44 protein-coding genes are annotated in these 53,291 nt (G+C 44.5%); 23 read left to right on the plus strand and 21 right to left on the minus strand.

Annotated features, from left to right (window positions below):
- Positions 1 to 169: 169 nt before the first annotated feature.
- The 6 genes from X919_RS0111005 to X919_RS16920 all read right to left on the minus strand — a co-directional run bounded on the left by X919_RS0111005 (position 170) and on the right by X919_RS16920 (position 6,773).
- The gene (locus X919_RS0111005; RefSeq protein WP_028900152.1) at positions 170 to 1,198 is read right to left on the minus strand and encodes a glycosyltransferase family 2 protein; all 1,029 of its coding nucleotides are present in this window, start codon (positions 1,196 to 1,198) and stop codon (positions 170 to 172) included.
- Positions 1,195 to 2,541: a tRNA (N(6)-L-threonylcarbamoyladenosine(37)-C(2))-methylthiotransferase MtaB gene (gene mtaB, locus X919_RS0111010; protein ID WP_028900153.1), complete on the minus strand. Its 1,347-nt coding sequence runs from the start codon at positions 2,539 to 2,541 to the stop codon at positions 1,195 to 1,197. Before mtaB ends, X919_RS0111005 begins: the two co-directional genes overlap by 4 nt.
- 30 nt (positions 2,542 to 2,571) lie before the next feature.
- Positions 2,572 to 5,337 (minus strand): methionine synthase, encoded by a 2,766-nt coding sequence (gene metH, locus X919_RS15330; protein WP_051502516.1) that lies wholly within the window; start codon positions 5,335 to 5,337, stop codon positions 2,572 to 2,574.
- Between the two features lie 38 nt (positions 5,338 to 5,375).
- Positions 5,376 to 5,855 (minus strand): SsrA-binding protein SmpB, encoded by a 480-nt coding sequence (smpB, locus tag X919_RS0111020; protein ID WP_028900154.1) that lies wholly within the window; start codon positions 5,853 to 5,855, stop codon positions 5,376 to 5,378.
- Positions 5,848 to 6,357: a DMP19 family protein gene (locus tag X919_RS0111025; RefSeq protein ID WP_028900155.1), complete on the minus strand. Its 510-nt coding sequence runs from the start codon at positions 6,355 to 6,357 to the stop codon at positions 5,848 to 5,850. Before X919_RS0111025 ends, smpB begins: the two co-directional genes overlap by 8 nt.
- A gap of 74 nt (positions 6,358 to 6,431) precedes the next feature.
- Positions 6,432 to 6,773 (minus strand): hypothetical protein, encoded by a 342-nt coding sequence (locus X919_RS16920; RefSeq protein WP_028900156.1) that lies wholly within the window; start codon positions 6,771 to 6,773, stop codon positions 6,432 to 6,434.
- A gap of 24 nt (positions 6,774 to 6,797) precedes the next feature.
- Between X919_RS16920 and X919_RS0111035 the strand changes: the two genes are divergently transcribed.
- From X919_RS0111035 to X919_RS0111050, 4 genes are read left to right on the plus strand one after another with little or no spacing between them, the layout of a single operon-like run.
- Positions 6,798 to 7,685, plus strand: coding sequence for a glycosyltransferase (locus X919_RS0111035; protein ID WP_028900157.1), 888 nt, complete (start codon positions 6,798 to 6,800; stop codon positions 7,683 to 7,685).
- Complete coding sequence (locus tag X919_RS0111040; protein WP_028900158.1) at positions 7,637 to 8,614, plus strand: glycosyltransferase family 2 protein; 978 nt, start codon at positions 7,637 to 7,639, stop codon at positions 8,612 to 8,614. The genes X919_RS0111035 and X919_RS0111040 overlap by 49 nt, the downstream gene beginning before the upstream one ends.
- On the plus strand, positions 8,611 to 9,708 hold the full coding sequence (locus X919_RS0111045) for a glycosyltransferase (RefSeq protein ID WP_028900159.1): 1,098 nt from the start codon (positions 8,611 to 8,613) through the stop codon (positions 9,706 to 9,708). Before X919_RS0111040 ends, X919_RS0111045 begins: the two co-directional genes overlap by 4 nt.
- Entirely contained in the window at positions 9,686 to 11,356 is a 1,671-nt protein-coding gene (locus X919_RS0111050; RefSeq protein WP_028900160.1) for a bifunctional metallophosphatase/5'-nucleotidase, read from the plus strand. The genes X919_RS0111045 and X919_RS0111050 overlap by 23 nt, the downstream gene beginning before the upstream one ends.
- Positions 11,357 to 11,525: 169 nt before the next feature.
- Here the strand turns inward: X919_RS0111050 and X919_RS0111055 are convergent, their stop codons facing one another.
- Together X919_RS0111055 and X919_RS0111060 are read right to left on the minus strand one after the other, a co-directional pair.
- On the minus strand, positions 11,526 to 11,990 hold the full coding sequence (locus X919_RS0111055) for a MaoC family dehydratase (protein WP_028900161.1): 465 nt from the start codon (positions 11,988 to 11,990) through the stop codon (positions 11,526 to 11,528).
- Between the two features lie 13 nt (positions 11,991 to 12,003).
- Complete coding sequence (locus X919_RS0111060; protein ID WP_028900162.1) at positions 12,004 to 13,752, minus strand: phospho-sugar mutase; 1,749 nt, start codon at positions 13,750 to 13,752, stop codon at positions 12,004 to 12,006.
- A gap of 112 nt (positions 13,753 to 13,864) precedes the next feature.
- On the opposite strand from X919_RS0111060, the gene X919_RS0111065 reads away from it, so the two are divergent.
- Together X919_RS0111065 and rlmH are read left to right on the plus strand one after the other, a co-directional pair.
- Positions 13,865 to 14,176 carry a DUF4491 family protein gene (locus tag X919_RS0111065; protein ID WP_028900163.1) on the plus strand — a complete coding sequence of 104 codons (312 nt, stop codon included), beginning with the start codon at positions 13,865 to 13,867 and terminating at the stop codon, positions 14,174 to 14,176.
- Positions 14,176 to 14,646 (plus strand): 23S rRNA (pseudouridine(1915)-N(3))-methyltransferase RlmH, encoded by a 471-nt coding sequence (gene rlmH, locus X919_RS0111070; RefSeq protein WP_028900164.1) that lies wholly within the window; start codon positions 14,176 to 14,178, stop codon positions 14,644 to 14,646. Before X919_RS0111065 ends, rlmH begins: the two co-directional genes overlap by 1 nt.
- Here rlmH and X919_RS0111075 read toward each other — a convergent pair.
- The 9 genes from X919_RS0111075 to thrA all read right to left on the minus strand — a co-directional run bounded on the left by X919_RS0111075 (position 14,615) and on the right by thrA (position 25,813).
- Positions 14,615 to 15,715 (minus strand): hypothetical protein, encoded by a 1,101-nt coding sequence (locus X919_RS0111075; protein ID WP_028900165.1) that lies wholly within the window; start codon positions 15,713 to 15,715, stop codon positions 14,615 to 14,617. The genes rlmH and X919_RS0111075 overlap by 32 nt on opposite strands.
- Positions 15,716 to 16,639, minus strand: a complete 924-nt coding sequence (locus X919_RS0111080; protein ID WP_028900166.1) for a tRNA threonylcarbamoyladenosine dehydratase — start codon at positions 16,637 to 16,639, stop codon at positions 15,716 to 15,718.
- A 306-nt stretch (positions 16,640 to 16,945) separates the two neighbouring features.
- Complete coding sequence (gene hisS / locus X919_RS0111085; RefSeq protein ID WP_028900167.1) at positions 16,946 to 18,322, minus strand: histidine--tRNA ligase; 1,377 nt, start codon at positions 18,320 to 18,322, stop codon at positions 16,946 to 16,948.
- Positions 18,323 to 18,336: 14 nt separating this feature from the next.
- Positions 18,337 to 19,614, minus strand: coding sequence for an adenylosuccinate synthase (locus X919_RS0111090; protein WP_028900168.1), 1,278 nt, complete (start codon positions 19,612 to 19,614; stop codon positions 18,337 to 18,339).
- Positions 19,615 to 19,826: 212 nt separating this feature from the next.
- Positions 19,827 to 20,435, minus strand: coding sequence for a DNA alkylation repair protein (locus X919_RS0111095; RefSeq protein WP_028900169.1), 609 nt, complete (start codon positions 20,433 to 20,435; stop codon positions 19,827 to 19,829).
- A gap of 11 nt (positions 20,436 to 20,446) precedes the next feature.
- Entirely contained in the window at positions 20,447 to 22,381 is a 1,935-nt protein-coding gene (locus X919_RS0111100) for a dipeptidyl-peptidase 3 family protein (RefSeq protein ID WP_028900170.1), read from the minus strand.
- An 81-nt stretch (positions 22,382 to 22,462) separates the two neighbouring features.
- Positions 22,463 to 22,963 carry a helix-turn-helix domain-containing protein gene (locus X919_RS0111105; RefSeq protein WP_028900171.1) on the minus strand — a complete coding sequence of 167 codons (501 nt, stop codon included), beginning with the start codon at positions 22,961 to 22,963 and terminating at the stop codon, positions 22,463 to 22,465.
- An 84-nt stretch (positions 22,964 to 23,047) separates the two neighbouring features.
- Positions 23,048 to 23,311, minus strand: coding sequence for a helix-turn-helix transcriptional regulator (locus X919_RS0111110; protein ID WP_028900172.1), 264 nt, complete (start codon positions 23,309 to 23,311; stop codon positions 23,048 to 23,050).
- Between the two features lie 66 nt (positions 23,312 to 23,377).
- Positions 23,378 to 25,813: a bifunctional aspartate kinase/homoserine dehydrogenase I gene (thrA, locus tag X919_RS0111115; RefSeq protein WP_028900173.1), complete on the minus strand. Its 2,436-nt coding sequence runs from the start codon at positions 25,811 to 25,813 to the stop codon at positions 23,378 to 23,380.
- Positions 25,814 to 25,947: 134 nt separating this feature from the next.
- Between thrA and X919_RS0111120 the strand changes: the two genes are divergently transcribed.
- Positions 25,948 to 27,534: an NAD(P)/FAD-dependent oxidoreductase gene (locus X919_RS0111120; RefSeq protein ID WP_028900174.1), complete on the plus strand. Its 1,587-nt coding sequence runs from the start codon at positions 25,948 to 25,950 to the stop codon at positions 27,532 to 27,534.
- Positions 27,535 to 28,012: 478 nt separating this feature from the next.
- On the opposite strand, the gene glyA is transcribed toward X919_RS0111120, so the two are convergent.
- From glyA to pyrB, 3 genes are read right to left on the minus strand one after another with little or no spacing between them, the layout of a single operon-like run.
- On the minus strand, positions 28,013 to 29,293 hold the full coding sequence (glyA, locus tag X919_RS0111125) for a serine hydroxymethyltransferase (protein WP_028900175.1): 1,281 nt from the start codon (positions 29,291 to 29,293) through the stop codon (positions 28,013 to 28,015).
- Between the two features lie 37 nt (positions 29,294 to 29,330).
- Positions 29,331 to 29,786: an aspartate carbamoyltransferase regulatory subunit gene (pyrI, locus tag X919_RS0111130; RefSeq protein ID WP_004379445.1), complete on the minus strand. Its 456-nt coding sequence runs from the start codon at positions 29,784 to 29,786 to the stop codon at positions 29,331 to 29,333.
- Between the two features lie 4 nt (positions 29,787 to 29,790).
- Positions 29,791 to 30,741: an aspartate carbamoyltransferase gene (gene pyrB / locus X919_RS0111135; protein WP_028900176.1), complete on the minus strand. Its 951-nt coding sequence runs from the start codon at positions 30,739 to 30,741 to the stop codon at positions 29,791 to 29,793.
- A 106-nt stretch (positions 30,742 to 30,847) separates the two neighbouring features.
- Here pyrB and X919_RS0111140 point away from each other — a divergent pair, with 106 nt between their 5' ends.
- From X919_RS0111140 to X919_RS0111170, 7 genes are all read left to right on the plus strand, one after another.
- Positions 30,848 to 33,160, plus strand: a complete 2,313-nt coding sequence (locus X919_RS0111140; RefSeq protein ID WP_028900177.1) for a transglycosylase domain-containing protein — start codon at positions 30,848 to 30,850, stop codon at positions 33,158 to 33,160.
- A complete protein-coding gene (locus X919_RS0111145) occupies positions 33,144 to 33,830 on the plus strand; it encodes a tetratricopeptide repeat protein (RefSeq protein ID WP_028900178.1) in 687 nt (228 codons plus the stop codon). The genes X919_RS0111140 and X919_RS0111145 overlap by 17 nt, the downstream gene beginning before the upstream one ends.
- Before the next feature lie 40 nt (positions 33,831 to 33,870).
- The gene (locus tag X919_RS0111150; protein ID WP_028900179.1) at positions 33,871 to 34,758 is read left to right on the plus strand and encodes an FAD-dependent thymidylate synthase; all 888 of its coding nucleotides are present in this window, start codon (positions 33,871 to 33,873) and stop codon (positions 34,756 to 34,758) included.
- A gap of 153 nt (positions 34,759 to 34,911) precedes the next feature.
- A complete protein-coding gene (thrS, locus tag X919_RS0111155; RefSeq protein WP_028900180.1) occupies positions 34,912 to 36,861 on the plus strand; it encodes a threonine--tRNA ligase in 1,950 nt (649 codons plus the stop codon).
- Between the two features lie 305 nt (positions 36,862 to 37,166).
- Complete coding sequence (locus X919_RS0111160; RefSeq protein WP_051502530.1) at positions 37,167 to 40,616, plus strand: ATP-binding protein; 3,450 nt, start codon at positions 37,167 to 37,169, stop codon at positions 40,614 to 40,616.
- Complete coding sequence (locus X919_RS0111165; RefSeq protein WP_028900182.1) at positions 40,613 to 41,332, plus strand: DUF5932 domain-containing protein; 720 nt, start codon at positions 40,613 to 40,615, stop codon at positions 41,330 to 41,332. Before X919_RS0111160 ends, X919_RS0111165 begins: the two co-directional genes overlap by 4 nt.
- Positions 41,322 to 41,936 carry a hypothetical protein gene (locus tag X919_RS0111170; protein ID WP_028900183.1) on the plus strand — a complete coding sequence of 205 codons (615 nt, stop codon included), beginning with the start codon at positions 41,322 to 41,324 and terminating at the stop codon, positions 41,934 to 41,936. Before X919_RS0111165 ends, X919_RS0111170 begins: the two co-directional genes overlap by 11 nt.
- 255 nt (positions 41,937 to 42,191) lie before the next feature.
- Here the strand turns inward: X919_RS0111170 and X919_RS0111175 are convergent, their stop codons facing one another.
- Positions 42,192 to 44,477, minus strand: a complete 2,286-nt coding sequence (locus tag X919_RS0111175) for an NADP-dependent malic enzyme (protein WP_028900184.1) — start codon at positions 44,475 to 44,477, stop codon at positions 42,192 to 42,194.
- A 150-nt stretch (positions 44,478 to 44,627) separates the two neighbouring features.
- On the opposite strand from X919_RS0111175, the gene X919_RS0111180 reads away from it, so the two are divergent.
- From X919_RS0111180 to X919_RS17135, 9 genes are all read left to right on the plus strand, one after another.
- Positions 44,628 to 45,260 (plus strand): TetR/AcrR family transcriptional regulator, encoded by a 633-nt coding sequence (locus X919_RS0111180; protein WP_028900185.1) that lies wholly within the window; start codon positions 44,628 to 44,630, stop codon positions 45,258 to 45,260.
- Positions 45,257 to 46,045: a Rossmann-like and DUF2520 domain-containing protein gene (locus tag X919_RS0111185; RefSeq protein ID WP_028900186.1), complete on the plus strand. Its 789-nt coding sequence runs from the start codon at positions 45,257 to 45,259 to the stop codon at positions 46,043 to 46,045. Before X919_RS0111180 ends, X919_RS0111185 begins: the two co-directional genes overlap by 4 nt.
- Positions 46,038 to 46,556, plus strand: coding sequence for a KdsC family phosphatase (locus tag X919_RS0111190; protein ID WP_028900187.1), 519 nt, complete (start codon positions 46,038 to 46,040; stop codon positions 46,554 to 46,556). Before X919_RS0111185 ends, X919_RS0111190 begins: the two co-directional genes overlap by 8 nt.
- An 11-nt stretch (positions 46,557 to 46,567) precedes the next feature.
- Entirely contained in the window at positions 46,568 to 47,134 is a 567-nt protein-coding gene (locus X919_RS0111195; protein WP_028900188.1) for a Maf-like protein, read from the plus strand.
- 30 nt (positions 47,135 to 47,164) lie between these two features.
- Positions 47,165 to 47,407, plus strand: coding sequence for a hypothetical protein (locus X919_RS0111200; RefSeq protein WP_028900189.1), 243 nt, complete (start codon positions 47,165 to 47,167; stop codon positions 47,405 to 47,407).
- A 64-nt stretch (positions 47,408 to 47,471) separates the two neighbouring features.
- The gene (locus X919_RS0111205; RefSeq protein ID WP_028900190.1) at positions 47,472 to 49,586 is read left to right on the plus strand and encodes an outer membrane beta-barrel protein; all 2,115 of its coding nucleotides are present in this window, start codon (positions 47,472 to 47,474) and stop codon (positions 49,584 to 49,586) included.
- Between the two features lie 419 nt (positions 49,587 to 50,005).
- Positions 50,006 to 50,194: a hypothetical protein gene (locus tag X919_RS0111210; RefSeq protein WP_028900191.1), complete on the plus strand. Its 189-nt coding sequence runs from the start codon at positions 50,006 to 50,008 to the stop codon at positions 50,192 to 50,194.
- Positions 50,195 to 50,244: 50 nt separating this feature from the next.
- Entirely contained in the window at positions 50,245 to 52,020 is a 1,776-nt protein-coding gene (locus X919_RS15335) for a hypothetical protein (RefSeq protein WP_253270136.1), read from the plus strand.
- Positions 52,021 to 52,372: 352 nt separating this feature from the next.
- Positions 52,373 to 53,291: DUF6261 family protein (locus X919_RS17135; protein WP_216592161.1), on the plus strand; the 919-nt coding region annotated here is incomplete at its 3' end.

Raw genomic sequence — 53,291 nt, forward strand, 5'->3', positions numbered from 1 at the left:
CATCGGAATTTTCCGCAGCCTTGTTTTTGATTAAAATGGCTCGTCGGAATTCTCCGCAGCCTTGTTTTTGCTAAAAATGGCTCGTCGGGATTCTCCGCAGCCTTGTTTTTGGTATGAATTGCCTCTCAAGAAGTTGGAGGGCATCAATTCTACTGTAGCTTGTTTGAGCTTAATTGTGTTGAGGAAGTAAGGCGAATGTCCTGCGACGGCGTATATAATATTGCCACAAGATGGCGTGCCGATAGCGCTTGTCGCAACTTTTCTCACTGCGCCCCGACTGAATTCTCTGGCGATCGTCCTTAAACTCGTTTCGCCAAGTCCAAAAATCGTACCGTGCCTTATAGATAGCTTTGAAGTCGGCTACGTTCCCTCGGGTAATGAGCGTCTGCCAAGCAGCCACATAGTCCAGCAGCCAGCGCATGGCCATGACGGGCCAAAGTTGGTCTGATGGAAGGTTTTTATAGAGCATGGTGAGGTTGTTGCGAAAATTTAAATAGGTCTTCCGTGCATTGCCTTTGGGCAGCGTTCCGCCTCCAACATGGTAAACCGTGCTGCCGGGCACACACGCTATTTTGCGCCCTTGAATGTTGAGCCGCCAGCAAAGATCAATCTCTTCGCTGTGGGCAAAGAAGCGTTGGTCCAAACCTCCTGCGGCCCAATAGTCTGTAGCGCGAATGAACAAACAGGCGCCCGTAGCCCAAAATGTGTGAGTGGGCTGGTCGTATTGGCCATGATCGTTTTCCACCGTTTCAAACATGCGCCCACGGCAAAAGGGGTATCCCCACCAATCCATGAAACCGCCAGCCGCACCAGCATATTCGAATTGCGTGGGTTGTGCCACCGCGTGCAATTTGGGTTGGCATGCTGCCACGTCGGGATGATGCTCCATGTAGTCGAGTAGGGGCTTGAGCCAATTCTCGGTTACTTCGACATCCGAATTGAGCAGCACGTAATATTCGCTCTCCACCTGCTGCAAAGCGCGATTATATCCCTCTGCAAAGCCTAAGTTTTGATAGAGTTCGATGCAACGGATGTTGGGATAGTGGGCAGCGAGAAAAGCTACGGAGTCGTCTGTCGATGCATTATCGGCCACTATGATTTGAGCTTGTCGTAGGGTGTTACGCACGAGTGCGGGCAGATATTGTTCGAGCATTTTCCGCCCATTCCAATTTAAAATAACAATGGCTACATTCTTCATTCCTCAACAATATTTTGTGCTCTGAGTGCCGTGTGGTCGTGGTTGAATTCTCCCAGCTTGACGGTCATGAGCTGGTTATCATATTCTTCACGCGCCAGCGTAGGGGCAAGTTCCACGCGAATGTAATTGTCCGTAAACCCATGCATAGCCTTCCCGCGTGGCGCTTTTTCGAAAAGCACTTGTTTTTCTTGACCAATGAATTGCGCATAGAAGGCTTGTGTTTTCTCATCGCTCAAGGCGAGCAGGCGTTTGGCACGGCGTTTCTTTTCTTTTTCGTCCACCACATAAGGAATGTTGAGCGCTTGTGTGCCTGGGCGTTCGCTGTAAGGAAACACATGGAGCTGGGTCACGGGCAGGCCGTTGAGAAAGTCGTAGCAGGCTTCAAAGTATTCTGGACGCTCACCACGGCTACCCACCATCACATCAACGCCAATGAAAGCTTCGGGCATTTGTTGTTTGATGCGCATCACTTTTTCCGCAAAAAGCTTTGTATCATAGCGCCGATGCATAAGCTTGAGCACTTCGTCGCTGCCACTTTGCAAAGGAATATGAAAGTGGGGCATGAACTTTTGGCTGCGACTGCAATAATCAATGAGTGCATTATCAATCAAGTCGGGCTCCAAACTGCTGATGCGATAGCGCTGAATGCCATCTACTTCGTCGAGTGCTTTTACCAAATCAAGGAAGCTTTCATGGGTGGTTTCACCAAAATTGCCAATGTTTACCCCCGTGAGCACAATCTCTTTTCCGCCTTCAGCAGCGGCTTCTTCAGCCTGCCGCACGAGAGAGGCGATAGTAGGATTGCGCGAAAAGCCGCGAGCATAGGGAATCGTGCAATAGGTGCAAAAGTAGTTACAGCCGTCTTGCACTTTTAGAAAATAGCGCGTTCGGTTGCCTCGTGAGCACGATGGTTGGAAACTTTTAATATCTTTTGTCTTGACACTGTGGTATTGATGCAGGGCATCGTCATCTTTGTGCAAGAATGCGTTGTTGAGATATTGAATGAGGTTGGCTTTTTCGTTGGAACCCAACACTAAATCGACGCCTTGAATTTGGCTCACTTTTTCACTCTCTAACTGTGCATAGCAGCCTGTGACGATGATGAATGCCCCAGGATTCTCGCGCACCATTTTATGAATGGCTTGTCGACATTTATGGTCGGCCACTTCAGTCACGCTGCAGGTATTGATGAGGCAGATGTCAGCCTGCTCATCTTTCTCAGCCGTGAGCACCCCCATGTCAGACAACATCTTGCCGAATGTAGAGGTCTCTGAGAAATTTAGTTTGCAGCCCAGCGTATAGTATTTTGCTTTCTTTCCTTGAAAAGCTGAAGAATCAATCATTTTGTTTGAATAGTTATGGATGATGTGAATTTATGCATTGGGCGTAGGAAACAGATTCAATTTATTGGCACGAGCTTCCTCGAGTGAAATCGTTTTGGCTTGACGCTGTTCAAAACGCTGGCGTAATTCATCATATTTCGCGTTTAACTCACGTTTCAGCCGTTCTCGCGCCTCATCGTTTAGCAAGTGTGCAGCAACCAATGCGTTTTGTGAGGCATCTTTCATCCAGACTACAGGACCACTATATGCGGGAGCAATCTTTAGTGCCACGTGCAGTTGACTGGTGGTGGCGCCACCAATCATGATAGGAATATGCAGGCCGGCTTTCTCCATTTCTTGCGCCACATGCACCATTTCTTCTAACGAAGGGGTAATCAAACCGCTCAGTCCTATCATGTCGACACGGTGTGCAATGGCTTCGGCCACGATTTGTTCTGCAGGAACCATTACGCCCAAATCAATCACTTCGTAGTTGTTGCAAGCCATTACCACGCCTACAATGTTCTTACCAATGTCGTGCACGTCGCCCTTGACAGTAGCCAACAAGATTTTGCCTGCCACATAGTTTCCTTCGGCTTTCTCGGCCTCAATCAAAGGTTGCAAAATAGCCACAGCCTGTTTCATGGTGCGAGCGGTCTTCACTACTTGGGGTAAGAACATCTTACCCGCGCCAAAGAGTTCTCCCACTTCGTTCATGCCAGCCATCAATGGTCCTTCGATGATGTCTACAGCGTGTGGATATTGTTGGCGCGCTTCGGCCAAATCGGCTTCTAAATAATCACTGATTCCTTTTCGCAAGGCATAGGCCAATCGCTGTGCTATGTTAGTTTCTCGCCATGCTTCATGCTGTTCAGCAACAGCCCGAGCACCATTTTTTCGTTGATCTTGCTCAGCTTTCACACGATTGGCTAAGTCAATCAAGCGTTCGCTGGCCTCTGCATCTTTATTGAGCACCACGTCTTCAATGGTTTTAAGCCAATCTTTGGGCAGGTCAGCGTAAACCATTTTGGTAGCGGGATTAACGATACCGAAATCCATTCCTTGCTGGATGGCGTGGTAGAGAAACACGGCATGCATGGCCTCTCGAATATCATTATTACCACGGAAAGAGAACGAAAGATTGCTTACACCGCCACTGACGTGGGCTCCTGGAAGGTTCTTCTTTATCCAACCGACAGCTTTAATAAAATCTACGGCATAGTTGTTGTGTTCTTCAATACCCGTAGCTATTGATAAAATATTAGGGTCGAAGATGATGTCTTGCGGATTAATACCAACTTTCTCTGTCAGCAAACGATAGGAACGTGCGGCAATTTCAATCTTGCGTTCATAGGATGTAGCTTGTCCCTGCTCGTCGAAACACATCACTACCACAGCGGCACCGTAGCGTTTTACATCTCGTGCCTCGCGAAGGAACATCTCTTCACCATTTTTGAGTGAAATAGAATTCACGATGCTTTTGCCTTGAATGCATTTCAATCCAGCATGGATTACATCCCATTTGCTGGAATCAATCATGATGGGAACGCGCGACACGTCGGGGTCAGAAGCCACTAAGTTTAGGAAGTTCACCATCTCGCTCTTTGCGTCTAACAGGCCATCGTCCATGTTGACATCAATCACCATAGCACCATCGGCCACTTGCTTGCGCGCAATGGCGAGTGCTTCGTCATATTGTTTGTTTTCGATGAGGCGCAGAAACTTGCGACTGCCGGCAACATTGCATCGCTCGCCCACGTTCACAAAGCGAATGTCGGGTGTGAGTTCCAACAGCTCTAAGCCACTCAACCACATCACATCGGGTTTCGCGTTTATCCGGTGAGGCTTCCTGCCTTTGGCTAATTGGGCAAACTTAGCAATGAATTCATCGGTTGTGCCGCAACATCCTCCCAGAATGTTCACCAAGCCTTCGTCTAAGTATTCCTCTATTTGTTGTGCCATGCTGTCGGCCGATTCGTCATATTGTCCCAATGAATTGGGCAGACCAGCATTGGGATAAACAGAGATATAATAGGGAGCTTTGTTGGCTAATGAGGCTAAGAAAGGTTTCATTTGCCGTGCGCCAAACGAGCAGTTCAGTCCTACGGAGAAGATGGGATAGCCGCTGAGGCTGCCCAAGAAGCCTTCTAACGTTTGGCCACTCAGCGTTCGACCAGCTAAATCGCTAATCGTAGCACTAATCATAATGGGGAGCTCTCTTTTGTATTCGGCCATCATTGCAATAGCTGCATCAATAGCGACCTTTGCATTAAGCGTGTCGAAAATCGTTTCAATGAGAAAGGCATCTACACCGCCATCTAATAATCCCCGTATCTCTTCGGCGTAAGCATCATATAATTCATCATACGTGAGGTTGCGTGTGGCTGGACTATTGACATCGGGGCTCATCGAGCAGGTTTTGTTTGTCGGACCAATGGAGCCTGCGACAAAGCGCGGTTTCTCTTCGGTAGCGAATTCCATCGCAGCCGTTTTGGCTAAGCGAGCGCCTTCGAGTGCTATTTTATAGCTATCCGCTTCCAAGCCATAATCGGCTTGCGAGATACGTTGTGCTGAGAAAGTGTTGGTTTCAATGATGTCGGCTCCGGCCTTCAGATAGCGGCGGTGCACATCGAGTACCACATCAGGCCGGGTGAGGTTTAGCAAATCGTGATTGCCTTTTAACTGCTTTTGTGGGCAGTTTTGAAACAGCGTTCCGCGATAATCCTCCTCAGAAAGCGCATAAGTTTGGAACATTGTTCCCAAAGCGCCATCGAGGATTAAGATTCTATCCTGAATAACATCTTGTAATTTCTTCATAAATTTAAATGCATCGTGAACGGATGGGTGCGAAACATTTAATAGTGTTTCATCATACGATCCATTTCTCTTCGGTCTTGCTTCTCGCGCAAGGTCTGCCGTTTGTCAAATTCCTTTTTACCCTTTGCCACGGCAATATTGACTTTGGCGCGCCCGTGCTCGTCGATAAAAAGCAGCGTGGGGACGATGGTAAAGCCTATTTGTGCCGCAGCATCGGCCAAGCGGCGCAATTCTTGTTTGGTGAGCAACAATTTGCGGTCGCGTTTCGCTTCGTGGTTGCTATACGAACCATAAAAATAGGGGCTGATGTTCAAGCCTTTCACCCACAACTCGCCTTTGTAGACCACACAAAACGAATCTATCAACGAAGCCTTGCCCGCCCGAATGCTTTTGATTTCGGTTCCCGTGAGCACGATTCCAGCGGTGTAGGTGTCGGTGAAGAAATATTCAAACGAAGCTTTCTTATTCCTGATCTGAACGGGACTGCCTTTGCTGCCACTTTTATTTTGCTTACTCATGTGCTATCGCTACAAAATGATCTAAATGATGGTCAACATAATGCGCAATTTGCCGCGTGAAAAGCTCTTCATTTTCAACAAACTGTTCGTCGAATTCGTCGAACTCGGAAAATTGCTCATACATTGCCATAAACGTTTCGTCATCGCAATCGCGCTCTATCTCGGCGTGGTATTTTGAATAAAGGCGATGCGTTTTACCTAAGATTTTAAAGAGTTCTTGCAAGCCCCATTCACGAAAGGCCTTGCCTGTGGGGTTGAGGAAGATGAAACCGCCCAAACCATTGTGAATGAGCTGCACAAAGCCGCCCTCCATCACTTCTTCGTGCAAATAATGATAGGCCAGCAGGGTGATTTGGTCGGCGTTGAGTTGCGTCATGTTTTCACCATTCAGTTCGCCACCAATAGCATTTAATATGGCCTGCGTGATGGTTGAAACAAACTCATCATAACCTTTTTCGGCCGCCATCTGCAACTCCTTATCATCCATTTTCACCTCTTTCATATCTCTTTTTCTTTTGCTGCAAAAGTAGCAATTTTCAGGCAATAGACAAAACACTTGCTTTGTTTATTGCTTTCTTAATCTTTTTGCGGCAACAGGGTCGTTCCAACGCGAAAATAAATTTTTTCGTTGGTCTGGAGGGTCGTTCCAACGCGAAAATGGAATTTTTCGTTGGCCTGAGGGTCGTTCCAACGCGAAAATAAAATTTCTCGATGGTTCTGAGGGTCGTTCCAACGCGAAAATGAATTTTTTCGTTGTTCTGGAGGGTCGTTCCAACGCGAAAATAAAATTTCTCGATGGTTTTGAGGGTCGTTCCAACGAGAAAAAAAAATTCCGTAACAATCGAGGGTTGCAAGGCTACATTCCTTGTGCATTTGGGTTGGCTGCACAAAATATACGGGCAAGCCTTTCCCCTTCATGGGTTTTTTATTACTTTTGCAACCATGTTACTTTCCGTCGTCATTCCATTCTATCAGTTGGCCACCACGCTTCGTCAAAGTGTGGCCTCTGTGCTGGCGCAGCAGGTGGATGAGATGGAAATTATCTTGGTTGATGATGGTGCGCCGGCCGATGCGCGGCAGATTGCCTCTGACATCGTTGCGGGGCATGAGAATGTGCGCTGCGTCAGCCAAGACAATCAGGGGTTGAGCAGTGCTCGAAATGCGGGTGTTGCAGTGGCAAAAGGACAATATATTACTTTTGTGGATAGCGATGACACCGTGGCGCCGGGCACTTATGCGGCAGCGCTTGCAATGTTGAAGCGGCATCCAGAGATAGCACTTTTAGAGTTTCCCGTCCTTGTAGGCGAGGGGAGTGCGCAGGCGCATCAATTGGCTTTCGCACCACGGCTTTACACCGATTGGCGGCACTATTGGCTGGGCACGCGAGCCTATGTCCATGGCTATGCTTGGAATAAAATCTATCGCCGCGAGCAGGTGATGCGGCATCCGTTTAAAATGGGTGCGGCATTCGAGGATATCGAATTTTTGATGCGGTTGCTCCCATCTTGTCCGTGCATAGCCACCATGAACGAGGGCTGCTATCACTATCAGCAAAACCCACATGGTTTGGCGGCCAAAGCATCATCCTTTCAGTTAGAAAGTCTGCTGCATTGGCATGTAAACACGATGAAAAAGGTTTGCGACAAAGCCTACTTTGCGTGCATCTTAAATGTGCAATTGGATGTTTATCGGCAAGGTGGTCCCATTCTCTTGCCCCATCGGCCGCCTTTTCGCGGCACGTTTAAACTCTACATTTATTCATTAATCGGAATACAACGTCTATGCTTCATTCACAAAATCTACAAAGCCCTGCTTCAAAACCGTTGGTGAGTTTCATCATTACCACTTGCAACACCGACGCGCGACAGCTGCGCGCATGCGTTGAAAGCATTCTGAAGCTCTCGTTGAGCCACAATGACCGTGAGCTGATAGTGATTGATGATGGAAGCCGCGAGCCTGCCATCAATGTGCTGCTCGACTTTTGCGATGACTTGATTTATGTGCGGCAGCCCAACCAGCGCTTGAGCATGGCGCGCAATCGAGGCATCAGCATGGCGCAGGGCATGTATTTGCAATTTGTTGATGGTGACGACTATTTGTTGCAATCCACCTATGAACATTGCTTGGATTTGGTGCGCTATCATCAGCCCGATTTGGTTTTGTTTCAGCTGTCGACCTCGCCCAAGGTGCCCCTTGCAGATGACTATGAGGGGCCTTGCGCAGGGGTTGAATATATGCAGACGCACAATTTGCGAGGCACAGCTTGTGGCTATCTGTTTAGCAAGCATTTGTTGCATGGCCTTCGTTTCACAACCATGCGGCATTATGCTGAAGATGAAGAGTTCACGGCACAACTTATTTTGCAATCGAAGCATTTGTTCTCCACCTCGGCCAAAGCCTATTTCTATCGGCAACATGCAGCCTCTGCGCTGCATCAAAAGCAGCCTAAAAATAAGTTGCTTCGATTGCAAGACACCGAGGAGGTTATTCTTGCACTATTGGAGAAAAAGAAAACGCTTACGCATTCTGAACAAAAGGCGTTGGAGCGGCGTATCTTGCAACTCACGATGGATTATCTTTATCTCACAGCACGCCTCACCCATAGCTATGAACGGCTCACAGATGCTTGCGAACGGATGCGTAGATATGGACTTTTTCCGCTGCCTAACAAGCATTACACCAAGAAATATTCGCTTTTCAGAAACCTCATCAATTATAGTTGGGGGCGAAAGGTAATCCTTGCAACAATGTTGAAATGAAGATTTTATTATTGGGCGAATATAGCAATGTGCACCACACACTGGCCTTAGGTTTTCGCGCTTTGGGGCATCGGGTGGTGGTGGTCTCGAATGGAGATTTCTGGAAAAACTATCCACGCGATGTGGATGTGAGCCGTCATCCCGGGGCTTTGAGCGGATTGCGACTTTATGCAAAACTTTTAAGGTTGTTGCCTCAGTGGCGCGAATTTGACATTGTGCAACTCATCAATCCCATGTTTTTTGAGTTGAAGGCCGAGCGCCTTTTCTTCTTCTATCGTTATTTGCGCCGTCACAATAGGCGTGTTATCTTGGGCGCATTCGGCATGGATTATTATTGGGTGCACGAGAATATCACGCGCTTTCCGCTGCGCTATAGCGATTTTAATATCGGGAATGCACTTCGCAAGGATGCTGAGGCACAACGTCATATCGCGGAATGGAGCGGAACGGCGAAAGCCGCACTCAACCAATATATTGCCCAGGATTGCGACTTGATCATAGCAGGACTTTATGAATATTGGGCGTGTTATCAGCCGCTTTACCCTCGAAAAATGGTTTTCTGTCCGTTGCCCATTATCCCAAAAGCCGTTTGCCCAGCTCCTGTTTTGGGTGCTTTGAAAGCTTTTATCGGCATTAATCAAGCGCGCAGTGCTTACAAAGGAACCGATCGCATGTTGCGCGTAGCCGAGCAATTGCAGCGTGATTTTCCGCAGCAATTCAGTCTGCGTGTGGCGCGTGATATGCCTTTTGCACAATATGTGGCCGCCATGCAGCAATGCGATTTGCTTTTCGACCAACTTTATAGCTACACACCCGCCATGAATGCCTTGGAGGCCATGAGTTATGGTGTGGTTTGTGTGGGCGGAGGTGAGCCTGAAAGCTATGAGCTATTAGGTGAAAGGCTGTTGCGTCCGGTGATTAATGTGCAGCCCGACGAGGAAAATTGCTATCAGCAGCTCGTGCCATTTATCCAGCATCCTGAACAACTCTATGCGTTGAAGCAGCAAAGTATAGATTATGTAAAAGTTCACCATGATTATATAAAGGTGGCACAGCAATACCTTCATTATTATGAGCAGGCACTCCACGATTAAGATTCTCTACACAACTGACATTCACGGCAGCTTTTTTCCTTATGATTTCATTGAGCGAAAGCCGTGCACAGGCAGTATTGCTCGGGCAGCAAGCTACATCAAAGCTCAACGTGCACGCTACGGAAAACGGTTGTTATTGCTCGATGGGGGAGATGTGTTGCAAGGTCAGCCCACCTGTTATTACAGCAATTTCGTGGCACCAGATCAGCCAAACATGGCGGCTCGCGTGCTCAACGAATTGGGATATGATGCGCAGGCCATAGGCAATCACGACATTGAAACGGGCCATGCGGTTTACGATAAATATATCCGTGAGGCGAACTATGCTGTGTTAGCGGCTAATGTTGTGGACGCGCAGACTGGCAAACCTTATTTTAAGCCTTACACGCTATTTGTTGTCGATGGTGTGCGCATCGCGGTTATAGGTATGGTCACAGCTGCGATTCCCTATTGGTTGCACGAGAGTTTGTGGCAAGGAATGCAATTTCAGAGCATTTCCTCGTGTTTGCAAAGATGGGTTAATCATGTGCGCAGCAATGAGCAAGCAGATTTTGTAGTAGGACTATTTCATTCGGGATATACTGGCGGAATAGCTGATACGCGTTATCCTGAGAATGAAGCGAAAGTCGTTGCACAGCAGACGATGGGAATAGATATAATACTCTTTGGGCATGATCACCAGCAAAAGCAGGAGGTTGTTGGTCATGCTGATGGTTCTTCTACTCTGTTGCTTAATCCATCGAGTAATGCTCACTTGATGGCTGAGTTAACGCTTAACTTACAAATTACTAGTGGGGAAGTGCAGAAGATTGATTGTAAGGGAGAGCTTGTTTCGCTCGAAAAACAACCGATAGATGATGTTTTCATGCAACATTTTGCTGCTGACAAGCAACAGGTGGAGGACTATACGCAGCAAATCGTTGGTCGCACCGCCTATGCTTTGCGCACGCGAGACAGCTTCTTCTGTTCGTCGCGCTTCAGTGATTTTATTCACGATGTACAATTATCTGTTGCTCCGGCCACACTCTCATTCAATGCACCGCTGAAGTTTGACGCAGTTATTGCGCCTGGTAATATTTATGTTTACGACCTGTTTAATCTTTACACTTACGAAAACCAATTGTATGTGTTGTACTTAACAGGACAAGAAATCAAACAATATTTAGAGTACAACTACGCTCTTTGGACGCAGACAATGCATAATCCAGCCGACCATCTTATGCGTATGGAACAGGGGAATGATGGGCATTGGCGATGGCAGAACTTAGCTTTTAACTTTGATACGGTAGCAGGTATTAATTATGAAGTTGATGTGAGACAGCCTATTGGGCAGAAAATAAACATCCTTCGCTTGAGCAATGGGGCTCCTTTCATGCTCAATCAAAGCTATCGTGTGGCGATGAACAGCTATCGTGGTAATGGTGGAGGTGAACTACTTACTCGTGGAGCTGGAATTCCCTTTGAAGAGCTTCCGCAACGTATTGTGTGGGTGAGTCGCAAAGACCAGCGTCAGATAATTATGGATTATATTCAATCGAATGGTACTATAGCGCCTGAACCTCACAATAATTGGCACTTTGTTCCTATAGCATGGGCAGAGCCTGCTTTAGCTATTGACAAGCAACTATTATTCCCAAAACAATCATGAATAAACTATTTGTAATGTGTACTTTAACTAGTTAATGTACATTTATTATGCATACACAGAAAACCATAAATCGCAAGAATCCTATCAAGCGTATTAAATATTAATAGGTAGACTGAAGATAGTCTACCTATTAATATTTAAGTATTATTCCTTATGGAAGTATCTTGTTTTATTCAAAATAGTAGAGGAATGTCGCTTCACCCTCAAGTGCGGGCTTCTTTTCGTTTTCAATCTCTATTTTGAAACCGATGCGTGCACGACAAACACCTCTAAGATTTTCAATAGCGTTGAGTGAGGTGACCAATCTAATACTGCTACCAGTGATAACAGGTCGGCCGAAACGCATTTTGTCCATGCCATAATTGACCATCATTTTTAGATTCCTCACATCAATAATCTGGTTCCACATATAGGGAAGAAGTGAGAGTGTGAGATAGCCATGTGCGATGGTACTTTTATACGGACTTTCTTCTTTGGCACGTTGTACGTCGATATGAATCCATTGGTGGTCGAGAGTAGCATCTGCAAATTGATTAATACGCTCTTGATCTACTTTCAGCCATTCGGATGTGCCTAACTCTTTTCCCAAATATGATGCGAACTCATCGTAGGATTTGATTACTAATTTATCCATCAGATACAATTTTTTAATTTAATCCGAGGCTCTTTTTGATGGCCTCTATCTTCATCATTGCTTTCTCCTCAAGCATGGGGAAGTCTTGTGCGCGCTTCATCTCGCCTTTCACCTCTAAATAGAATTTAATCTTAGGTTCTGTTCCTGAAGGGCGGACACTCACTTTTGTTCCGTCTTCGCAGAACCATTGCAACACGTTGCTGGTGGTGGGCATATCTAATTTGGTCTTTGTTCCATCCCATGTCGTTGCTTCTAAACTTTGATAATCTTTATAAAGTATAACTTTACTGCCACCTAAATCTTTTGGAGGGTGGTTGCGATAGTTGGTCATCATCTGCTTGATTTCTTCTGCACCAGTTTTCCCTGGACGTACAACATTCACGGTAAACTCTTTGGAATAACCATATTCGATATAAATGTCCATCAGTACATCGTAGAGAGTTTTGCCTTGATCTTTTGCCCAAGCGCATATCTCAGCAAGTAAACACATGGCCGAGACAGCATCTTTATCGCGCACAAAGTCTTGCGCCATAAAGCCGTAACTCTCTTCGCCGCCACCAATATACTTTTGTTTGTCGCCCGTAATTCTGATTTCACGTGCAATCCATTTAAAGCCAGTATAGCAGTCGCGCATCTCTATTCCAGCTTTATCTGCAACCTTTTTAATTACCTCTGTAGTAACAATTGTCTTTACAATGTAGTCTGTGGGCTTGAGCAATCCCTTTGCTTTGCGATTGGTGATTATATAATATAAGAAGAGAAGACAAGTTTGATTTCCATTAATAAGCACCCATTCGCCTTTGTCATTCTTGCAAGCCATGCCCACGCGGTCGGCATCGGGGTCAGATGCCATCACAATGTCGGCATCGAGTGCTTTTGCATCTCGGATGGCCAAAGCCAAAGCCTCTCCATTTTCAGGGTTAGGACTTTTTACAGTTGGAAAATCACCGCTGCGCTGCATTTGCTCGGCAACACAATGCACATTGTCAAACCCCCATAGCTTCAGGCTTTGCGGAATAGCCATCATGCCTGTTCCGTGAAGTGGTGTATAAACGATTTTCAAATCGTGCTGTCGCTTTATCACATCCGGATCAATACTTAATGTATGAATCTCTTTAAGATAGGCCTCGTCAATGTCTTTTCCTATAAGTTTGATTAATTTTGCATCTCCAGCAAACTTAACATCATTTATGGTCACTTTATTTACCTCATTGATAATCCCTTCATCGTGAGGCATGAGCACTTGCGCACCATCTTCCCAATATGCCTTATAGCCATTATATTCTTTTGGATTGTGACTGGCCGTGATATTAACGCCTGCTTGACATCCTAAATGCCGAATGGCATATGAGCATTCAGGGGTGGGGCGCATGTCGTTAAACAGATACACATGGATGCCATTTGCAGAGAAAACATTTGCCACCGTCTCTGCAAACTTGCGACTGTTGTTGCGGCAATCGTGACAAACAACAGCCGAAATGGTAGGTCTATCTTTAAAGTTTTTTTTAAGATAGTTTGCAAAGCCTTGTGTAGCCATTCCAACGGTGTAAATATTCATGCGGTTTGTTCCAGCTCCCATGATGCCTCGTAAGCCTCCTGTTCCAAACTCTAAGTCCTTGTAAAAACTTTCTATCAACTCTGTTTTGTCAGTAGATGTGAGCATTTGTTCTACTTCTGTATGCGTTTCTTTATCAAAAGCTGGTGTGAGCCATTGTTTTGCTTTTGCTTCGCATTGCGCAATAAGTTCTGCATTATGTGCCATATTATATTACTTTTGTTATTAGCTTACAAGGCAAAATTAATCATTTTTGCGGAAAAACAGCATTAAATACTTTTTTTTTTGTAATTTCGTCCACGAATTATCAATCTCATTTATGTATTTTACTGGTATTATTATAGCCTTGTCAACCTTTCTCATTATAGGTGTATTTCATCCTATTGTAATTAAAACAGAGTATTATTTTGGCACACGGCCATGGTCCCTTTTTCTCATCTGTGGTATCATGTCCGTCATTGCATCGCTTTGTATCGAGAATATTATAACATCTTCTGTTTTGGGAGTTTTGGGTGCATCTTTCTTGTGGAGTATTGGTGAGTTGTTCGAACAAAAACAACGCGTAGCAAAGGGTTGGTTCCCAAAACGAAAGAAAAAATGTTCATCTGATGATGCTGATATGAAAAAGTAATGAAGAGTATACTTATAGTTGTTGGTAAAACCACTGACAAACACTTTATTGCAAGCATAGCTGATTATAGTTCACGTATCCATCATTATATGCCTTTTGAACTCTTAGTAATTCCAGAATTAAAGAATACCAAGAGTTTGAGTAAAAATCAGCAGAAAGAACGGGAGGGTGATTTAATCTTTAAAAGTCTGCAACCTACAGATACTGTGGTACTTTTAGATGAGCATGGCAGAGAATGGGATTCCATGGCATTTGCATCATGGTTACAAAAAAAGCAACAACTAACACGGCGTTTAGTGTTTGTAGTTGGTGGGCCTTATGGCTTTTCTCCAGCTGTTTATAATCGTGCGCAGGAAAAGCTCTCACTATCGAAGATGACTTTTAGTCATCAAATGGTTCGTTTAATTTTTACAGAGCAGCTTTATCGAGCTTGTACAATCATAAAAGGTGAGCCTTATCATCATGAGTAATGTGTAGTGTGTAATGCCCTGATTGAAAGATAATCTGCATCATCCCTGGCTCTGCTATCTTTTTACTGATGTCCAATGCCACATGTCCCATCGTCCTTCGCAAATTTAATTCTACACACGGATGAACTTTTCCATCAAGCAATGCCATCATATCCACACCAAATGGCCCTACATAGTTACCATGAAGTTGGATACGCATAGTTCTTTGAATTTGCTGACGGATAGTTTTTAAATATTCCAACCTGACATGTTTAGTGAGCAGTTTTACTTTCTCTCGCTCTGAAGCTAAACGATTGCCTGTGTAAATTCCATTTGTCGTATTAAAAAGCGAGAGCCCCATATAGCTAACATCACTATTGCTGTGTGCATAAAATTCCATTCCAAAGTCGCACACCTTTTGATAAAAGGGTTCAAGCATCACACAACCTTGCCGACGGATAACATTTTTGATCCAGCCTTTTAGATGTTCTGTGATTCCTTCGCCATGCACATCTACATAACGCATTCCTCGTCCACTACTGCTCCATGGTGCTTTTAGCACAAACTGATAGGGAGAATTTAGAGGGGCATTATTCATCACTTCCATCACATTTTGAACATCATCAAATGCATGTGCCCAACCTACTAAATTGTCATTTTGCATTACTATCGTTGGGAGCAAGTGTTGTGCAGACCACTGACGGCTACTTATTTTGCGTAATACATCAAGTGTATCTTCGCTTGGGAGTAGCTTTTCACTTTTTTCTGAAAGCGACAATATGAGCTGTTGGCACAGAGGCTTGTCCCATCCCCATGGCTCAAACTGCACATTATCAAGTGGGAGAGAGCTGATTTCTGATGGTGTAATGAAGTTACTACATTTTATATAAGGATATAAATTGGAGGGTATTTGAGCATAATGTGCATGATTCACTAATACAAAATCATCTGCTTTTGCCCACAAAGCAGGCAAAAAGGCTAAGTCATTTTGTAATTGTTGGGCTGCCCGAGGTAGCGTGATATAAGATTTATTTTCAGCTAAAGCAAACTCGTGGCCAGGATTAAAGATATGAATTGTTCGACGACCCATTTAGAATCCTTCGGGAAGTTTCATCACAACTTTATCATCAACCCATGTACCAGCTTTCTTTTCGGCAACAATCTTTCTATATTTTTCATGCGCTTGCTGTGCTCGTTGTGTAGCATGTTGCGCTGCTGTGCTACTCTCTATGTCTTGGGGTTGGATACGCATTGTACCAGCATGTGCGATTAAATCTTTCACTACCTCGCCACCAATAATTAAGCCTACAACAGAAGGAACCCATGCATTGCTGGCAGGAATATCGCGTCTGTCAGTACATTTACGCATATCTTTATCGGGACAGATGCAATGAAAGCGACAACTAATCGTTGGGTCATCAATTTGTTTGAGTGGCACTTCTTCGCTATAAACAACCTTGAGATGTGGAATATTTAGCTTGCGCAGTTTTTTACGAATTACTTTTGCTAACGGATCCATCTTCGTTTTATTAATATCAGTAACACGAAAGGCCGTAGCATCAAGCTTATTAGCTGCACCCATCGATGAAATCATTGAAATATTGAGCTGATGACAACGTTTGATAAGTTCAATCTTGGCAGAGACAGTGTCGATACAATCCACTACGTAATCGTATTGTGAGAGATCGATGGAATCAGCATTTTGTGGTAAATAAAACATCTGATATTTGTGTACAATACACTGACGATTGATATCATGAATTCGGGCTTCGGCTACATCAACTTTATGTTTGCCAATAGTGGAAAGCACAGCATAAAGCTGACGATTAACATTTGTGAGGCATACACGATCATCATCAAAAATATCTAATTCGCCTACACCACTACGCGCTAATACCTCTACCACATAACTGCCTACGCCACCCAAACCAAAAACAGCCACTCTGCTCCCCATTAAGGTGTCCATAGCTGGTTTCCCAATTAAAAGTTGTGTACGTGAAAATTGATTTTGCATTGTCTTGTCCGCTGATTAAAAAATAATATTTGAAATCCTATCTATCCATTAAATGCTTCTTTCCATCGTGCTTTTTATACACAATCTAAACAGAATACATCCCTTTATGCTCTTTACTTCATTTTATCAATATGGAGAAGTATTCTTTCCTTTTTAATACATTAATTTCTGATAAGAGTTACTTTTGAATGTGCAATATCAGAAAAGTTATCGCCCATTACATAAATGCATTGAGCGATAAATCAAATATGATGGATAGCCTTTGTCTTATTTTACGTTCTACCAGTCAAAAGTACACTTCCCATCTTACTGCTGTTGATATGTGGCTACTGTTTGAACAAGTGCTTCACCTGTGAGTGTGACTTGTTCACCCGTTTGCATGTTTTTGAGTGTGAATTTATTAGCTTCCATTTCTTCTTCACCAGCCAATACAACAAAGGGTATTTCTTTTGCATTGGCATAACTCATCTGCTTTTTCATTTTTGCTGAGTCAGGATAAATTTCTGTTCGTATACCTGCTTCACGCGCTTTAGCCACACATGGAAGGCTATAGGTAGTCTCTGCTTCTCCAAAATTTATAAAAAGCAGTTGGGTTGTGGTTATAGCTTCCTTGGGATAGAGATCCAAGGTGTTGAGTACATCATAAATGCGGTCAGCACCAAATGATATGCCAACTCCACTTAATCCTGGCATACCAAATATCCCCGTAAGATTATCATAGCGTCCTCCGCCCGTGATACTTCCCATTGGGGTATCTAAGGCTTTTACTTCGAAAATGGCTCCCGTATAATAATTTAATCCACGTGCTAAGGATAAATCGAGCTGCACTTCATTTTTCAATCCTACAGCCTTCAGCGTATTTAGGATAAAGCGTGTCTCGTCAAGTCCACTTTTTCCGATTTCAGAAACCTGCAAGAGCCCCTCCATGGTCTCCAATTTTTCTTCGTTACTTCCCGTGAGTATGAGGATTGGTCTAAGCTTATTGATAGCCGCATCAGAGATACCTAACGCCTGAAGCTCTTCTATTACTTTCTCAACCCCAATCTTCTCTATTTTGTCAATAGCTACAGTAATGTCAGTGATACGTTCTGCCTCATTTATAAGTTCGGCAATTCCTGTTAAGATTTTACGGTTGTTGATTTTTATTTGTACACGGATTCCAAATTTAGTAAATACAGTGTCGATAATTTGAATTAACTCAACTTCGTTTAAAAGTGAATCAGACCCTACCACATCTGCATCACATTGATAGAATTCTCTATAGCGACCTTTCTGAGGACGATCAGCTCTCCAGACAGGTTGTATTTGATAACGCTTAAATGGAAGTTGCAATTCCTCGCGATGTTGTACTACATAGCGTGCAAAAGGTACGGTTAAATCATAGCGCAATCCTTTTTCGGCCAATAGTTTAGCCAAATGAATAGGCTGACGAGCCAATAACTCTTCATCGCTTATTTTTTTGAGATAATCACCCGAATTCAAAATTTTAAAGAGCAGTTTATCGCCCTCTTCGCCATATTTCCCCATTAAGGTTTGCAACGTTTCCATAGCAGGTGTTTCAATTTGCTGGAAGCCATAGCGTGCATAGACCTCTCGGATAGTGTTAAAAATATAATTTCGTTTTGCCATTTCCACAGGCCCAAAATCTCTTGTACCTTTTGGAATGGATGGTTTCTGTGCCATAATTGTCTTTATTTTTATAATATAATGGTTTGCGCTCTGTCAGGACCTAATGATATAATCTTGATTGGTGTAGAAAGAAAGTCCGACAAGAATGCAATATAATCTCTAAATGCTATTGGAAATTCCGAGGAAGATGTGAGGTGAGTCAAATCTGTCTTCCAACCTTCAAATGTTTGATAAATGGGGGTAACATCGTCTATCTCGTATGGGAAATCGGTTGTCGTCGTTCCATCTTTTAGCTGATAGCCCACACATGCTTTAATGGTATCAAACGTGTCGAGCACATCACTTTTCATGAGGATAAGTTGGGTCACACCATTTAACATCACAGAATAACGTAATTGTACCAAGTCTACCCAGCCACAACGCCGTTCACGTCCCGTTACAGCACCATACTCATGGCCTAAATCACGCAACTTCTTTCCTGTTTCATCAAACAATTCTGTGGGGAAAGGCCCTGATCCTACACGCGTGCAATAGGCTTTCATGATACCATAAACCTCGCCGATTTTGTTAGGAGCAACACCCAGTCCGATGCAGGCACCCGCACTAATCGTGTTAGAAGATGTAACAAAAGGGTAGGAGCCAAAGTCAACATCGAGCATCGTACCTTGTGCTCCTTCACACAACACACGCTTCCCATGTTTGAGCATGCTATCTATTTCGTGTGAAGCATCAACTAACTTAAAACGACGAAGATACGCTATACCCTCCATCCACACTTTCTCTTCGGCCTCAAGGGTTGAGAAATCTGTCCAACCTAATGCAGATAACATTTTTAAATGTTGTTGCTTGTGAGCCAGATACTTTTCTTGAAAATCGGAAAGAATATCGCCTACACGCAGGCCATTTCTACTCACTTTGTCTGTATAGGTAGGGCCGATTCCTTTTCCTGTAGTCCCCACTTTCTTATCGCCTTTTTGTGCTTCATAGGCTCTGTCCAATAGTCTATGCGTAGGCATGATGAGGTGAGCCTTTTTCGAGATATGTAGCCGTGTTTCCAGAGGATGTCCACTCTTTTCTAACTCAATGGCTTCTTTCATAAATAAATCTGGCGCCAGCACGACACCATTACCAATGATGTTGATCTTTCCGCCTTGGAAAATTCCTGATGGGATAGACCGGAGTACGTATTTTTGACCTTCAAACTCCAAAGTATGCCCTGCATTGGGGCCACCTTGAAAGCGAGCAACGACATCATAGTTGGGTGTCAACACGTCAACGACCTTACCTTTTCCTTCGTCGCCCCATTGCAATCCCAGCAAGACGTCTACTTTACTTATCGTATTCATATCGTTTGATAGAAAATTAGTTATTCTCTTATTACTTTAATTTCACTTTGTGATGGTTTCTTGTTATAGTCTTAAGAAACCAGCGTTCGGCACTAAAATGATGTACACTTGCTTCTATAAAACATTCATCCTTGAAATACCCTTGAATTTATCTTCGCACAAAGGTAAGCATTATAGTTTAAAGATAAAAATATAACGCCGTTTATTTGGCTCTACCATTCTACAATATGTGGGAAGTGCCGACGCATTGTCTCTGCAAATTTTTCATCTGCTTCATATAGACTTAGAATGGCATTTGCCACCGTATGTTGCAGAGAAATATCGTTTGCCAAGAGTGCTTGCTGTGCTGCATGGATAAAACTTTCACATTGCGCTTCTGTCAGCAGTACGCCTTGTGTAAACAACCTTCCTACAAGATTAAAACTGCATAGTAACGTCAATGGTCTGTTGCTTTCCATCCAGCGCCAGGCCAACATGTTGGCGTATGGTTCATGCTGTAGTAGATGCAACACAAAAATCTCAGCCAATTCTTGCGTTTCTATCTGATTCATCCACACTTCTGCGGTATGCTCTTGCAAATCTTTAATGGGCATCAAGAGAATCGATAGTATTTTACATTCTCTGATTGGTTCTTGAAAAAGAGCCAGAGCTAATTCGGCATTTGGTGCATATTCCTTAGCAATCTCCTTTAAATCGGTCAGCGAAACGCCCCATATTAGTTTATAATTCAGCCCTTTTTGCCGCATCGATTGCGCAGCAGGTCCATTCATATACAGTCGAAAAGATTGTTTTATCTCTCGCAATGCTTCTGTTGTGTTCATTTTTGTTCTCTTTAAAATTCGCTTGAATAGCGCATCATTTGGTGTGTATAACTTTCAGTATAGTCAATCGTGACGTCTACAACCTGCCCTGTTTCTCCATAGACAGGTTTCATCCAGGGATTAATAAAACCTTTATAGGGCGAAATGTTGAGTCGTTGATAACGTTCGAGCATTTCTTGATGGAGTGCCTTGTCAATATGAATAGCATATTTCTCAACGAGCCATCGCGCTTGTTCAAAATCTCCTTCGCTCTTTATGCGTTGTATTTCTTTGAGTTGGAATGCAAAAATCTCGCGCAATTTGGCATAGTCTTTTATGGCTATAAAATGTTTATTTTCATGTTCTACAATCTCTATAGTCTCGTGATTTGCATCTAAAGCGACAGCCCAATTAGCTATTAAAGCCCTGTTTCGCATGTGGTCTTCCTCAATGTCCTCGCCCAGCTTGATGCGCACGCACTGTGTGAGCAGCCCATTTTGCATATAAGTATAATACTGACTTTTATAAGCCTCTTGATTGGGAGTGAGCCCCAATTCCACCAACTTCTCATCGGCAATGTAATATAAACCAAACAAATCGGCACGCGCTTCTTCTATCGTATTGCCATAAGCTTTGAGGGCATTCGAAGGCGTGGTGGGTAGCATTTGCCCGCTGCCATGTCCCAAGCATTCGTGCAAATCGGTATGCAAATCGTCGCAGCAATCGCCATATTGCCGTATCAACTGCAACGTTGGTTCATCAATAACAAATTCCTCCATAAAACCACTATGCCGCGAGGCTTTGTTATAGGCATCTGTAATGTTGCTGATGGTGATGCTTTTCGAACCATATTCAGCCCTGATCCAGTCGGCATTCGGCAGGTTGATGCCAATGGCTGTCGATGGATATTCATCGCCACCGAGCATTGCTGCACAAATGACATTTGCGGTAATGCCTTTCACAGTTTTCTTTTTAAAGGCATTATCGACAGGCGAATGGTCTTCAAACCATTGCGCATTTTGACTGATAAGTTGCGTGCGTCGGGTTGCTTCGTGGTTTTTATATTCTACCAATCCTTCCCAAGAGCCTTTTAACCCCAAGGGATCAGCATAGACCTCAATAAAACCATTAATAAAATCGACATCGCCCGCCTGCGCTTTGAGCCACTCAATGGTATAGGCATTAAACACTTCTAAGTCGCCCGTCTGATAATACCGGATTAAAAGAGCTATCACCTTTCGCTGCTGATCATTTTCGGCACAGTCTTTGGCTAAAGTCAGCCAATAGATGATTTGGCTTATTTTATCGCCATAATACTCCCCCGCACGATAGCATTGCGCCACAATCTCATTACCCTTCTTGATGAGCCGTGTGTTTAAGCCATGTGAAATGCGGTTGTTTTCCGAGTGCTTTTTCTCGGCAGCATAATAGGCTTCCACTTCTTGCTGCGTCAAGTTTTCATAAAAGTTGCATGCCGAGGAGCGGACAAGATCTACACCATCACGCTTATTTACACGCTTTGGCATGAATGTTTTGTCGAAAAGTAATTGACGCATAAGTGGCAGCGTCGCATCTTTCTCATGCGCTGTTTGAAAGCCTAAGGTGGAGAAGGGGAGTACTTGGTAGAGCGAAGTGAAAAACGACTCGCTAAACTGGGGCTCAATCTTGTCATAGCTGTAATGATGATAAATGCCACTCGAAAACCAGATGCGTTTAAGATAGACGACAAGTTGCTGAAACGCCTCGGTGTCGCGTGGCCCTGTGTAGTGCTCGAAAATGCTCTCTAGCACCCTCCTGACCATGAGATTGTAGCGCCCGAATTGGTCAAACGTGATATCGCGACCAGCTAAAGCTGCTTGGGATAAGTAATAAATATAAACTTTCTGCTGCCGTGTGAGTTGTTTAAATCCTGTCAACTCATAGCGTAACATTTGTATGTCGGCAAATTTTTCGTCAATATAATTCATTTGTTGATATACTAAAAAATTAAAAAGTCCACAGCAAGATTTTTTATGTTCTTCTGTGGACAGTTTTGTTTTGAATAGTGTTTACGCATTTTTGTCAAGTGTCTTAACTTTGTTCTTCGTTCCAGGTTTTCTACCACGTTTCTTGGGTTCAGCATTCAGGCGGGGATGACTGCGAAAGTTGGCTAACTTATATTCCCGCGGCGTGCACCCATTGATTTTGAAGAAAGCAGCATAAAACGATTGACGATTAGCAAATCCAACCATATCTGAGATTTCTTCCATGTTTAGGTGTTTATAACGTCGATCGACAAGCAAGGTCATCGCTTCTTCAATGCGATACTTGTTGACGAGCGATGTGTAATTCATGTGGAATCTCACATTCACAACGGCTGAGATGTAGCGGGTATTGGTTCCTAAGTCGGTTGCTAATTGCTTGGCAGAATAATCTCTATCCTTATACTTTTTTTGGATAAGAATAGTGTTGAGAATCTTCTCTTTCAATTCATCCATCAATTTCGGATTGACTAAGGTGCGATAGGCCGCTTCTTTCTCCCGCTTCTCGGTAATATTATACTTCGCCATAATACTAAATTTAACTGATTTCTTATGTCTTCGCAAAAATATATAAAATAATCAATAAATCAAATCTTTTGTACAATTATTTTGCTAAAAGCAGTCCTTTCCCAACTTTTCTTTGTCTTTACGATGGTTTATGTTTGTAATTATACCTTTTTTTACGCATTTCCACTCCATGATTCTATATTTCCACAGGCTGTCGTGCTCGGCATTTTCACGTTCTTGAGAAGGCGGATAGTTGTAGTCGCGTTGAAACATATAATAAAGGCTGGTGCGCAATCCGGCTCCACTGCGCCGAGCCACTTCGCTCATGGACATATCGGTGTAGCGCAGCAGCAGACTGGCTGTGCGCAAAATCCATCTCAGGTGGAATTGTTCTTGCCTTTTGAAAAGTGGGTTGTGGAACGTGGAAATGGCATGTCAGATGTTAGCTATTGACATGATATTGGCAAACACGCCGGCCGCCGTGACGCTGGCTCCTGCACCATAGCCCTGGATGAGCATGGGATACTCTTTATAGCGTGCAGTAGTGAGCAGTACGATGTTGTTGCTACCTTCCAACTGATAGAGTGGATGGCTATGGGGGACAGCCTTCAATGCCACCGACGTTTTCTGCCCATCCATTGTGGCCACGAAGCGCCAACGCTTGCCTTCGCGCTCAAGCTGCAGGCGTTTAGCCTCAAATTCTGTATCCAACAGTGGTAGCATCTGCCAAAATTCATCGAGCGTACCCTCAAAATAGTGCTGTGGAATGAAAAGTTGCTTGTCGACATCAGCTTGTTCGACAACATAGCCTGCCTCGCGGGCAAGGATGACCAACTTACGTACTACGTCGATGCCACTGAGATCAATACGTGGATCGGGCTCGCTGTAGCCCATTGCTTGGGCACGCCGCACGGCTTCAGAGAAGGGCACCTCGGCACTGATTTCGTTGAAAATGAAGTTGAGCGTGCCGCTCAGCACGGCCTCGATGCGCAGAATTTGGTCGCCCGAGTTGCGCAGGTCGTTGATGGTGCTGATGATGGGGAGGCCGGCGCCCACATTGGTTTCGTAGCGGAATTTCACGCCGCGTTGCAGCGCCGTTTGCTTGAGTGCGGCATACGTGTTGAATGGTCCGCTGGCCGCAATCTTGTTGGCTGCGATGATGCTGATGTTGTGGTCGAGAAATTGCTGATAGAGCGCGGCAATGTCTTGGCTGGCGGTGCAATCCACAAACACGCTGTTGAACATGTTCATCTCGGTGATGGTGTTGCGCAATGTTTCGGGCGTGCTAAGTTGAGCTGTTTGCAATGCCTCATGATAATGGTCTAAATAGAGACCCTCGCGGTTGAAGATGGCACGTTTTGAGCTAGCTATGCCCACCACATTTAGTTGCAGTTGGTTGCGCGCTTTGAGTGTTTCGTATTGTTGGCGGATTTGCTCGATTAGTTTTCCGCCCACGGTTCCCACACCGCAGATAAACAGATTGAGCACCTTGTATTCGGAGAGGAAGAACGAGTCGTGGATGACGTTGAGCGCCTTGCGCAGGCTCTCGCTTTTTACCACAAACGAGATATTGGTTTCGCTCGCCCCTTGTGCGCAGGCGATGACGCTGATGCCGCTTCGTCCCAAAGTGCCGAAAAGTTTGCCCGCGCTTCCGGGCAAGTCCTTCATGTTGGCTCCCACGATGGCTACAGTGGCCAAACCGCGCTTGATATGCATGGGGAACATGGCACCATCTTCGATCTCGGCGGCAAAGGTTTCGTTGAGCACTTGTGCGGCTTTTTCGGCATCTTCGTCACGTACACCGATACTTGTAGAGTTCTCAGACGATGCCTGCGCCACCATAAACACGCTGATGCCCCGATTGGCCAGGGCGGTGAAGATGCGCCGGTTGACACCAATCACGCCCACCATTGAGAGGCCGGTGACGGTAATAAGCGCCGTGCCATTGATGGAGCTGATACCCTTGATAGGTTTATGGTCATCGCTAATCTCGGCCTTTATAGTGGTACCGGGATTCGTGGGGTTGAAGGTGTTTTTAACTTTGATGGGAATGTTCTTCACGCAAACGGGATAGATGGTTGGCGGATAGACCACCTTGGCACCGAAATTGCACAGCTCCATGGCCTCGATGTAGCTGAGTTCGGCAATGGTGTAGGCTTCTTTGATGACGCGTGGGTCGGCTGTCATAAAGCCGTTGACATCGGTCCAAATCTCTAACACCTCAGCATCCAAAGCCGCAGCGATGATGGCGGCTGTGTAGTCGCTTCCTCCACGCCCGAGGTTGGTAATCTCGCCCGTGTCGCGGTCGGTGCTGATGAAACCTGGCACCAAGGCAATGTGAGGCTGCTGGGCAAATGTTTGCTTCACCAATTGGTTGGTGAGCTCGTTGTCTAACATGTTTTTGTGATTGGTGCGCTCTGTTTTGATAAATCTGCGGCTGTCAAACCATTGTGCATCCTCTATGAGTGTGGCAACAATGAGGCTCGACAGACGTTCGCCATAACTCACAATCGTATTGGTGGTTTTCTCACTGAGGTCGTGCACCAGATAAACGCCAAAATAGATGCTACGGAGTTGCTCAAACAAGGAGTCTAATTGCTGTGCTAACTGTTGCCGCACGTCTGTGTTGCCTATGATACAAGCAATCATGTTGTGATGGCGTGCAACCATGGCGTCGAATGATGCTTTCCATTCGTCACGATGTTGCTGCGCCAATAGCGAAGTGGCCAACAGCTGGTCGGTGATGCCACCTAAAGCACTCACCACCACGACAACATCGCCATGCTGCGCTTCATTTTCAACAATCTGTTTTAGGCTCAGAATACTTTCTACAGAGCCTACGGATGTTCCTCCAAATTTTAATACCTTCATGAAAAATACATTTAAATTGGGAATGATGTTACCCCCGAAGAGCACGATGCAAAAATACGAATTATTGCGCGCATCCCCAACAAAAAGGGCGAGAGATTGCGAGGGTGTGGCCATTTTTGGGTAACTTTGCACGCATGATTCAAGAATGGCAAATAAGAGTTACACCTGCCGTAGCATTTACGGAAGACAGCATCAAGGCCTATGTGGCAGAGACGCATGGCATTGATGTGCGCACCATTCACCAGGTGCGTGTGTTGCGGCGCAGTATTGATGCACGGCAACGGCAGATTTTTATCAATCTCAAAGTGCGCGTTTACATCAATGAGTTTCCGCAAGACGAGCCGTTTGCGCGTGTCGATTATCCCGATGTTTCGGGCAAACCATCGGTTGTTGTGGTGGGTGCCGGCCCGGGTGGCTTGTTTGCAGCACTTCGGCTGATTGAATTGGGCTTGCGTCCTATTGTGCTGGAACGTGGAAAGAATGTGCGCGACCGCAAGAAGGATTTGGCACTCATCACGAAGACGCAGCAGGTGGATGCCACGAGCAATTACAGTTTTGGTGAGGGTGGAGCTGGAGCCTACAGCGATGGCAAGCTCTACACGCGCAGCAAAAAGCGCGGCAGCGTGGAGAAGATTTTGCAAGTGTTTTGTCAGCATGGTGCTTCTGAAGCCATTCTCTCGGATGTGCACCCCCATATAGGCACTGATAAGCTGCCACGCGTGATAGAGGCCATGCGCAACACCATTTTGCAATGTGGTGGCGAAGTGCATTTCCTCACGCAAATGACGCGGCTTTTAATACAAGGTGAAGAAGTGGTGGGCGTGGAAGCCCATGACTTGCAAAACGGTGCACAACGCACGTTCCGCGGACCTGTGATTTTGGCTACGGGGCACAGCGCACGCGATGTCTACCGCTATTTGCACGATGCCAACATCGAAATCGAAGCCAAAGGCATAGCCGTGGGCGTGCGTTTGGAGCACCCCAGCCAGCTTATCGACCAAATTCAATATCACAACAAAAATGGTCGTGGCCGCTATCTTCCTGCAGCCGAATATTCGTTTGTGACCCAGGCGCAAGGCCGTGGCGTCTATAGTTTCTGCATGTGTCCGGGCGGTTTTGTTATTCCTGCCGCCACCGACAAACAGCAGATTGTGGTGAACGGCATGAGTCCCAGCAACCGCGGCACAGCATGGAGCAACAGTGGCATGGTGGTGCAGATGGAACCGCAAGATTGTCAGCAGGCCTTTGCCGAAGCTGGTGATGATGCCTTGTGCGTGATGCGCTTTCAAGAGCATGTAGAACGGCTCTGCTGGCAACAAGGCAACATGCGGCAAACCGCACCGGCACAGCGCATGGCCGACTTTGTGAATGGTCGGCTGAGCTATGATTTGCCCAAAAGTTCTTATGCCCCCGGATTGGTGAGCAGTCCCCTGCATTTTTGGCTTCCGCCTTTCATTGTGCAACGCTTGCAAGAGGGTTTTAAAACCTTTGGGCGGCAAGCGCATGGCTTTCTCACCAATGAAGCGGTGATGATGGCCGTCGAGACCCGAACATCGAGCCCTGTCCGCATTTTACGCAACCGCGAAACCTTGCAGCACGTGCGCCTGCGGGGACTTTTCCCTTGTGGCGAAGGAGCAGGCTATGCCGGTGGCATCGTTTCTGCGGGTATGGATGGCGAACGCTGTGCCGAGATGGCGCAACACTATGTCGACGGCTTGTAGCAGCTATCGGTCGCTTCTTTTCCTTTGTTCTCGTTCCCAAATACAATGCAATAAGAAGTCGTCGCATCCGCTTTTAAAAACGGATGCGATGTGCTATTTCCCGATACCTAAAACCGCCCATATACGGGGTGTAGTTGGGATGCTTTTCTCAAAAATCGCCCATATACGGGGTGTAGTTGGGGTGCTTTTCTCAAAAATCGCCCAGATGCGGGGTGTAGTTGGGGTGCTTTTCTCAAAAACCACCCAGATACGGGGTGTAGTTGGGATGTTTTCTTGAAAAATCGCCCAGATACGGGGTGTAGTTGGGGTGTTTTCTTGAAAAACCACCCAGATACAGGGTGTAGTTGGGGTGTTTTCTTGAAAAATATGCCGCTATGCTATCAAAAAAGGGAAGGAGCCACTCTGTGTGCTCCTTCCTTGTTTCTGCATCCCATAGTGGGGTGTTTACATGGCTGCGCATGCAAACGCCCCGATGCCTTTAATCAGCAAACAGCGGATAGTTTTTCATTGTGGCGTTCACCTTCTCGCGAACCTGAGCTATCACGCGGTCATCTTCAGGATGATTGAGCACGTCCTCAATGAGCGCGGCGATGAGATGCATCAAATCTTCTTTCGCGCCACGGGTGGTGATGGCTGCTGTGCCAAGGCGCAAGCCCGAGGTGAGGAACGCACTGCGCGTGTCGAAAGGCACCATGTTTTTGTTGGCTGTGATGTCGGCCGCAACCAGCGCTTTCTCTGCCATCTTACCCGTGAGCTCGGGATATTTGCTGCGCAAATCCACCAGCATAGAGTGGTTGTCGGTTCCGCCACTGATGATGGTGAAGCCACGCTCTATAAGGTCGGCAGCCAATGTTGCCGCATTGGTTTTCACCTGCTGCGCATAGGTCTTCCACGTGGGGAGCAGGTTTTCGCCAAAGCCCACAGCCTTAGCAGCGATGACATGTTCGAGCGGACCGCCCTGTGTGCCTGGGAAAACGGCCGAATTGAGCAGGGTGCTCATCATTTTCACTTCGCCTTTCTTGGTGGTCAGCCCCCAGGGGTTCTCAAAATCTTTGCCCATAAGAATGATTCCACCACGCGGACCACGCAATGTTTTGTGGGTGGTGCTGGTGACGATGTGGGCATATTTTAAAGGATTGTCCAGCAAGCCGGCAGCGATAAGTCCTGCCGGATGGGCCATGTCAATCATCAGCAAAGCGCCCACTTCATCGGCGATTTTGCGCATGCGGGCATAGTCCCACTCGCGGCTGTAGGCCGAACCGCCACCGATGATGAGTTTGGGCTTGTGTTGGTGCGCTAATTGTTCCATTTCATCGTAATCTACACGACCTGTTTCGCGGTTGAGATTGTAACCCACCGGATGATAGAGTAGGCCTGAGGTGTTGACGCTGCTGCCATGTGAAAGGTGGCCGCCCTGTTCTAAATTCAGGCCAAAGAACGTGTCGCCGGGCTTCAGCACCGCCAGCAACACTGCTGCATTGGCCTGTGCACCCGAGTGGGGTTGCACGTTGGCATAAGCCGCATGAAATAGCTTCTTCACCCGCTCGATGGCTAAAGTTTCGACTTGGTCTACCACCTGACAGCCGCCATAATAGCGTTTTTCGGGAAGTCCCTCGGCATATTTATTGGTGAGGCATGACCCCATGGCCGCCATGACTTCATCACTGACAAAATTTTCAGAAGCAATAAGTTCAATGCCTTTGAGTTGTCGTTGATGCTCTTGTTCGATTAAATCGAAGATTTCTTGGTCTCTTCTCATATTTGTTACCTTATGTTTTACGGATAAATGACAATTCTTATACGAGCTTGATTTCGTTCATATTTTGCTCTTTGTCGCAATAGTGGCATTTCACTACGCCGTGCACTTTGTCGACAACATGGAAAAGTGTGGCCATCGGCTCATTGTTGGTGATGCACTTAGGATTGTTGCAGCGCACAATGCCTCGTAGCACTTGTGGCGTTTCAACCATTTTCTTTTCCACCACTTCATAGTCTTTAATAATGTTGAGTACCACATTGGGCGCAACAACACTGAGGCGACTAATTTCTTCGTCGGTGAAAAATTTATTTGTAATTTTAATGATTCCTTTTTTACCAATGCGGTTTGATGGAAGATTATAGCCAATGGTGACAGGCATCGTGGAAGCCTTCAAGTCAAGGAGGTCGGCCACTAAATAGGTTTTCTCTGCCGGGATATGATCGATTACCGTGCCATTTTCAATGGCTGCCACCTGCATTTCTTTTTTCGCCATAATGTTAGAATTTTGACTGAATAATTGTTTTGTCGTTTTTGACATCATCTAATGTGATTCCCAAACAATGGCAGAAGATGGCCTCGCGTGCATAAAGCCCATTCTGCGCCTGCTGGATATAATAGGCATGTGGGTTGTCATCCACATCGTAAGCAATTTCGTTTACGCGCGGAAGCGGATGAAGTATCTTCATATTCTCTTTCACGTGCTGCAGCATGTCATTTCTCAAAATATACACGTTTTTCACATGTTCATATTCCATCAAATCGGAAAATCGTTCCTTTTGTACACGTGTCATATACAGAATATCGGCATCGGCAATGGTTTCTGCATCGAATGTAGTATGCTCGTGGTAAACAATGTGATGTTGTTTACAATAAAGTTTATATTCCTGTGGCATACTCAATTCTTTAGGTGCAATGAAATGGAATGTAGGATTAAAATGACGCATTGCCGTGATAAGGGAATGCACCGTGCGCCCATATTTCAAGTCGCCGACAAGATAGATATTGAGATTCTCTAATTTCCCTTGCGTCTGATAAATGGTGTAGAGATCAAGCAAGCACTGCGAAGGGTGCATGTGCGCACCATCTCCTGCATTGATGATAGGCACCCGCGTTACTTCTGAAGCATATTGTGCCGCACCTTCTATATAATGTCGCATGGCAATGACATCGGCATAATTGCTCACCATGAGAATGGTGTCTTTCAGCGTTTCGCCCTTTGACACACTCGAAGCCTTGGCATCGCTGAAACCAATAACGCGAGCGCCTAATCGGTTGGCCGCCGTTTCAAAGCTAAGCCGTGTTCGTGTGGATGGCTCATAAAACAATGTTGCTACGACCTTCCCTTTTAATAATTCTCGGTTAGGATTCTTTTCAAACTCTTGTGCCATTTGAATGAGATACAATATATCTTCTTTCGTCAAATCGGCAATGGTCACAAAATTGTGCATATTGTTATGTTATTGATGTTGAAAACCAGTCCAAAGGTAGGGATAAATTCTGATTATACTATGGTATTTCAGAGAAAAATTGTATTTTTGCCCAAAATTAAATGAAATGAGAAAAGTCTTTGTCCACGCCTTGTGGACGATTTTGTTATGTGCAATAGCAGGAACCGCTTTAGCTTTCACAGCTATTTGGAATGGCTGGATTGGGTATATGCCCGCTATTGAAGATTTACAAAACCCTATCAATCGTTTTGCAACGCAAGTGTATTCGGCGGATGGCAAAGTGATGGGAACCTATAATTTAAATAAAGAAAATCGTATTGTCGTTCCTTATAATAAGATATCGAAACATTTGGTTCATGCCTTAGTGGCAACAGAAGACGAACGTTTTTATGAACATAGCGGTATTGATTTTATAGCCTTAGGGCGCGCTTTGATAAAGCGAGGTCTATTTGGCCAGGCATCAGCTGGTGGAGGTTCAACCATTACCCAGCAATTGGCCAAACAATTATATTCTATACAGGTACATAGTTCTTTAGAGCGTCTCTTGCAAAAGCCTATAGAGTGGGTTATAGCGGTGAAATTAGAACGCTACTATACCAAAGAGGAAATCATTGCTTTATACCTCAATTACTTCGACTTTTTGCATAACGCTGTAGGGATTAAGACTGCAGCAAACACATACTTCAACAAAGAACCAGCCGACTTAACGACAACAGAGTCTGCTATGTTAGTGGGATTATGCAAGAATCCATCATTATTTAATCCTGTCCGTTTTCCTGAGCGTGCACGGGATCGCCGAAATGTTGTTTTGCGTCAAATGCTAAAGGCTGGCTACTTGAATGAAGATGAGTACTCAGAGTTTTGTGAGATGCCTTTAGCATTAAATTTCCATCGCACAGACCACAAAGATGGAAATGCAACTTATTTTAGAGAGTTTTTACGCCAATATATGATGGCAGAAAAGCCCAAATTAGAGAGTTATCCAGCATGGAATCGTGTGCAATATGCATTAGATTCTTTGGCTTGGGAAACAGACCCACTTTATGGATGGTGCAATAAGAATTTTAAGAAAGATGGAAGCCCCTATAATATTTATACGGATGGGCTGAAAGTCTTCACAACATTGGATAGTCGCATGCAACTTTATGCGGAGGAAGCAGTATATGGACATGTTGCGAAGTTCCTCCAACCAGCTTTTAATCGCGAGAATAAGAGTAAAAAAAACGCACCTTTTACGGAGAAGCTAACGCCCCAACAATTGCATTCAATTCTTAATCGCAATATGTTTCAAAGTGAACGCTACCGCGATATGAAGGCATCAGGAGCAAGCGAGGCAGAAATTAAGGCTGCTTTTAATAGGCCTGTTGATATGACCATTTTTACCTATCATGGGGATATTGACACAACTATGACCCCCATGGATTCTATTAAATACTATAAGAGTTTTTTACGTGCTGGCTTCATGAGTATGGATCCTAAGACGGGATTTGTCAAAGCCTATGTCGGTGGATTGGACTATAATCATTTTATGTATGATATGGTAACAGGGGGACGTCGGCAAGTAGGTTCAACTATTAAACCTTTCCTCTATGCTTTGGCTATGGAAAATGGTTTTTCGCCTTGCGATGTTGCTCCAAATGTTCAAAAGACTTATACTGTAGCAGGTAGGCCTTGGACACCACGTAATGCCTCGCGTGCACGCTATGGCCAAATGGTTACGCTGAAATGGGGATTAGCAAACAGTAATAACTGGATTTCGGCCTATCTTATGAGTAAGCTGAATCCACGTCTATTTGTTTCTACACTACACGAATTTGGTATTAATACTCCCAATATCTATCCATCGATGTCGCTTTGTTTAGGTCCATGTGATGTAAGTGTTGCAGAGATGGTGAGCGCCTATTCTACTTTTGCCAATCATGGTATCCGGACGGCACCTCTATTTGTTTCGCGTATTGAGGACAATGAAGGGAATGTTATTGCAACATTTCAGCCACGCATGAACGAAGTTATTAGCGCAGAAAGTGCCAATAAAATGTTGGTGTTGTTGCAAGGTGTGGTTGATGGTGGTACGGCTGGTCGATTACGCTATAAGTACAACTTTGAAGGTGAAATTGGTGGGAAAACTGGAACAACCAATAACAATAGCGATGCTTGGTTCATTGGTTTTACACCTCAGTTAGTTTCTGGAGTTTGGGTAGGAGGTGAAGATCGAGATATTCACTTCGATAATATGGCCATGGGGCAAGGTGCAACAATGGCATTACCCATATGGGCCTATTTCATGCGAAAGGTCTATAATGATCACACTTTGGGTTATAGTAGTAAAGTTAAATTCGACTTACCTGATGGATTTGACCCTTGTAAGAATCAAGATAACGATTCGAGTGGTAATCAAATAGATGAGGTTTATGAATAAGTGTCTTATATTTCTCTTTGTCTTAGTACATAACCTCTGCGCTTATGCTCAACATAATCCCCTACGGGATAGCTTAAAAGTGGCTACAGAGGCTCTTAACTATCACCCAGATAGCCTTGATTTAAGGTTAAAGAAAGCATCCTGGAATGTCCAACTTGGCGAATGGGATTATGCTAAAGGTGAATACGATAAGGTGCTTGCACAGGAGCCAAATAATTTGTCTGCATTATATTTCCGTGCTTTTGTCAATGAACAGCTTCATCGTTATTCTTTTGCTCGCTTAGACTATGAGCACTTGCTCTATCTCGTTCCTGGTAATTTTGAAGCACAGTTGGGATTAGCACTACTCAATGAAAGGGACAATCATCATACAGAAGCTTTAGACGGACTTAATCGCTTAGTGATGCAATTTCCTGATAGTACACTTGCCTATGCTGCACGTGCAAATTTAGAACGTGAGCATCAGCAATATGATTTAGCTATATTTGATTATACGGAGGCTATCCGACGTTCACCTGATAATACAGATTATTTGCTGGCTCGTGCAGATATTTGGATTACTTTAAAACAATATGGAAAGGCAGAGAACGATTTACAAAAGCTAATAATTTTAGGTATTCCCAAAATGGCATTAAAGCCTTTTTTCGAAAGAATAAAGAAGAGATTATAGCATCAATAACAGAATTATAAAAATATAAATAGATGAAACAATGAAATTTCTACAACCCTTATTTGAAATATGGCAGCAAGAGGCTGGAATTGACGGTATCTATCGTATGATAGAACGAGCAGGACGTGTATGCTACAAAAGTGAAAATCATGTAGATAATCGGTCAGCACGTCCCTTTGTTGAGCGGCTCATAGCTTCAAAACATACAGCCATGCTCGAACATGGGACGGTATATTTGGTTACAGAACAAGCAAAATTGGCTGAACGGTATATCCAAAATCCATTCTCTGTTGTCCATACATTAGATACGAAAAATTATATTACGACCAACCTCCGTGTGCTGGTAGAACAAGGGTGGATGGATGATTTGCAATGTTTTTCTAAGCAACAACCTCAGCATGAACCACGTATCACAGTTCATTTTACCACACAAGTTTCCATTACACGCGAATTTAATCGTCATCGCTCACACTCCATGGCAGAGCAGTCTACACGCTATTGTAATTATAGTAAAGATAAATTTGGGGGTGAAATTAATATTAACGTTCCAGAATGGATTACCAACTGTGAGAAGTTTTCTGAGACAGAACAAGCAGGCAATTTCAATATGCAGTTTATAAACTACTGCCGTTCTATAGCCGACAGTAATGGTAATACAAATTGGACGGACTTTGATGCCTGGCTGTTTGCTAATCTTGCTGCCGAATTTGCTTATATGCAACTCATTGCATTGGGGAGGAAGCCACAAGAGGCACGTGCAGTATTACCCTTAGACGTAAATACAGAACTTATTCATACTGCATTCTTACATGATTGGAAACATTTTTTTGATTTACGAGCTTTAGGGACAACGGGGGCTCCCCACCCAGATGCAAAAGCTATAGCTATGCCACTTTATGAAGTTTTTAAGCAGAATGGATGGTTATAATCACTTTTAAAAAGGTCTTCTTAGTTGAAGATAAAGGAAGAACGTAGATTAACAATTGGGTAAAAAGTAGAATTTGTTAGATACATGTTTCTCTATATCGCCCTTTTTTACGTAACTTTGCATTGTATAAAGATGGATAAAACAAATTTCAATATGATTAAAATTACTTTTCCTGATGGCTCTGTCCGTGATTATGAGCAGGGTATAACAGGAATCCAAATTGCAGAGAGCATATCACCAGCTCTTGCGCGTAGTGTTGTGTCATGCGGTGTTAATGGAGAAACAATTGAGTTAAATCGTCCTATTAATGAAGATGCAACTATTGCGCTTTACAAGTTTGATGATGAGGAGGGTAAGAAAACATTCTGGCATACATCAGCTCATTTACTGGCAGAGGCCTTACAAGAGCTCTATCCTGGCATCCAGTTTGGTTTTGGTCCAGCCATAGAGAATGGCTTTTTTTATGATGTCATGCCTGCCGAAGGCCAGGTCATTTCAGAAAATGATCTTCCAAAAATTGAAGCTAAAATGTTAGAATTGGCCAAGAGGGATGAGCCTGTCATTCGTAAAGAGATTTCGAAGGCAGATGCACTAAAGGCTTTTAAAGCCGATGGTCAAGAATATAAGTACGAGCATATCGACCAAGATTTGGAGGATGGCACTATAACGACCTATACGCAAGGACACTTTACAGACCTTTGTCGTGGGCCACACTTGATGTCAACAGGACTCATCAAAGCAGTGAAACTCACAAATGTTGCAGGTGCTTTTTGGCGGGGGGATGCAAAACGTGAGCAAATGACACGTATCTATGGCATATCATTTCCCAAGAAGAAATTATTAGATGAATATCTACTTTTGCTGGAAGAGGCAAAAAAACGTGATCATCGTAAAATTGGAAAGGAAATGGAATTGTTCATGTTCTCTGAGCGCGTGGGTAAGGGATTACCTATTTGGCTGCCCAAAGGAACTCTATTACGTCTCCGCTTACAAGAGTTATTACGTGGACTACTCCGTCCTTACAATTATCAAGAAGTGATTACACCAGGTATCGGTGGCAAAAGCCTTTATGTTACATCTGGGCATTATGCTCATTATGGAAAGGATGCATTCCAGCCTATTCATACTCCAGAGGAAGATGAGGAGTATATGCTTAAACCTATGAATTGCCCCCACCATTGTGAAGTGTATGCACGTAAGCCGAGGTCTTATAAAGATTTACCCCTCAGAATTGCAGAATTTGGAACCGTTTTCCGCTATGAGAAGAGTGGTGAGTTACATGGTCTAACACGTGTGCGTACATTTACGCAGGATGATGCACATATCTTTGTACGTCCAGATCAGGTAAGAACAGAATTTGAGAATAATATTGATATTATTCTTAAAGTTTTCAAGATTTTCAATTTTAATAATTACGAGGTGCAAATTTCATTGCGTGATCCTAATGATAAAGAAAAATATATTGGGTCAGATGAAATTTGGGATGAAAGTGAGAATGCAATCCGAGAGGCCTGCAAAGAAAAGGGTTTACAGGCACATGAAGAAGTTGGAGAAGCTGCTTTCTATGGACCTAAATTAGATTTCATGGTGAAAGATGCTATTGGTCGTAAATGGCAGTTGGGTACTATCCAAGTGGATTATAACCTGCCAGAACGATTCGAATTGGAATATACTGCAGAAGACAATAGCAAGAAAACACCTGTGATGCTCCATCGCGCCCCATTTGGTTCACTTGAACGTTTTGTAGCAGTTTTAATCGAGCATACTGCAGGACATTTCCCTTTGTGGCTTATTCCAGATCAGGTAGCAGTTCTCCCAATTTCGGAGAAATATAATGATTATGCACGTAAAGTGGAGCAGCAGCTTCGTACAGCCAACGTACGTGCGATTATCGACGATCGTAATGAAAAAATAGGTCGTAAAATAAGGGATAATGAATTAAAACGTATTCCATATATGCTCATTGTCGGCGAGAAAGAAGCTGCGGAAGGTTTAGTCTCAATGCGCCAGCAAGGTGGTGGCGAGCAAGGAACAATGTCCATTGATGATTTTGCACAACGTATTAATGGTGAAGTAGAACTACAACTTAAGGGCTTGGACTGAAAAAGCATCTTTAGTACGAATATCCTCTAACAAAAGAGTCTATTGATTGTATTTACTGCTATCAATATTTTCTCATAAAGGACATTTAGTGGCAAAAAGCCCTATATGTCCTTTATTAATTTAAAATATAGAGATTAAATAGATCTTTTTGTGGCGAATCTTTAATACTATAAGCTCTTAAATAAGGCTTTTACTTTCAAATGTCAATGGAATTTGCTATTTTTGCCATGCTAATTACGAATTTCATCATAACATTGGCACGTATCATATTTTTATATCACAATTTAGCCAATAAGCTGTTGCTTATGCTTATCAGCCTAATCCTACTGCTACTAAGTGGTTGTACTTCTTCACAGAAGCAAAAGGTTGATATGCTCAACCATAAATCTTATGCTTTTCACTATCGCAATTTAGATTCTGCCAAGTATTACGCCAATCAAGCACTTACTTTGAGTTTACACGACAATGAAGGCCAAGCCGAGGCACTCAATAACTTAGCATTTGTAGCTACAGCACGTATGAATTATCATGTAGCCAATGCACTGTTGAACAAGGCAATGAAGATAACTGACAACCAAATAGAATTATTCGTGAGTGATGTACAAGCGATGCGCCTTTGTCAGCGCCAGTCACGCAATAAAGCATTCTACACTTATCGTGAATTGGCACTTCGCCGATTGCATCGCATTCGTGAGGAGTGGAAATACCTAACCAAGTCACAGCAAAGGCGATTTACTTATGCTGAAACTGAGTTCGATATTATCACATCTACCTATTATTATTATGTCGGCTTGAAAAGGCAATCTATGGAAGCTTTAAAACAAATAGATCCCTATGGAGCCATTCAACAAGACACAGCACAGCTACTATCCTATTATTACAACTTAGGTACAGGGAATATCATCGATAAGGGGAGTAGTGAAGAGATTGCACAAAAAGAATTCGATTGTTTGATGCGCTGCTATGAATTAGCATGTCACAAGCATTATATTTTTTGGGAAGCAAATGCAATGCAGGCTATTAGCGAGCTTTTAATAGATCCTTCTGAACGCAAATTCCTAATTCGTAACAATATTCCTTTCATTCAGCATATCAATATTGATAATATGCCAGACTCGCTTTTGGCTGGTAATTTAGCACAGCGCTCGCTCAACATGTTCCTAAAGTTTGGTGATGTCTATCAGATTGCTGGAGCCTATCGAACTTTGGCGCAATGCTATTGGCAAATTGGAGATTATAAATCGGCACGAATGTGTTTAGATAATGCTTTGAGTGATACAATTATTAATCGTGCTCCTGACTTGGTGTCTTCCATCCGTGAGCAGATGTCATTGGTATTTGCTGCTATTGATGATAAGGCACAAAGCGATTATAATAGAAATATTTATTTAGATCTGCAAGAACAAACTCGACAAGACAAGCAACTTGAGGCACGTGCTGATCAACTTAATAAGTCGGCAACTTTGCTTAATGGCATGCTTATTGCTGTCGCCACGATGATTGTGTTTGTGTTATTTTTATTAGTAGTATTTGATCAAATGCGTCGACATCGTGATAAACAATTTTCGATAGAGCAGTTGCTGGCGCCCTTAGAACAGTGGCAAGTAGAAGAAGAAAAACGATTAGAGCAAATTGATGAGGCGTTGCAAGTTGTGGAAGAGCAGCGTGTGGTAGCAGAGCTCCATTTGTCGAATAATTTACGGCGCAATATAGAACAGCGTGCCAAAGTTGCTTTGGTAAATATTATCACACCACTTATCGATCGCATTTTACATGAAGTGTATGTGTTGAAACATCGGCAGGAGAAAGCTACAGACCGTGCTGTACGTTATACCTACATAGGAGAGTTAGCCAGCAAAATTAACGAATATAATAATGTTCTAACTCAGTGGATTCAATTGAAGCAGGGACAACTCAGTCTTAATATTGAACGTTTTGCCTTGCAAGATTTATTTACTATCGTTGAAAAGAGCAGATTTAGTTTCAAAAGAAAAGGTATTCAGTTGATAATTGAGCCTTCAACTGCTATTGTGAAGGCAGATAAAACGCTCACTCTTTTCATGCTTAATACGTTGGCCGACAATGCACGTAAGTATACGCATATGGGGGGACATGTTTGGATTTCGAGTAAAATCCTTGAAGAGGAGAATGCCGTTGAAATTGCCATTCGAGATGATGGTGAAGGAATGTCGTCTGAACAAGTAACTCATTTATTTGAGCATAAGATAATTGCGGATGAGTCTTTTCCAGGAAAAGGACAAGAAGATATTGAGCAATCGCATGGGTTTGGACTTATGAATTGCAAAGGGATTATTGAAAAATATCGTAAAATAAGCAACATCTTCTCAGTATGTTCACTCACTGTAGATAGCCAGCTAGGTAAAGGGAGTAACTTTAAATTTCGGTTACCACAAGGCCTACAACGCGTGTTATTGCTGTTGAGTGTGCTACTGGGTACTATTTCATCATGGGCTGGCCCCCATTATCTACTCAAACAGGCTGCAAGCTTTGCCGATAGTGCCTACTTCTCTAATCTCAGAGGACACTATGAGAAGACATTATCCTATGCAGATAGTTGTCGGCAAAGTTTAAACCGTTATTATCTACTTAGTTATCCGAAGGCTGTTGATACGCTGCGCTATGTCGGTGCAGAAGTGGTTCCTGCAGAAATCAATTGGTTTCGGCAGAAAGTGAAAATAGATTATAACATTATTTTGGATATACGTAATGAGACGGCCGTTGCTGATTTGGCATTGCATCAGTGGGCTGCCTATCATTATAACAATCGTGTATACACACAGCTATTTAAAGAAACATCAGCTGATAACTCATTGGGTGAATATGTTCGTGTGATGCAGCGTTCTGAGAATAGCAAGAATGTTGCAATTGTGTTGCTTTTTATTTTACTAATTTCGATTTTCCCAGCTTATTATTTTCTCTATTATCGCTACCAGCTTTATTATCGATTGGCTGTTGATCGTGTGGGGAAAATCAATACAGTTTTATCAGCCAATCTACCAATTGAAGAGAAGTTGCGTACTATTGATAAACTTTGGAATAGAGCAAATTTCTTATTGAAGGCACCCGATTCAAGGCTCGATGAAGTAGTTGAGCGAATTCGTGTTGCCTTGAAAAGTAGTATGGCTTCAGGACAACAAAAACGTATAGCTTTGGAATTAGCAGGCGACGAACTCCATCGCATTGAATATGAATGTCAACAATTGCATGTGAGTAATAATGTACTCGACAATTGTCTTTCAACTCTGAAACATGAGACAATGTATTACCCCTCTCGTATCAAGCAATTGGTAGATGCTGATGAAAAGGATTTGGTATCAATCAGTGAAGTTGCTCATTATTATAAGCAGCTTTATGCTATTTTGAGTCAACAGGCCATGCTACAGATTGAGAGAAATCTTAAGGTAACACCTGAACTAACGAAATACTTGTTGTCTTTAATCAAAAAAATCAGTCATGAGTCCCACATGCATTGCCACATGATTGAAAAAGATGGACACTATATTGTAGTTGAAGTAGAACTACCTACCTTACAACTCTCAGCAGATGAGTGTGCATTGCTTTTCACGCCGTCATCGATCAACATAGAGTTTATGGTGTGTCGTCAGATTGTGCGTGAGATTGGTGATGCTACAAATTTGCGTGCTTGTGGCATTCAAGCACGTCAACGCACGACTGGTGGAACTCTCATAATCATCACCTTACCTCGAAGAATAAAAAAAATAATTGAATTATGAATCCATTTAAAGTAATTATTGTGGAAGATGTGCCTCTTGAACTGAAAGGTACAGAAGGAATACTTAGAAACGACATTCCTGAGGCACAAATCATTGGCACTGCTGAAAATGAAGTAGCCTATTGGAAATGTCTGAAACAAGGAGTCCCAGACTTGGTATTGCTCGATTTAGGCTTGGGGGGTAGTACCACTATTGGTATTGAGCTTTGCCGCCATACGAAAGAGATGCATTCTCATGTAAAGGTACTCATCTTCACAGGAGAAATTCTCAATGAGAAACTATGGGTTGATGCGCTTGATGCGGGGTGTGACGGCATTATTCTCAAGAGTGGCGAGATGCTTACCCGCAACGATGTTGCTAGTGTCATGGATGGTAAACGATTAGTATTCAATCAGCCCATATTAGAGAAGATAGTTGCACGTTTTAAAATGGGAGTTACCAATCAGCTCATGCGGCAAGAAGCTTTGGTAAATTATGAAATAGATGAATATGATGAGCGTTTCTTGCGCCATTTGGCTTTAGGCTACACCAAAGAGCAAATCACTAACTTGCGTGGTATGCCATTTGGCGTGAAGAGCTTAGAGAAAAGGCAGAGTGAATTGGTGCAGAAGCTATTTCATGAGAGTAGCACAGGTATCAATGCCACTCGCTTGGTGGTGCGTGCCATAGAATTGCGCATTTTAGACATCGATAATTTGCATGCCGATGAAGAGTAGGAGAGTGCAACACTTCTTGGCTGTAATGATGTTATTACTACTTGTAAGCCAGCTACTCGTGATCTTAGGCTCGTGGCTCATCACTGCCGCTCAACCCAATTTGCCACTGCGATCGTTGCTTAGCAGCGAAGGAATTCGTTGGTTTTTTGGACAATTCTCTAACAATCTTTCATCGCCCATTTTGGTTTGGTTGCTAGTTGCCACAATGGGATACGGATGTCTCATCTCCAGCGGACTACTACAATTAAAACGTCCTTTAGACTTTAGACAATGGCTGGCCTTGCGCATAGTGATGCTTGAATTAGCTGTTTTCCTTGCTGTTCTCACATTGCTTACGTTGTTGCCTCACGCGGTGTTACTCAACATCGATGGGCATCTGTTTCCCAGCAGTTTCTCGGATAGTCTTATTCCCTATCTATCGTTTTCAGTTTGCATTGTGGCCATTAGTTATGCTTTTTTTTCGGGGCGTCTCACGTCACTCGTACAAGCTTTTTCTATGCTTTGTGTGGGGGTTAATATCTTGGCACCCTTGTTTGTACTCTATATCGCTGCAATGCAACTCTACTCCTCTCTCTCTTTTGTCTTCTCTATAGGCGTACAATAGCGCTCCGAGTCGAAATCAAGTGCAAATGATAGTACGATCACTCAATGGGAACTAAAAAATGATGATTCGTTCCACTATATGTTTATCAGCTGGAACGATAGCTGAGACTTGTTTAACTAAAGCTTAATACGGAGTCTTCTTCGGGGAGGTGAATGTAAAAATCGGTTTACCAGAGAGGACTTATGTCCTACGTCTGATAAACCGATAGATGGGATGCCGAATCCAAATACCTTTTCGGCATATAGCTTGGCTTGCCTATGCGTTGGTCAGTTTTTCTACATAAGCGTCAATCACAGCAACGGCCGTGATGTTGACCACATCTTGCACCGAACTTTCAAAGTCGGTGAAGTGGATGGCGCGATTTAAACCCATTTGAATGGGCCCGATGATTTCGCAATCGGGATTTAAAGCCTGCAACAGTTTGTAGCTGCAATTAGCACTACTCATGTTGGGGAATACCAACGTGTTGACCTCTTTGCCTTTCAGCCGACTGAAAGGGAACTTGTCGTCGCGCAGCGTTTTGTCGAGAGCGAAATTCACTTGCATCTCACCATCGATGGCCAAATTGGGGAACTCGTTTTGCATCTGTTCCACCGCCTGGTGCACTCTCGTGGGGCTACCCACCTCGTCGGAGCCAAAGTTCGAATAGCTGAGCATGGCTATCACGGGCTCTTCGTTGAAAAACTCCACAGTTTGCTTGCTCAGTTTGGCAATATCAGTGAGCACCTCGGCATCGGGATGACGATTGATGAGCGTGTCGGCCACATAATAGACGCCTTTCTTGGTGTTCAAAATGTGCATCGTGGCAAAGGTGTTGTAACCATCTTTGATGCCAATCACCTCTTTGGCCACTTTAATGGTGTTGCTGTATTTGGTGTAGAGGCCGGTAATGAAGGCGTCGGCATAACCGTTTTCAACTAAGCTCATACCAAAATAATTGCGTTCATACATCTTATCATAGGCCTCTTCAAAGGTGTATCCTTGCCGTGCACGTCGCTCGGCTAATTGCTTGGCAAAAGTGGCACGACGCCCTTGTTCATGGTCGGCGCGCATGTCGATAATCTCTACTCCCGTAAGATCCAACTTCAAACGGGCGGCCAAACGATTGAGTCGATCGGGATTACCCAACAGAATAGGCTCGCAAATGCCTTCTTGCTTGGCTTGCACCGCAGCTTTCATCATGGTGGCGTGTCCACCTTCTGCAAACACCACACGTTGTGGATGTAGGCGCGCCGTGTCGTGGAGCTTGCGTGTGAGAGCCGTTTCTTGTCCCAATAGCTGACGCAAATTCTGCTTGTAAGCCTCCCAATCGGTGATGGTAGTGCGTGCCACGCCACTCTCGATAGCGGCTTTAGCCACGGCCGCACTCACCTCGGTAATCAAGCGAGGATCGACAGGTTTGGGGATGAAATATTTCGGTCCGAAGGTGAGATCGGTCACACGATACACCTCATTCACCACGTCAGGAACAGGCTGTTTGGCCAATTCGGCAATTGCTTTCACGGCAGCCAGCTTCATGGCTTCGTTGATAGCCTTGGCATGCACATCCAACGCACCGCGGAAGATGTATGGAAAGCCGATGACATTGTTGATTTGGTTGGGATAATCGCTGCGCCCCGTGCTCATCAGCACATCGGGACGGCTGGCTAAAGCGTCCTCGTAAGAAATCTCGGGCACGGGGTTGGCCAAAGCAAACACGATGGGATTCTTGGCCATGCTGCGCACCATGTCTTGCGTCAATATATTGCCTTTGCTCAAGCCTAAGAACACATCGGCGTCTTTTATTGCCTCTTTTAATGTGTGCACATCAGTGCGATGGGTAACAAATTGCTTTTTCTGAGCATTCAGATCTTTACGATCGATATTGATGACGCCATGTGAGTCGAGCATCACAATGTTTTCGAGCTTTGCACCTAATGCAATGTAAAGCTTTGTACAACTAATGGCTGCAGCACCCGCACCATTCACAACAATTTTCACATTCTCAATCTTTTTGCCTGCCACTTCAAGCGCATTGAGTAGGCCTGCTGCAGAGATGATAGCTGTTCCATGCTGGTCGTCATGCATCACCGGAATGTCTAACGTTTTCTTCAAACGCTCTTCAATGTAGAAACATTCGGGGGCTTTGATGTCTTCTAAGTTGATACCACCAAAAGTGGGCGCAATCTTTTCCACGGCCTCACAGAATTTTTCGGGGTCTTTCTCGGCTACTTCTATATCGAAAACATCTATTCCACCATAGATTTTAAATAGCAATCCCTTGCCTTCCATCACAGGTTTGCCACTCATGGCACCTATATCGCCCAGCCCTAAAACTGCAGTTCCGTTACTAATAACTGCCACAAGATTGCCTTTATCAGTATATTTATAGGCATCATCTGGGTTGGCTTGTATCTCGAGGCATGGGAAAGCCACGCCTGGAGAATAGGCCAAACTCAGGTCAGTTTGTGTACTATAGGGCTTGGTGGGTTTTACTTCAATTTTTCCTGGACGCCCATTTGAGTGGTATTCCAGTGCTGCTTCTTTCGTAATCTTTACCATATCTTTAAAAATACTATTATTTTTTATCGTCGTATGCTTCTTTGCTATGCGTGCAAAGTTACTAAAAACGGCCTATACCCTAATAGCTTTCTATGTTTTTTTGTAACTTTGCATCAAAATTATCAGACAATTATTATTTAGTAATGGCGCATGTATAAAACAAATACACCAACTGAATATCGAGAACAATTGCGTGGACGCATTTTAGAAACGGCCATGAAAGAGTTTTGTGCACGAGGCATCAAACAAGTAAAAATGGATGATATAGCCCAAAAATTAGCCATTTCAAAGCGTACGCTTTACGAGATTTATGCGAATAAAGAGGCTTTACTTTTCGAGGGGATTAAGCAAAGAGAAGAGGACTATGACCATCAAATAAAAAAGTTTATGGCAACAAAGGCTGTCACAGTAATTGATGTGATGGCACTATATTACAAGTTGCGAATGGACGCAGTGAAGGACTTAAATCCAATTTTCTTCTCTGATTTACATAAGTATCACCGAATAATAGCCTATTTGACACAGTTACATACAGAGCGCTCCGTGCAGATGAAAGATTTCTTTGAAACAGGCGTGAAGCAGGGATTCTTTTGTGTTGATGCTAATATTATGTTGATGAGTGATATTGAGCAAGTTGTGATGAGATATGTAATGGAAGCGCAACTATATCAAAAGTATGGGGTGCAACACATTTTCCACAACGTACTTTTACTCTTCATACGCAGCATTTGCACAGAAAAGGGGATAGCACAGCTCGAAACTCAAATCAATTCTTTGAAATGAATATAACATTAATTGGTTCGGGAAATGTGGCTACGCACTTAGGACAGGCACTGAAGGTAGCAGGACATCGTATCATACAGGTATATAGTCGCACGCAAGCACATGCCGAAATCTTGGCTTCACAACTACAAGCGCAGCCTATATCAGAATGGAAAGCCATCACCAATGCCGCTAATCTCTATGTTTTTGCACTTAAAGATAGTGTATTATGCGAGGCAATCTCTATGGTTTGTGCTGGCAAAATGGATAAGATTTTTGTACACACGGCAGGTAGTGTTGCTATGGATGTGTTTAAAGGACATGTGAATCATTATGGAGTAATCTATCCTTTGCAAACGTTTTCAAAGCAAAGACAGGTCGCTTTCCAGCACATACCTTGTTTTTTAGAAGCATCAGATGAAGCTACAGCAGCTACACTTCAGCAGCTTACACAAACACTTACTTCGACAATTCACTGGATGAGTTCGTCACAACGTCAGGCTATTCATTTGGCAGCGGTGTTTGCTTGCAATTTTACCAATCACTGTTATGAGTTGGCCAATGAAGTGTTGCAAACCGAGCAGATTCCATTCTCCACGCTATTACCTCTAATCAATGAAACAGCGACCAAGGTAAACACGCTGACACCTCAGGTCGCTCAAACAGGACCTGCTGTCCGTTTCGATGAGAATATCATTAACAAGCAACTCGAACTGCTACGCCATCATCCTCGTTTGCAAAAGATTTATGAGCTTATGAGTCAGTCGATACATGTTGTTGCACAAAATCAGGAAGTGTATGATTAATTATGATTTGTCAAAAATAAAAGCCATCATCTTTGATGTCGATGGCGTGCTTTCGGCCGAGACAATCGTACTTTCGGCCACAGGTGAACCACTCAGAACCATCAACATCAAAGATGGATATGCCATTCAATTGGCTATCAAGGTGGGATTGCGTATAGCGATCCTTACAGGTGGCAAAACGGAGGCTGTGAGAAAACGCTATGAGGGCTTAGGTGTTACTGACATGTTCATGGGAGCCTCTGTCAAACAAACGGTTTATCAAGAGTTTCTTGCTCTGTATCAACTGAACCATGATGAAGTGATTTATGTAGGCGATGATATTCCCGATTACGAAGTGATGCGTGAGTGTGGTTGTGCATGTTGTCCCGCCGATGCAGCTACAGATATTAAATCCATAGCTACCTATGTGAGTCAACGGCGTGGAGGTGAAGGAGTAGGGCGCGATGTCATAGAGCAAGTGTTGCGTGCACAAGGCAAATGGCTCGCTGATGAAAAAGCGTTTGGCTGGTAAAACAGAAGCGTATGGACTATCATTTAATCTTGGCGAGCAATTCGCCTCGCCGACAAGAACTTTTAAAAGGATTAGATTGGCCTTTCGAAGTGCGGGTGAAGGCGGGTATCGATGAGACCTATCCCGACGATTTGCCGGCAGAAGAGGTGCCACTCTATTTGTCGAAATTGAAAGCGAAAGCCTATTGCGCAGAACTACAGCCCGAAGAACTGCTTATCACTGCCGACACGATTGTCGTTGTAGGCAATAGGATTTTGGGGAAGCCTCGAAATGCAGCCCACGCTAAAACCATGCTGGCTTTGCTCAGTGGCCGCACACATCAGGTGGTGACTGGCGTTAGTTTGACTACACAGCACAAACAAGTAGCGTTTAAAGTTACCACCGATGTCACGTTCAAAGCGCTTTCGCAAGCTGAAATCAATTATTATGTAGACACCTATAAACCGCTTGACAAGGCGGGTGCCTATGGCGTTCAAGAATGGATAGGCTATATTGGTGTCACCGCTTTGAATGGTAGTTATTATAATGTGATGGGACTTCCCGTGCAACGCGTCTATGAAGAACTGCAGCACTTTTAAATCCTTTTAATCCCTTTTTTAGAAAGCCCTATGAATCGTTTTACAAAAATCATTCTCTTAATTGTTTTCCATGGTTTGATGATGGTTGATTTCCACTATTGGAAATTGGCTAAAGAGCATCTTCTCCTCGCTATTAAAATGGCTTCCTCTGATGCTGTCATCACCCCCATCGTAGAAGCTGAAATCAATCGCTTAGGTGTGGTGTTGCTGGTCAACATCACAATGATTGCAGCGTTAGTGGTTTGGCTTTGCTTTGGCCTGCGCAAGAAATAATGTAGGGCAGAGGACTTATCTGTAAGCATTTAAACTTTTAATATATCCTTTAAACATTACTTTTATGAAGCAGAACACAAAAAGAAAAGCTTATGTGCTGGGATTATCCCTTGCTATTAGCTGCAGTGTCGGAGCGCAAACATCAATGGGATTGAGTTGCATGGATAGCATTGCCCAGACACTTCCAACAATCATGGTTCGAGGTGCGGCACCCATTGCACAGGTTAAAGGTGTCACCATCTGCTATGATTTGCAACGTCTTCTCCAAGGGCGAGGAGCCGATAATGCTTGGGAAGCCGTAAAGTTGTTGCCTGGAGTCATTGAAACGAATAGCAACTTACAATTATTGGGGCAAGACGTTTCGTTTGCCATCGATGGTCAGGTTTCTTCCTTATCGTTTGAACAAGTGGCACAACAACTAAAGAGTATGCCTGCAAGTAGCATTGAGCGAGTAGATGTGATGTATGCCTCTCCCGCACACTATCAGGTGCATGGCAGGCTCATCAATCTTGTTTTGAAACGCAGTGAAGACTTGAGTAAAACCTTTTCAGGAGAACTGAATTTGGCTTATCATCAAGACCACGACGCATTATTCGGAGAGCGGATAGCTGGCCGCTATCACAAAGGAAAGTTCAGTTTGGATGCATTCTATCTGCATTCGCATGGCCTCCGTTTTGGTTTCGAAAACGAAACTTTGGGTTATCGCACAGCAGCAGGTTCTCTCCCCACCATCATGAGCAACGAAGATACCCATGCACATGTCTTTGCTCACACCTACCAATTGGGTGCAGCCTATCAGTTTGCAACCAACAACCAGTTGTCGTTAGCATATCAAGGCGATTACAATCATCAAAAGTTTGAGCGCAATTTTGCTGGCTACACATCGGGCAATGACCGATTAAAATATCGTCCGTGGCTTCATGACGTGCGCCTTGACTATCAAGCACCCTTTGGGCTAAAAGTGGGCGTTGAAGGAACATGGTTTCGCTCACCTGTCGACCAATTCTTTGCCGCGAGTTTGTCGTCGGGAACACTTTATGAAGGCATCGAAAGCAAGATGAATGTACAAAGCTGGCGATTTTATGCACAGCAAACCCACAATTTGAGCCGTAGTTGGCAACTGCACTATGGAGCTTGGCTCAAAACAACGCACGATGAAGTCAATCACACCATGGCTATGATATTGCCCACTCCAAGCATGCCCTATAGCGAAGAATACCACCATGATGGCCAAGAGACGCTTGTCAATGCCTATGCAGGATTTAGCAAGCGGTTTAGCGAGCAGTTAAACGTTGATGCTTCGTTGGCGGCCGAATATTATCATCTGCCAAGATTGGATGCGCTCAATGATTGGCGTCCCCTTCCCACATTGAATATAACCTATATGCCGCATGCCAATCACATGTGGTTGTTGAGTTTAAGCTCAAGCTTGCAATATCCCGATTATTGGGCGATGCAGCCCATCATAATGCCAACTCGAGGCAACTTTAATCTGTTGATGGGAAATGCCGATTTGCATCCCGCCACATCCTATCAGACGCAGCTAACCTATTTGTTGAAACAACGCTATCAGTTCACGGCATGGTATACTTATACCGACGAATGCCTCATGCGTCAAGCCAGTGTGAATTTATCTCCAGCAGAAAGTGTCTTACTGCTGCCTGTCAATTTAGAATATCGAGAGCAGGCAGGCTTGCAAGCAGTGATTCCACAAAAGGTGGGGCAGATGATTGACAGCCGACTCACATTGATGGGCATTTGGCAACGCGATTTTAATCATGCCGTGCGCTATATGGCGTTCAATCGAGTGGCAATCTATGGCGTAGCCGCACTCAAGAATGTGGTCACACTTTCCACCCTACATCATCTTGCGTTGACGCTCGATGCATCTGTGCAAACTAAAACCAAACAAGGCACTTGGGATATTCCTGCCACAGGGAGTGTTGACGTGGGCGTGAACTGGGATTTTTGGAAACAACGTGCCCGCCTTCATGCCTTTGCCAACGACCTGTTTCGCACAGCTGTTGCCCATCCGCGTTTCCAACAAAATGGCTATTCCTTGCATTTCGATCGCTCCTGCTATCGCCAGTTTGGAGTGTCGCTGACCATCAAATTAGGCGATTATGCCGAGAAGCAGCAGCCTGCAGCCGACATTTCGCGCTTGCAACGTGGGCTATAAACGGCAAAAATCAGCAGGCAACATAAAAAATCGGGCGCAAAGTTTTTTCGCTTTCGTCAAAAGTTTATAACTTTGCGCTCGTGAAACAAAAAAGTGAAGTGATGAGTAGTTTACACCATAAGGCAACCTTCGCAGCGCAAAAGAATTTTTCTTCTGCCGCTTTTTTGATGCCTATTTATTTGGTCAATCCAAATAATTGTGTAAACACACACACACACACACACACACACACAGGAGCGAGACCAATATAAAGGTACGCGTGACGCACGCGTAATATACAACATAAACGCTTACACACAAAGGGTGTGCACGAAGTTTTTCATAAACTTTTTGCACACCTTTTTTGCGTGCATAAATGAATGGATTTTGTATGCAAAACAAGGATAAAATAATTCACAACATAAAATGGTTTTAACAAAATGAAGAAAAAAACAAAACGAGTTTACGTAACTCCGGAAAGCAAGGTTTATGCAATGCAAACCGAGCAGTTCATTTGTGGCAGTATAAAGCCCCATGCTACGGGGTCAACGACCACACAGTGGGATAACGATGAAGAATCAGAGGGCGGAACCATTCTCATTGGCGACGAAGGTGACGTTGCACCTTAATCTCGGCAATGGAAACAAGTTTTAGAAATACAAAAGAAAGGAAAAATCAAATGAAGATAACGAAAATAACAAGATTAGCAGCAATGGCCGCAGCCGTTTTAGCACTGTCGGCCTGCCACAACGAGTTGGACAACCAAGCCGACGACAAAGTGAACACGGCAAAGCAAATCACTTTCAAAGTGAATTTTGAAGACTATAATGCCGACGAAGAAGTGCAGGGCACGCGCACCCTTGCGCCCGACACACTCAGCAAACAAGTAATCGACCTCGACAACAACCTCTTGGCCGAAGTGTCTATTCAGCGCGACACCACCAAGGCCGACAACACCACCACACGTGCCTTGTCCAATGGCACCTACACCATGCTGGCCTATCAAGGTTCTACGCTGAAAGCCGAAGTCACCGGAACCGTCAATAACGGCGAGTTCTATGTCACGGGTAACCCCATGGTGTTAGCCCCCGGCACCTACGATTTTGTGCTCTATAGCGATTTAACCCGCAGCGGCAACACGTTCATCGTCGACCGTTCCAACATGAGCAATGCGCAGATTGGCCGTACCACCGGCGTGGTCATCACTTCGCAGTTAGAGACCCAAGAAGTGGTGTTCAACCTCAAGCACCTTGGTGCCCGCATGAAAATCAAGCTTACCGGCTACATGCCCTATCCCGCCATGTCCGCCACGCTCTCATCGGTCAACGCCACCTCCGTTCCCAACCAAGTGGTCTACGATGCCGTTGCCGATAGCTGGACAGGCTACACCCATGCGGCACTGAGTGAAAACTGCACATTCCCGGCTAACAATACTTGGGTAGAAGGTAATATGCATGGGGGAGTAGAAGGAGCTTATCAAGATATTAACTACCCCAGCCTCACCAACGATTATTTTTATTTTCTGCCGACAACCGATGCTTCGAAATTAGAGCTAACCTTCCATAGCGGAAAGATTTACCGCGCTGATTTTGCCAATCACAATGCTTCGCTCACCCTCGCGCCCAATCCTGCGGTGGTAATGCAAAACAATGGGTCGTATATCATCAACGTGAAGCTGCGTCCCAACTATCTCTATCTGATGAACGATGGCAGCACCGACTTTATCAATGCCACGCAATATACACGTTTGCGCAAATCGGATGGAACACCGCTCTATCGCGACAAGCTGGGTCATGTGCTCGCCTCGCCGAAAGTGCCTATTGGCTTGGTGGTGAGTCAAAGCAGACGGCTGGCTGCTGCTCTGAATGAGGTTGCCGGAGGACGCATTGAGTTGTATACAGGCCCATATATCCATCCCTTCAATTATAAATATTATGGCGATGGGACACATGCTTTTTGGCCTAATTGGTCAGAGCTTGCTGCAATGATTCAAGATATGGATGGCTATCGGTACACTTGGGAGGCATCTGGCAGTGCCGATGGAACAACGATTAAGGCCAATCAGCCTACCCTCTATCCGGCTTTCTATCGTGCGGCTCATTACCGCGAAGAGTTGCAAAACAGTGGCGTGACATTGACGGGAACAATGGCCACAGCAAACTGGTATCTGCCCAGTACCGGAGAAATGTATTTATTTGCAGTTGCGTCGGGCTTTAGTGATGGTACTCAAGCCTCTGAAGGTACGAACTATAAATGGGCCAGCTCTGCCTTTTACCTCGACCTTATAGACTTAGGAATCACTCCTCCTGGGATACATGGCTATTGGACAAGCACTGAATTTTTTGAAAGTTTTGGTGGTAAGGTTAGATGTGGTGATGTTTGGTTTCTTGATGGAAATATAGCTTTTTCCGCATCAAATTACAGAACGTGGGTTAGGCCCTTTGTTAAATTCTAAGGGCGTAAAAAGCTATGTTTGGGGAGTCTCGAATGGGCTGTCGCAACAATGTAATGGCTCATATTGACCCCCCGAATCAGTTGCTGCAGCGATGTAATGGCCCATATTGCCCCCCGAATCGTTTGCTGCAGCGATGTAACGGCCATATTGACCTCAGAATCAGTTGCTGCAACGATGTAATGGCCCATATTGCCCCCCGAATCGTTTGCTGCAGCGATGTAACGGCCATATTGACCTCAGAATCAGTTGCTGCAACGATGTAACGGCCATATTGACCTCAGAATGGGATAGAACACGAAAAAACTACGCTTTGGGGTATTCCCAAAGTCAACTTTAAATACATTAACAAGCAATGAAATTAACTGCTTTAGACCGTAGCAAGCTCCCTGGAATGGAGCACTACCAGTATGCCAGCCATGTGCTGCGCATGTGCCAAGAGGCACAAGTTGAGAAATTAACCACCGTGTTGAAACCTTTAAAAGATGCCGTAGGGCGCGAGGACGAGGCTTTGAATAGGCCACGAACGAAGGAGGGCTCAAAGGATTTAGACCAGTTGGACGGCGTGCGCGACACGGCCTACAGGGCTTTGATGAAGGCTGTGGATTTGGCGCAGTTGAGCGCTGATGCCGACGAGGTGAGCGCCGCCGAAAAAATCGAAGAGGTGGCAAGGAGGTATCCCGGCGTAGTGCGTGCCAACTACGACAAAGAGTCGGGATTGGTGAAAAATTTGGTGGCCGATTTGAAAAGTGCTGAGTGCACGGCGGCGGTAACAAAGCTGAATCTCACAGCGGCTATCACGCGTTTGGAAACAGCCAACACGGCTTTCGACGATCGCTATCACAACCGCTACAAAGGGGGCAAGGATGTGGACGACCTGAAGGAGCTGCGCACGGCAACGAATGATGCCATCGATGAGGTGTTGTTGCGTGTGGTGGCATTGGATAATTTGGAACCGAGCGAGAAAATCACGGCCTTGATTCAGCACTACAACAACTATGTGCACGACCGCCACATGGTGATTAAACAGCGCGAAACGACGAATGCGAAAGCCAATGCGGCGAAGATTGAGGAGCAACGCAAGATGCTCACGCCGTTGTTCGATGATTTCGCAAAGACCTTAGGCGTAGCGGCCGAAGCGGTGCATTATTCGGGTGAAAACCGCGGGTCGGGCAGCTCGAAGTGCTATCGATTGACCATCGACGGCCGCGCAACCAGCGTTTGGGCGAAGGTGAGCCGCAAGAAATTGGTCGAGGTGGCCGAGAAGGATTTGC

Source organism: Prevotella sp. HJM029, assembly GCF_000599605.1.
In the GTDB taxonomy this organism is placed as follows: domain Bacteria; phylum Bacteroidota; class Bacteroidia; order Bacteroidales; family Bacteroidaceae; genus Prevotella.

What these genes read in the sequence shown, in the direction of transcription:
- X919_RS0111005 (WP_028900152.1), bottom strand. Translation starts at nt 1,198, where the DNA reads ATGAAGAATGTAGCCATTGTTATTTTAAATTGGAATGGGCGGAAAATG.
- mtaB (WP_028900153.1), bottom strand. Translation starts at nt 2,541, where the DNA reads ATGATTGATTCTTCAGCTTTTCAAGGAAAGAAAGCAAAATACTATACG.
- metH (WP_051502516.1), bottom strand. Translation starts at nt 5,337, where the DNA reads ATGAAGAAATTACAAGATGTTATTCAGGATAGAATCTTAATCCTCGAT.
- smpB (WP_028900154.1), bottom strand. Translation starts at nt 5,855, where the DNA reads ATGAGTAAGCAAAATAAAAGTGGCAGCAAAGGCAGTCCCGTTCAGATC.
- X919_RS0111025 (WP_028900155.1), bottom strand. Translation starts at nt 6,357, where the DNA reads ATGAAAGAGGTGAAAATGGATGATAAGGAGTTGCAGATGGCGGCCGAA.
- X919_RS16920 (WP_028900156.1), bottom strand. Translation starts at nt 6,773, where the DNA reads ATGAAGGGGAAAGGCTTGCCCGTATATTTTGTGCAGCCAACCCAAATG.
- X919_RS0111035 (WP_028900157.1), top strand. Translation starts at nt 6,798, where the DNA reads ATGTTACTTTCCGTCGTCATTCCATTCTATCAGTTGGCCACCACGCTT.
- X919_RS0111040 (WP_028900158.1), top strand. Translation starts at nt 7,637, where the DNA reads ATGCTTCATTCACAAAATCTACAAAGCCCTGCTTCAAAACCGTTGGTG.
- X919_RS0111045 (WP_028900159.1), top strand. Translation starts at nt 8,611, where the DNA reads ATGAAGATTTTATTATTGGGCGAATATAGCAATGTGCACCACACACTG.
- X919_RS0111050 (WP_028900160.1), top strand. Translation starts at nt 9,686, where the DNA reads ATGAGCAGGCACTCCACGATTAAGATTCTCTACACAACTGACATTCAC.
- X919_RS0111055 (WP_028900161.1), bottom strand. Translation starts at nt 11,990, where the DNA reads ATGGATAAATTAGTAATCAAATCCTACGATGAGTTCGCATCATATTTG.
- X919_RS0111060 (WP_028900162.1), bottom strand. Translation starts at nt 13,752, where the DNA reads ATGGCACATAATGCAGAACTTATTGCGCAATGCGAAGCAAAAGCAAAA.
- X919_RS0111065 (WP_028900163.1), top strand. Translation starts at nt 13,865, where the DNA reads ATGTATTTTACTGGTATTATTATAGCCTTGTCAACCTTTCTCATTATA.
- rlmH (WP_028900164.1), top strand. Translation starts at nt 14,176, where the DNA reads ATGAAGAGTATACTTATAGTTGTTGGTAAAACCACTGACAAACACTTT.
- X919_RS0111075 (WP_028900165.1), bottom strand. Translation starts at nt 15,715, where the DNA reads ATGGGTCGTCGAACAATTCATATCTTTAATCCTGGCCACGAGTTTGCT.
- X919_RS0111080 (WP_028900166.1), bottom strand. Translation starts at nt 16,639, where the DNA reads ATGCAAAATCAATTTTCACGTACACAACTTTTAATTGGGAAACCAGCT.
- hisS (WP_028900167.1), bottom strand. Translation starts at nt 18,322, where the DNA reads ATGGCACAGAAACCATCCATTCCAAAAGGTACAAGAGATTTTGGGCCT.
- X919_RS0111090 (WP_028900168.1), bottom strand. Translation starts at nt 19,614, where the DNA reads ATGAATACGATAAGTAAAGTAGACGTCTTGCTGGGATTGCAATGGGGC.
- X919_RS0111095 (WP_028900169.1), bottom strand. Translation starts at nt 20,435, where the DNA reads ATGAACACAACAGAAGCATTGCGAGAGATAAAACAATCTTTTCGACTG.
- X919_RS0111100 (WP_028900170.1), bottom strand. Translation starts at nt 22,381, where the DNA reads ATGAATTATATTGACGAAAAATTTGCCGACATACAAATGTTACGCTAT.
- X919_RS0111105 (WP_028900171.1), bottom strand. Translation starts at nt 22,963, where the DNA reads ATGGCGAAGTATAATATTACCGAGAAGCGGGAGAAAGAAGCGGCCTAT.
- thrA (WP_028900173.1), bottom strand. Translation starts at nt 25,813, where the DNA reads ATGAAGGTATTAAAATTTGGAGGAACATCCGTAGGCTCTGTAGAAAGT.
- X919_RS0111120 (WP_028900174.1), top strand. Translation starts at nt 25,948, where the DNA reads ATGATTCAAGAATGGCAAATAAGAGTTACACCTGCCGTAGCATTTACG.
- glyA (WP_028900175.1), bottom strand. Translation starts at nt 29,293, where the DNA reads ATGAGAAGAGACCAAGAAATCTTCGATTTAATCGAACAAGAGCATCAA.
- pyrI (WP_004379445.1), bottom strand. Translation starts at nt 29,786, where the DNA reads ATGGCGAAAAAAGAAATGCAGGTGGCAGCCATTGAAAATGGCACGGTA.
- pyrB (WP_028900176.1), bottom strand. Translation starts at nt 30,741, where the DNA reads ATGCACAATTTTGTGACCATTGCCGATTTGACGAAAGAAGATATATTG.
- X919_RS0111140 (WP_028900177.1), top strand. Translation starts at nt 30,848, where the DNA reads ATGAGAAAAGTCTTTGTCCACGCCTTGTGGACGATTTTGTTATGTGCA.
- X919_RS0111145 (WP_028900178.1), top strand. Translation starts at nt 33,144, where the DNA reads ATGAGGTTTATGAATAAGTGTCTTATATTTCTCTTTGTCTTAGTACAT.
- X919_RS0111150 (WP_028900179.1), top strand. Translation starts at nt 33,871, where the DNA reads ATGAAATTTCTACAACCCTTATTTGAAATATGGCAGCAAGAGGCTGGA.
- thrS (WP_028900180.1), top strand. Translation starts at nt 34,912, where the DNA reads ATGATTAAAATTACTTTTCCTGATGGCTCTGTCCGTGATTATGAGCAG.
- X919_RS0111160 (WP_051502530.1), top strand. Translation starts at nt 37,167, where the DNA reads ATGCTTATCAGCCTAATCCTACTGCTACTAAGTGGTTGTACTTCTTCA.
- X919_RS0111165 (WP_028900182.1), top strand. Translation starts at nt 40,613, where the DNA reads ATGAATCCATTTAAAGTAATTATTGTGGAAGATGTGCCTCTTGAACTG.
- X919_RS0111170 (WP_028900183.1), top strand. Translation starts at nt 41,322, where the DNA reads ATGAAGAGTAGGAGAGTGCAACACTTCTTGGCTGTAATGATGTTATTA.
- X919_RS0111175 (WP_028900184.1), bottom strand. Translation starts at nt 44,477, where the DNA reads ATGGTAAAGATTACGAAAGAAGCAGCACTGGAATACCACTCAAATGGG.
- X919_RS0111180 (WP_028900185.1), top strand. Translation starts at nt 44,628, where the DNA reads ATGTATAAAACAAATACACCAACTGAATATCGAGAACAATTGCGTGGA.
- X919_RS0111185 (WP_028900186.1), top strand. Translation starts at nt 45,257, where the DNA reads ATGAATATAACATTAATTGGTTCGGGAAATGTGGCTACGCACTTAGGA.
- X919_RS0111190 (WP_028900187.1), top strand. Translation starts at nt 46,038, where the DNA reads ATGATTAATTATGATTTGTCAAAAATAAAAGCCATCATCTTTGATGTC.
- X919_RS0111195 (WP_028900188.1), top strand. Translation starts at nt 46,568, where the DNA reads ATGGACTATCATTTAATCTTGGCGAGCAATTCGCCTCGCCGACAAGAA.
- X919_RS0111200 (WP_028900189.1), top strand. Translation starts at nt 47,165, where the DNA reads ATGAATCGTTTTACAAAAATCATTCTCTTAATTGTTTTCCATGGTTTG.
- X919_RS0111205 (WP_028900190.1), top strand. Translation starts at nt 47,472, where the DNA reads ATGAAGCAGAACACAAAAAGAAAAGCTTATGTGCTGGGATTATCCCTT.
- X919_RS0111210 (WP_028900191.1), top strand. Translation starts at nt 50,006, where the DNA reads ATGAAGAAAAAAACAAAACGAGTTTACGTAACTCCGGAAAGCAAGGTT.
- X919_RS15335 (WP_253270136.1), top strand. Translation starts at nt 50,245, where the DNA reads ATGAAGATAACGAAAATAACAAGATTAGCAGCAATGGCCGCAGCCGTT.